The sequence below is a fragment of the Mediterranea sp. An20 genome, assembly GCF_002160055.1.
GTDB lineage: Bacteria > Bacteroidota > Bacteroidia > Bacteroidales > Bacteroidaceae > Bacteroides > Bacteroides avicola.
Genome location: NZ_NFJV01000002.1, coordinates 173,015 through 230,685, shown reverse-complemented (window position 1 = coordinate 230,685; position 57,671 = coordinate 173,015). Strand labels below are relative to the sequence as shown.

Here is a 57,671-nt window from a genome sequence, read left to right as displayed (position 1 = left end):
TGGTATCACCATGTCCGGGAAAATGCTTACTGACAGAAAGAACCTTGCCCGACTCCAATCCGCGGCTATACGCCACTACTTTGCGTGCCACCTCATCGGGGTTCTCACCAAAGGAGCGGGTATTAATCACCGGATTGTCCGGATTGATATTCACATCGGCTACCGGAGCAAAATTGACTTGCACACCTATCTCACGGCACTGACGTGCGACCTCACGCCCATATTCATAGATGAGACTATCATTGCGGATGCACCCCAGCACCATATTACGGGGGAAAGCAGCCGTTCCTTTCAGGCGCATAGCCAATCCCCATTCACCATCGAAAGTAATCAGCAACGGTACTTTGGCCATTTGCTGCGCCTCATTGGTCAGTTGTACCTGATTTTCAATCTGGCCGCCAGAAAAGAGCAGTCCGCCCACCTTATATTCCTGCACCACCTTACGCAGCAATGCTTTGTTCGGCGCATTAGTCTGCGGAGCGATGGTATAGATAAAAAGTTGCCCGATGCGCTCCTTCAAGCTCATCCGCCCCATCACAGAATCCACCCATTGCCGACAAGGCTGATTATCCTGCAACGAATACACCAATGCCGGCTGTTCTAAAGGCAAGGGCAGGGAATCGATGGGCATGAAACGGCATTGGGCAACAGCCGATCCACAGAGCCCTCCACCTATCAATATCCATGCCCATACCTTTCTAAGAAGTCTTATACCCCACAGCATCACAAGTTCTCCTTCTTCTGGTTCAAACTCTGGAAAATAAGTTCCTGGATGTCTGTCATAATATCCATATCACCTAATTTCGTATTCCATACGTCCGGACACAGGCGGTTACTCAGGAAAACATACACCGTGCGGCTTCCGGGGTCTGTCCATACACAGCACCCAGTAAAACTACTGTGCCCATACACTGCTTCTGGAGCAGAAGGTGCACACGGACTACGCTTCACTATGGACACATCCGGCTTATCAAATCCCAGACCGCGACGACTGACCAGCGACTTTTCTGTCGTGAACAAACGACAAGTCTCCTCGCTGAGGAAACGCTTACCGTTCCATGTTCCCCCGTCAAGTAACATTTGATATACAGCTGCTATTTCTGAAGCCGTCGAAAACAATCCGGCATGCCCGGCCACTCCGCCCAAGAAAGCGGCCGCTTCATCGTGTACATATCCGCAAAGGTCCTGTCTACGCAAAAAGTCATTAGAGGCAGTAGGCATGATTTCTGACTTCTGGAATTTCTCCAGCGGCCGGAACAATGTGCGCTGCAAACCCATCGGAGCATAAAATTCTTTTGCCACATAAAGGTCGAGAGGCAATTGCGTGATGTGCTCCACTATCTGCTGCAAAAGAATAAAATCCAAGTCACTGTCTACAGAGCGGTTAGTCTCCAGACTGCTACGGGCTATAGTTCTCAATATAGTATTCTTAAAGCTATTATTCAACCACATACCCTCTGCCACATGCAAGGTATGGGTTTTGTCCTGCTGGGCAGTCATCAGTCCCCGCTTGAACTTGAAATTCGAACAATAATAACTGTGTTCGCTCACCTGCGTCTGATGCCACTCATCTTTCCAGCTCTGGGCATAAGGTCCGTGCACCGAATTAGGATCAATGGCTTCCATATAGAAACGGATATAAGGAGGCAAACCAGACTCGTGCATCAACAGCTGTCGGATGGTGATGTTCCGTTTATTTGTTCCACGTAATATCGACAAATAAGACGAAGCCTTATCGTCAAGCTTCAGCTTGCCTTCATCATACAACTTCATTACAGCCAACAGCGTAGCGGTAGTTTTGGTCAGTGCTCCCACATCGAAGAGATCGGTGGTTCGTACGGCAGTGGAGTCTTTGACAGAATGAGAGCCATAGCTTTTGTCGTAAACAGCATTTCCGTCTTTCCATATCAAGACACGGCATCCAGGATAAGCGCCAGCTTCCAATCCCTTATGCACGATGCCGTCAATGCTTTGCAACACATACGACTTCATTCCGTAATCATCAGGCATAGCCGTCACCGGCTTCGTCCCCGGCACCATGTCGCACCCGGTTCCTTTCGGGAAAAGATTTCCGATGCTCATAGACAACCGCCCATTGGCGGCTTCTTCTCCAAACAATACCCCGGCCACATGCTGCTGCAAATCATTTTCTGCCGAGTGGGCCAGCACCACAGCATTAGCCTTAGCCAATGCAGGCGTCAGGATAGGCAACAGGCGATAGGGGGTGAAGAACACATAAGCCAAAGGAGCTTGCAGTTCCAGATTCTTCAGGAAATCCACATCAGCATCACTGACATAGTTGACACCCGCAATGCTTACCACCACACGACCATACGCATTCAGTTTCTGCTGCATTTCTTTTTTAGCGGCTTCCGAAGCATCCCACGGCAAACGGAAACAGTCAATAGCGCCATGTCCCTGCATCGCAGCCACAAAAGTCGAATCAACCGTCTTCTCACCCATACTCAGCACAGCGATGCCTCTGCCCTTTGCATCAGTAGACAAAGGCAACATATTGAAATAATTGTTCAGCACGGTCACCGACTTATTACGCAAAGAAGCTGCCAGATTCCGGGCTTCCTCCGAGCGAATGCGGAACCCTACACCGCTCACCTGCAATTTCTCCGGCTTGGAGCGGAGCCCCAACTGATACTTACACTCCAGGACCTTGCGGCAACGCTCATTTATTTCTTCCTCTGTCAGTTCTCCGCTCTTAATCGCCTCCATCACTTCAAGCCAGGCTTTGGGGGCATCGTACTGCACCAGAAGCACATCATTGCCAGCTTTCAGGGCTTTCACCACATAACCGGGCACACGCGTCACACCACGCATGTCCAAGGCATCGCTGAACACCAGTCCGCCGAATCCCATCTGGCCTTTCAGCAAGTCCGTTATTACCGCAGCCGACAAAGAAGAAGGGAGATGGGCATTTTTCTCATAAGCGGGCGCTTGCAGATGCCCTACCATTACCCCACCCAGACCGGCACGTATCGCTTCACGGAAAGGATACAGTTCGACACTGTCCATACGCTCCTTGTCATGACGCAGCACAGGCAAAGTACGGTGTGAATCCAAATCGGTATCACCATGTCCGGGAAAGTGTTTGACCACAGCCAATACGCCTCCGCTCTCCAGGCCGCGGCCATAAGCCACAACCTTCTCGGCCACCCACACAGGATCCTCGCCAAACGAGCGGACATTTATCACCGGATTCAACGGATTGGTATTGACATCGGCCACCGGAGCGAAATTGACATGCACGCCCAATTCTTTCAGCTCGCGGGCCACTTCACGGCCATAATTCTCTATCATCTGATTGTCGGTGATGCACCCCAGCGCTGCATTGCGCGGAAAATCCGGCACATTCTTCAAGCGCATAGACAGCCCCCATTCGCCATCGAAACCAATCAACAAAGGCACTTTCGAAGTCTTCTGGGCCAAATTAGTGAGCATGACCTGCTCTTCTGCCGTCCCCTGTGCAAACAGCAGGCCGCCAATCTTGTATTTCTTGGCCAGATCCCGTACCTGCTTCTTGGTAACTTTATCCATCTGAGCCGGGACGGCAGCCATCAGCAGCTGACCGGCTCTCTCCGGCAGGCTCAACTCAGCCATCACCGAGTCGACCCATTGCGTACAACGCGCATCCGGTGTCGTCAGAAGCGGCTGTACTTTGTTCTGTGCATGCAAATGTCCCGCCATCATCAGCAAGACTGCCACACAACTCCAAAACAAGGTGTTCTTTTTCATAATTCTATCTTTTCAATTACTCTTTCTGCAAAATTAATTTCAACTCTCCTACATATACTCCATTTTTACCGGTGTGCATGACCGGCACCTCTCTCCCTTCGGCATTCAGCAACACGGCCGGATGTTCCATAAACGTATGCGAATGTCCACCCAAAATCACGTCGATGCCGCTCGTTCCGGTAGCCAACGCCTCATCGCCGGGCACTTCCGAGGCTACCCCCAGCATCCCCAAATGCGACAGACAGATTACCACATCGCAGTGTTCGCGGCCGCGTAAAATCTCCACCGTCTCGCGCGCCGCAGCGATAGGGTCCCGGTAGACTACGCCCTGGCAATTGGATGCCTGCACCAGTCCTTCCAACCGGGGAGAAAGGCCAAAGACACCAATGCGCAGACCTTCGCGCTGCAACACGACATAAGGCTTCACCAATCCTTCGAGTACGGTGCCTGACACATCATAGTTGGCACACACAACCGGGAAAGAGGCCAGGCGGAACAGCCGTGCCATATTCTCCAGCCCGAAATCAAATTCATGGTTGCCTATCGTCATCGCATCATACTTCATCAGGTTCATCATCTTCACCTCCAGCTCACCCTTAAACATATTATAATAAGGTGTACCCTGCGAAATATCACCACAATCAAACAGCAACACACCGGGATGCTCTGCCCGATAGTGCTCCACAAACGCAACTCTACGCAGCACTCCTCCCTTGCCGGCAGACTGGTCGGCAGCATGGGGGCTGATAGGCTCAATACGGCTATGTGTATCACTGGTCTGCAGGATATTCAGTCCGACAGACTGCTGTGCGGCAACCGGGCACATCAAAGCCAATACCAATCCGAATGATAACAATTTCTTCTTCATCACCTTCTATCTCATTCTGTTAGTTCTGTACGTTTCCTTGTAGTCCATTATTCTTTCACCGTCACGCGCCCTTCCAAGCGGGAAGTTACCTTGCGGCCGGCCTTGGCCTGCTGTTCTACATAACGGATAAACAGCAAACGCAATGTCTGCCCCGGTGGACAAGTCCTGCTCACGGCTTTAGGCAAAGCATGCATACCGTCATTGCCCTCTGCCAGATAGTCCAAAGTAGCCACGGTGTATTCTCTGTCGTCCTCCAAAGGCAAGCCGCCCACTCTGGCATCCAGCAGTTTGCCCTCGCGCGATATGTCAAGATGAACTCCACTCACTCCTTCCCCCATACGGGCTGCAATATTTTCGAGCAACTCCCTCATCACATTTCCCTTCAGTTTCAACACACACAGCGCATTCTCGAAAGGCAAAATCTCATAAGCATCTTCCATCGTGATAGGACCTTGCGTCAATGAACTACGGATACCCCCTATGTTCACAAGCCCCATATCGGCCGGCTTGCCCAACACATCGGTTGCCGCCTCACGCAACACATCGGCAACCAGATTGGAGAGCAAGCTCTCCGGGCGCTCCCGATCCATGGATATAGCAGCCATTCCCAACACACTCGACATGGCACTGTCTACTTTCATCTTATAAGGGGCCAACAGAGATATAGCCTGCTGGTTGGTGTAATTATCCCACGTACTATCCATAGCCACCCGGTCACCTTCCACTTTCACGACAGCGAAGTCCGTCCGGCACGAGGCCAACAGCAGAACCACCCCCCAAACCATACCCGACAACCATTTCGGGCTCATCCGTTTGTTTATCATACTCTTCAGATATTTCAAAAATCGGACAAAGATAACTATAAAATAGCACAAAACGACTTCACTGCGCGAATTAAATTTTGACGCACGCATATAAACAGCCCGCTTGACAATATCTCCGGACAGTACAGCTAAACCCAGGCGCCGGAATGCCAAGCCCTCACCCGCATAGTGCGTATATATATGAAGCCGGAAGCAAAGAGCTTGGAAGCACGCTTCTTATATAGAGGAAGCAAAGAGCAAACAGAGGGCAAGCAAAGGGCTAAGCACGCCTTGCCTGCAGCTCTCTCCACACCGAATGCCCCACAACCGTTTCTGCGCAACTGGACCATAGGAAAAAAGAAGACTCATTGAGGCTGCCCTCCGCATGCCTAAGCTCCCAAGTAAACACAACAGACGATGACGCACAAAATATAATAGAAAATGAGCACAAATTATTTGTGTATCTGGCAAATAATTCGTTCCTTTGCAACCGCTTTCGCGCAATCGCTGTCAGGAACAACAGAGAAAGCCTGGTATGTTGCGTAGTAACGATAACAATTTAATAAAGAAAAAACAATGGATTTAATTAAAATTGCAGAAGAAGCATTTGCTACCGGCAAGCAACACCCCAGCTTCAAGGCAGGTGACACTGTAACCGTAGCATATCGTATCGTAGAAGGTAACAAGGAACGCGTTCAGCTCTATCGCGGCGTTGTTATCAAGATTTCCGGTCATGGCGAAAAGAAGCGTTTCACTGTCCGCAAGATGTCGGGCACTATCGGTGTAGAACGTATCTTCCCCATCGAATCTCCGGCTATCGACAGCATCGAGGTGAACAAGATTGGTAAAGTGCGTCGCGCCAAGCTGTACTACCTGCGCGCCCTCACCGGCAAGAAAGCCAGAATCAAAGAAAAAAGAGCCAACGGATAAAGACATCTTCCGTAACAACATAAAAAAGGGAAACTTGCTACAGCAGGTTTCCCTTTTTTATGTTATTCATCTCTCAATGCTTCGCTTATTTCCTCGCGGGTCAGGGTTGGAGGTCTGCCCTTGTCCAACTTCCGGCAAACCAGTTGTCCTACCTTCAACGCTTCGCGCTCTGTAACGAAAACCTGCTTGCCGCTGACTGCAGGAACATAGGGCTGGCATATCAGCGTATCTTCCCGGCATAATATCACATAACCATAGCCTCCGGAAACCTTCATGGCACAGCAGGTAAACTGGCTGCCGGAAGAAGTACAGGACAAGCAAAGCACCAGCCATCCGGCAACGGCACCCCGCTGCATCATCCGCATGCTTCTTATCAACCCCTCCATTCAATCGTCCTCCAATTCATAGGGCAGTAACTCATACACATCGTCAAAATAGCTGGTACCCGACGAACCGGTCAGGACAAAACCACGGCTACCCGTAGAAAAGCCCACCGCCAGGCTGCGCGACGAACCGCCTGTGCCATAATGCACCGAGGTCAGCGGCGTGTAATCATCATCCGAATCCCCATGCCACAAATCCTCCTCGGGGTCATATACCCAGTAATCACTCGTGACGCCGTTACGGTCGCCGGTAGCCACATATCCCAAGCCATCTATAACGAATGCCACGGCACTGCTGCGCGCAATGGCATAATCGTCATCGTAATCCTCGTCATCGTTGGTATTGGCAATATCGCGAAGACGGGTCCATGTCGTACCGTCGAAACTATAAAAGTCTTCTACGTATGTATCATTGTTCTCACCGAAACCGATATAAGCCACATCGTCAATGACAAAAGCCAGGCCATAAACCCGCTTCCCGCCCTCGAAACCATTTACTATCTGCCACTGACTACCGGAAGCTGCGTTGGGGTCGAAACGATAAAAATCCTTCAGGTAATTATCATTGTAACCTGTACCGACGTAGGCATAACCGCCTACGGTAAAACCCAAGGCCCCGTAACGCATCCCCCCGGCAAAATCGTCCTTCTGCAGCCAGGTGTCGGTAGCCGGATCATACTCCCACGTATCGGCCAGGTAATACGGCTCATCCTTGATGGAACCGGTCGTCACATAGCCCTTTCCGTTCAAGGCAAAAGCCGCAGCTTTATGTCGCCCGGAAGCCTCATCGGGCAAATCGGCACACTGCGTCCAATAATTGCCGCTGATATCATAAGCCCAACAGTCTTTCAACAAATCGCGATTTGAACCACGGTAACCGCAACACAAGTATCCCTTATCGTCGATAGTAAAGCTGCTGGCACCGCAACGCGCCACTCCATCAAAGTCCGAGCGCCGTATCCATTGCCCCTGAGTGTACTCATCATCAGCCGTGCAACCGGTCAGAAAGCAGACGGACATTATGCCCACAAAAATCGTCTTCATTTTCATTGTAATATGCTATAAAATCCTTTTGTCCTGCGAAAGTAACCGCCCATGGCTGCCAACACAAAAAAAATCGATGAACAGACAGATATTTCCGTCAAACGGCTTCAACGAATGATACGGATAAACAGTCGATTTCTATTGGATAAGATACGCTAATCACGTTCCTTTGCCCGCTGACTCTTTATGTGAATTAAAACAACGGTTTATTTATATACGAATGAAACGATTTATTCTTCTATGGTTACTCACCGCAAGCCTTTGCGCCTGTGTGGATGAAAACTCCGAACTGGGGCACACGCTGGTAAGCAGTTCTTTCTATAATATATATGTAGATACGTGTACGGTAGATATAAGCACGATTCTCGAAGACTCCATCGTGACACGGGGCGACAGCATCTGTCAGATAGGACACTACCAGGACGAGACGTGGGGAGAGGTATCGGCTGCCTACTACGCAGAATACTCCACAGCCAGCTTTACTCCCAACGAAAACAACAGCTACACGCTCGACTCTCTCGTATTGACTATGAGACACAGCGGCCACTACTGGGGAGACACACTGACTACCCCTACCATCCAGGTATACCGTCTGGCAGATCCCATTGAACTGACCGATGACTAAGATCTGTATAACCATACCTCCCTGCCCACGGAAGCGACACCTCTCTTTAGCTTCAACTATCGGCCACGGCCCGGCGAGGCGAGGATACAATCCATCCGTCTGCCAGACGAATGGGGGCAGCAAATACTGGACGACCTTATCAATCAGGAAAGTTATTTTGAAGAGCAGGAATATTTCAAAAGCGAATTTCCCGGATTAGCTTTCATACCAGCCGAAACCGGACAATGTATCAGCGGGTTCCTGGTCAACGACTCGTCTATGTGTCTCACGCTTCACTATACGGAAGTCTCCACCCAGCGGACAGAACAGCAGCTAAGATTCTCCGTCAATACGGATTACGCCTATACCGGTATCCAACACGACCGCACAGGCAGTCCGCTGGCCGAGATAAGCAGCGGCATCGAAAATTACGTGCATTCCACCAGTCTGGGACATCGCGCCTACTTGCAAGGACTGACAGGTTATTACAACCAACTGGAGTTCCCCTACCTGAACGAATTGCAAGACATGGGACAAATTGTCTCCATAGAGAGTGCCACCCTCTACCTGTATCCTTTGGCAGGCAGCTACAACCAGACCAACCAGCTGCCGGAAGACATCCGCCTGTATATCACCAATGAAAATAATGTATTGGAGGATTACGTGTATGGCAGCGACGGCGTAACGGTGCAAACCGGCAACCTGACCGTAGACGAAGTCTCCGGCCGTGATACTTATTACAGTTTCGACCTCACCGAGTTTATCCGCAACAACTTAGGGACTTGGGGCATTAACCGCCAGAAGCTACTCCTGAACATGAACAGTAGCGATGCAGCCACTACTTTCAACCAAGTAATCTTTACCAACGACCCTGATAACGAACGGCAATGCCGCCTCGACATCCGCTTTAAAACCTACAACGAACAACAATGAGAATAATGAACCTGAACCTCATCCTGCTGGGCCTTATGAGCACAGCCATTCTGCCCCTCCGGGCACAAAATACAACCAACCTGCCTACTTCGATGTATGGCATAGGAGAACTGAGCGCAAGCGACGGAGGACGCCTGTCCGGCATGGGCAATGTGGGAATCGCACTCAACCGCACCGGCTTCCCAAATACACTGAACCCTGCTGCCATCACAAAGATGGACACGACCTGCTTCACCTTCGATGTAGGAACAGCGGCCGCATACGCCCGCTATTCTTACCTGAGTGACCATAGCAGTTCGCTGACTGCCAACCCCAACCGCATCAGCTTAGGATTCCGCGCCATGCCCCGATGGTACATCATGCTGGGTGCCGCACCTTACAGCAGCGTGGGCTATTTCATCCGTACCGAAGAGGTTATCGAAGGAATGCCAACCAGCAGCCTCACATCGACCTTCCAAGGTGAAGGAGGACTCTACCGCTGCTATTGGACCAATGCCGTCCGGCTGACCCGGCAACTGTCTGTAGGAATAAACATGGGAATAGTGATGGGGACCACCACACAAAGCGAAACACAAGAAAACGCCACAGTGGAATACCGGTCGAAGAAAAGGGCTTTTTATACGGACTTCGGATTGCATTACGAAGTACAGTCCGACCCGGAAGGTATGCTGTGGTCGGCTGGATCCGTATTTGCACCGTCGCTTCCGTTGGCGCACGACAACACGCTGACTTACGAAACTCTTCCATCGACGAAGAACTGGAGAAGACCTACCACGAGCAACAGCAATACCTGCCCATGCACATCGGACTGGGCATAGCCGTACAATCTCCCAAATGGCTGCTGACTGCCGACTATAATTATACGGACTGGAGCCGCAACTCCCCGTCTGATACGGGCTTCGACTACGAAAACCAACACAAGATAAACATAGGCAGCAGCTATACCCTACATCCACGCCGCCCGCGCTCGACAGAACTGATGCTGGGCGTGGGATTCGGCAATTCGTATATCAGTATGAAAAACCAGAAAATGAATTATCTGGAGGTCAGTGCCGGTGTCAGTCTTCCCATCCGCTACTCCTACCTCTCACTGGGAGCCACGTGGCGCCGGCAGATGAATCCGGACAGCCACGTGATGCAGGAATGCCGCTGGAGCATCAACCTGAACCTGACTTTCGGAGAAAGAATCTCCAAGAGCAAACTTCAATAAGCGCTCACCACACGGTCAGCCCCGACAAGCAAGCTTTCAGGCGGTCGCGGTAAGCATCGCCGATAGGTATCTCCAAGGCACCGACGTACACAACGTTTACACCTATGGCATCCAAAGCCCGCAACCGGACAATAAACGAGCGATGCACGCGCACAAAGTCGGCTTTCGGCAGCTTCTCCTCCATGTTCTTCATGGTACACAGGCACATCAGAGGACGGAGTCCGTCACGGCAATGAATCCTCACATAATCACCGCAGCTCTCTATGTAACAGATTTCCTCCAATGACAAACGCAGAATGCGGTTGTCCGAACGTACATAAATCACCTTGTCGGGCACCACCGGCTGTGCCTTGCCGGCAGGTACAGACGTGCTGCTTTCTTTCAGCGTGAACCAGCGCATCGCTTTGTTTGCTGCCTGGAAAAAGACAGAAAAGCCAAAGTCGCCGACCAGATAGTCCAGAGCATCCAAACGGAAACAGTCGGCTGCATAACGTTCGTCGTCGGCCACAAAAATAACACGCGTGTACGACGATAACAGACGGCAGAAATCCATCCCGCTGATTTCTCCTTCGGCAGCAGAAACAATACCTACGACATAGACTTCTACTTTCGTCACATAATACTCCTTCAACGCGGTCAACGGTTCCGTATAACTTCCACACAAAGTCAGGAAAGGTATCTTCCCTACAAAAATCTGCAATTTAGCTATCATATCCGGATCGGTATGCAGCAGAGCACAATTTAAATTCATATACAAACACTTTTGTAAGAAAGACGCGCCCAAAGTAGAAAAAACTGCAAGAGAATATCCGTATTAAGTAACATTAACCTATCAATTCCATGAATATTCACGACATCCAGCCAGAGCCTTTCCTGCGGACAGAAAGAACGGCATCCCCTCATACATCAGAAGCAAATGGCTAAAGGCTACGGAGCAGCCTGCCAACATATAAGAAGCAGGCTCGCTATATATAAGAAGCAAACACCTGTAAGCAAGCACATTACAAGGTATCCCGAAGAGAGGCTGGTTGCAGTGCAGGCATTTCAAAGACAACCGGGAGTAGGTATATACACATAAGAATCCCCTTCTTGACTTTTGAAAGGTCAAGAAGGGGATTCCCTCACGTTTTCAACAATGTGACAGGCTTCGAGTCCTGTTTACTTCATGTCTTTCAGTTCCCAACCCAAGGCACTGGCACCCAAAACGGCAGCGTCAGAGTCTTTCAGTTCAGACATCAGCAATTTGGTCTTTCCTCTATAAATGGTGAGGATGTTCTCATCAATAGCCTTCTGAATAGGCTTGAAGATGTAGTCGCCCGACTTGGCCAGACCTCCGAACAAAATGATAGCCTCAGGGCTTGAGAAGGCGATAAAGTCGGCCAAAGCCTCGCCCAGAATCTGTCCCGTGAAGTCAAAGATGTCCTTAGCCAGTTTATCTCCTTTGACAGCCGCATCATACACATCTTTCGATGTAATGCTTTCGGCAGGGATAGAACGCAGCAGGCTCGGTTCCGTGCGTGCCGCCAAAAACTCACGTGCCGTACGGGCCACACCCGTTGCCGAGCAATAAGTCTCCAGACAGCCTTTGCGTCCGCATCCGCACATACGGCCGTTTTCGCGGCGGATAATGGTATGGCCCAATTCGCCGGCAAAGCCGTCGTGTCCGTACACCATCTGTCCGTTGATGACGATGCCGCTACCCACACCCGTACCGAGCGTAATCATAATGAAGTCTTTCATGCCACGGGCTGCGCCGTATGTCATCTCGCCGATAGCGGCCGCATTGGCATCGTTGGTCAGCGCTGTCGGAATGCCCAAGCGTTCCTCGAACATGGCAGCCAGCGAGATGATGCCTTTCCACGGCAAGTTGGGAGCAAACTCAATGGTTCCGCTGTAATAATTACCGTTAGGAGCACCGATACCAATGCCCTTTATCTTATCTACACCTCCGTTGGCCGAGATAAGCGGAAGCAGATTCTTGCACACAGCATCCACGTAGTCTTCCACTTCGGGATAAGCTCCCGTCTTGATAGAACCGCTGGCGATGATGGTTCCACGTGCATCCACTATACCAAATACGGTGTTCGTACCGCCAATGTCAATGCCCACTACATAGGGCTTCTCCATGTTTGAGTTCATGATATAATCTGTTTTTAAAGGGTTATTGTTGATTTTATTGGTTACAAAAATCACAAAACAAAATGAGACCACAAAATCTTTCCATAAAAAATTTCACATCTACTGCAACTTTTCGTAACATCGTTGCGTCTAATTGGGAAAATAACTAAGTTCAGAGACAAAAAACAAAGAAAACCGTGATACGCTTAAAAGACATCAACAAGACCTACTACAACGGTGCGCCCCTGCACGTACTGAAAGGCATCAACCTGAATATCGGGAAGGGAGAATTCGTTTCAATCATGGGAGCTTCGGGCTCCGGAAAATCTACCTTACTTAATATATTAGGTATATTGGACAATTATGACACGGGCGAATATTACCTGAACGGGACGCTCATCAAAAACCTCAGCGAGAACAAAGCAGCCGAATACCGCAACCGGATGATTGGCTTCATATTCCAGTCGTTCAACCTGATTTCGTTCAAAAACGCCGTGGAGAACGTGGCCCTGCCTCTCTTCTACCAGGGAGTAAGCCGCCGCAAACGGAACGCCCTGGCCTTGGAATACCTGGACCGGCTCGGCCTGAAAGACTGGGCGCACCACATGCCCAACGAAATGTCCGGCGGACAGAAACAGCGGGTGGCCATCGCCCGTGCCCTCATCACAAAGCCGCAAATCATATTGGCCGATGAACCCACGGGGGCTTTGGACAGCAAAACTTCTGTAGAAGTGATGCAGATATTGAAAGACTTGCACCAGACGGGCATGACCATCGTGGTGGTGACGCACGAAAGTGGTGTGGCCAACCAGACGGACAAAATTATCCATATCAAAGACGGCGTCATCGGAAGCATCGAGGAGAACTTGCAGCACGATGCATCGCCTTTCGGACAGGGAGGGCTGATGAAGTGACACCATACCAAGAACAAAAGAAAAAACAACAGCTTATGCGAACCCGTGCTCTCTTATTCATAGGCTTGTGCCTTGTCTGTTCCACAAACGGCATCGCACAAACCGATTTCTCTGATATAGATGCCCGCCTGCGGGAAATCTACCGGCAAGACCAGGAAGTGCGTCAACAATGGGCTGCCATCGTGCAAACATCCGATGTGGACAGTATCATGTCTTATCAATCGCGCATGTCAAGAACCGACAGCATAAATCAAGCCTATGTATTCCAGCTACTCGACACACACGGATGGCCCCAACAAGTGTCCGACTCGGCCTATAACGCCATATTTTTAGTTGTAGACCATGCCTCCATCGAAGCACAAAAACGATATTGGCCGTACATAAAGGAGGGAAGTCAAAAGGGAGACTTGTCAAAAGCAGATGCTGCCACTCTCCAAGACCGTATGTTGATGCGGGAAGGGAAAAAGCAGATTTACGGCACACAAACCCAAACCGGGCAAAAAGACGGCAAGCGTATCTGTTATGTTTGGCCTATCGAACAGCCCGCAAAGGTAGACAGTCTACGCCGGTCCGTAGCCCTGCCTCCCATGCAGGAATACCTTAACCTGTTTGCAACAGCTGGAATAGAAGCTATTTGGGACAAGGAACTGACGATTGAACAGATCCGGCAGTTATCTACACGTATCATCATCCAAAAATAAAAACGTTTATGATTGACCTTTGGCAAGAAATATACGGCACCATCAAGCGAAACAAACTGCGCACCTTTCTCACAGGCTTTGCCGTAGCATGGGGCATCTTTATGCTCATCGTGTTACTGGGCGCAGGAAACGGCATCATACATGCCTTTGAAGAGAGCTCGTCACAACGGGCATTGAACAGCATCCGCGTGTTTCCCGGCTGGACCACCAAGCCCTATGACGGATTGTCGGAAGGACGCAGCATCGACTTAGACAACCGGGACCTGGAAGATACCGAGACTTTCTTCACCGACCGGGTAGAGGAAGCCGGAGCCACCTTATCGCAATCGGCTACGGACATCAGCTACGGAGCGGAATATGTCAACCTGTCACTCTACGGCGTATATCCCAATTATACGGAGGTAGAACCGGTGAAAACGGCAAAGGGGCGCTTTATCAACCAGACGGACATCAAAGAGAGGAGGAAAGTCATCATCCTGCACCAGAAATCGGCCGACGTGCTCTTCGGGAAAACCCATACCGACCCCTTGGGCAAGTTTGTCAATGCCGGAGGAGTGGCTTACCAAGTCGTTGGTCTGTATGACGATGAGGGCAACAGCGAGCCCAATACTGCCTTCATACCCTTCAGCACCCTACAAACTATTTACAACAAGGGCAATAAGCTGAACAGCATCATCTTCACCACAAAGGGTCTGGACACAGAAGAAGCTAACGAAACGTTTGAGGCAGACTACCGCCGCGTCATCGGCGCCAACCACTGCTTCGACCCTACAGACGACGGTGCCATCTGGCTGTGGAACCGCTTTACCAACTACCTGCAAGCCATGGCGGCCATGGGCATCCTACGCACGGCTATCTGGGTCATCGGTATCTTCACGCTGCTGAGCGGCATTGTGGGCGTAAGCAACATCATGCTCATCACAGTGAGAGAGCGCACCCATGAATTCGGCATACGCAAAGCTCTCGGAGCCAAGCCACGCAGCATTCTGTGGCTCATCATTGTGGAGAGCGTGGTCATTACAACGGTCTTCGGCTACGTAGGCATGGTGGCAGGCATCGGAGCAACAGAATGGATGGATGCCGCCTTTGGCAGTCAGACAGTAGACGCGGGCATGTTCGAGGCTAAGATGTTCAGTAATCCTACAGTAGACATAGGCATTGCCATACAAGCCACGGTGACTCTCATTGTGGCAGGCACCCTGGCTGGGCTGTTCCCCGCACGCAAGGCAACCAAGATACGACCTATTGAGGCATTGCGGGCAGACTGAGGCTCATGGTCATTTATGTAACGTCTCATAATTGTCCTTCAATAATCAAGCATTAACCATTAAAAATTGCCACTATCACATGAAAATAGACAAAGATACATTAGAAGAAATCCTCATTACCATCACCCGCAACAAGACGCGCAGTCTACTCACTGCTTTCGGCGTATTTTGGGGCATCTTCATGCTGGTAGCCTTGAGCGGAGGCGGACAAGGCATGCAGGAGGAATTGCAACAGCAGTTCGAAGGATTCGCTACCAATTCGGGATTCGTCGTCTCCAGCAAGACCAACGAAGCCTACAAAGGTTTCCGTAAAGGGCGCTGGTGGGATCTGGAAATAAGCGACGTGGATCTGGTGGCCGACGTGGAGGGCGTACAAATGGCAACGCCCAGCACCGCCATGTGGGGTAAGTCTGCCGTGTATGAAGGTAACAAATACAGTTGCAACATCCGCGGGCTATATCCCGAATACGAGCAACTGGAGCACCAGGAAATGGCATACGGACGCTTTATCAACGACGTGGATATTCGCGAGGGACGAAAAGTATGCGTCATCGGGAAACGCGTCTACGAAAGCATCTTCAAGGAAGGGGGAGACCCGTGCGGTAAATACGTACAGGTAGACAGCGTGTACTACCAAGTGGTAGGCGTATGTTCCAGCGAAGGCAATGTCAACATACAGGGCCAAGCATCGCAGGCCGTCACCTTGCCCTATACCACGATGCAGAAAATGTACAATCTGGGCAACGAAGTACAGGTCGTGTGCTTCACCATGGAACCCGGCATGAAAGTGAAAGATGTAAAACCTGAGATAGAACGGCGAATCAAGCAAGCGCACTACATCAGCCCTACCGACAAACAGGCTGTGATGTTGCTGGACCTGGAAGCCATGTTCAGCATGATGGACAACCTGATGACAGGCGTACGCTTCCTCACCTGGATGGTCGGTCTGGGCACCCTGCTGGCAGGAGCTATCGGCGTAAGCAATATCATGATGGTGACTGTAAAGGAACGCACCACCGAAATAGGCATACGGCGCGCCATCGGTGCCCGTCCGCGCGACATCCTGCAACAGATATTGAGCGAGAGCATCGTACTGACCACCGTGGCGGGCATGGCTGGCATCTCATTCGGAGTATTCGTGCTCAACGTATTGGAGAAAGCTGCCAATCCACCCGGAGTGGTCGAAACACACTACCAGGTAGGGTTCGGCATGGCCATAGGCACTTGTCTGCTCGTGGTGGCATTGGGAATGCTCGCCGGACTGGCACCCGCTTACCGAGCCATGGCTATCAAACCTATCGAAGCCATACGCGATGAATAAGCCACCACGCCATCTGTTGGAAACAACCGACACTGCCACTCGATACAGGATAGCGAATGCTATTCGCTCCGAAAGAACAAGAATAATTATTTAACAACAAACAATAATAAGAACGTATGAAAACCAAGAAGTTCCTCAAAATTGGATTGCTGGTGGCCGTAGCCGCCATCTTCGTATGGACATTTGTCTTCCTCTGGCAAAAGTCCCGTCCCGAAATTACTGTCTACAACGTGACCTCGCCGGAAGTGACCGACCTGGAGAAAACCACGGTGGCCACTGGTAAGGTAGAACCGCGTGATGAAGTGCTCATCAAACCGCAAATATCAGGCATCATCGACGTACTTTATAAAGAAGCCGGACAGACAGTAAAGAAAGGCGAAGTGATAGCCAAAGTAAAGGTCATCCCCGAACTGGGCACGCTGGCTGCTGCCGAGAGCCGCGTCCGCTTGGCAGAGATTAACGGCCAGCAGGCAGAAACCGACTTTGCGCGGCTGGAAACTTTGTACAAAGACGGCCTCATCAGCAGCGAAGAATACGAAAAAGGACGCGTCACCGTGGAGCAGGCACGCGAAGAGCTACAGGCTGCGCAAGACAACCGCGACATCGTGCGTGACGGCATCACGCAAAGCAGCGCCGACATATCGAGCACGCTTATCCGCAGCACCATCGACGGGCTTATACTCGATGTACCTGTCAAGGTGGGCAACTCGGTCATCATGGCCAACACTATGAACGACGGTACCACCATAGCTACCGTGGCCGACATGAACGACCTTATCTTCCGTGGCAACATTGACGAAACCGAAGTGGGCCGCGTACACGAGGGAATGCCCGTCAAGATAACCATCGGCGCCCTGCAAGACCTCTCGTTCGAAGCCAAACTGGAATACATCTCCCCCAAAGCTACGGAAGAAAACGGTGCCAATCAGTTCGAAATTAAAGCTGCTCTGAGCGTACCAGACAGTGTAACCATACGTTCCGGCTATTCGGCCAACGCTGAAATTGTGCTGGAACATGCCCAGCAGACCTTGGCGATACCTGAAGGAGCCGTGGAATTCAGTGGCGACAGCACCTTCGTCTACGTGCTCACCGACAGCGTGCCCCAGCAACAGTTCGAACGGCGACCCGTGCAAGTAGGCATGAGCGATGGCATCCGGATAGCCGTCAAGAGTGGTATTACCCAGCAGGACAAAGTGAGAAACGGAGAAAAAGAACAATAAACCAACCCCCGTCTCCCTCTTCCCCGGCTATCCGGCCAGCCCTGTACAGGCCTTGCCTTCACATACCGGGGAGAGGTGACAAACCAAAACATACAGTTATGATACGTTTGAAGAAAACATACGCCGCGATCCTCGCCTTCCTGCTTCTCGCCACAGCGCACGGCACGGCACAGGAATCTCAACGCTGGTCGCTGAAGCAATGCATAGACTACGCCATCGAACACAACATCAGCATACGCCAGACCGCCAACACTGCCGAACAAAGCAAGGTGGAGGTAAATACAGCCAAATGGGCCCGCCTGCCGTCACTCAGCGGAAATGCAGGCCAAAGCTGGAACTGGGGACGCACGCAAACCGCCGTGGCTGACGAGGCAACCGGCGAATACAACACCGTCTACGTCAACACCAAAAACAACAGCACCAACTTCTCGCTGAGCGCAGGCATACCCATCTTTACCGGACTGGAACTGCCCAACCAATACGCACTGGCCAAACTCAATCTCAAAGCCGCACTGGCCGACCTGGACAAGGCCAAGGAAGACATCGCCATCAACATCGCCTCGGCCTACCTGCAAGTGCTCTTCAACCAAGAGCTGCACGATGTGGCCCTGGGACAAGCCGAACTGAGCAAGGAGCAATACGAGCGCATCAGCCGCCTTTCGCAGACCGGCAAGGCATCGGCCTCGGAAGTTGCCGAAGCCAAGTCGCGCGTGGCACAAGACGAAATGAACGTGGTGCAGACCGACAACGACTACCGCCTGGCTCTGCTGGACCTCAGCCAACTCATTGAACTGGAGTCGCCCGAAGGATTCCAGGTGGAAGCACCTACCCAACTGGCTCCCCCCTCGCCACTCACCCCGCCCGACGAAATCTACCAGATAGCTCTGGCAGGGAAGCCCTCCATACAGGCTGCCAAATACCGGCTGGAGGGAAGCAAGCACAGCATACGCATCGCGCAAAGCGGATACTACCCGCAACTGAACCTGAACGGGAGCATCGGAACCAACTTCTACTCTACGCTGGACCGGACTTTCAACCAGCAGATGCGCGACAACTTCAGCAAATACGTCGGATTCAGCCTCAGCGTTCCCCTGTTCAACCGGCTGGCCACACGCAACCGGGTGCGCACCGCCCGCCTGCAACGAGACAATTACGCCTTACAGTTGGACGATGCCAAGAAAACCCTATATAAGGAGATACAACAGGCCTGGTACAACGCTGCGGCTGCCGTCAGCAAATACCACAGCAGCCAGGCTGCCTCGGAGGCCAGCGAGGAAACATTCAAGCTTACACAAAAAAAGTATGAGAACGGACAAGCCAACGCCGTGGAATACAACGAAGCCAAGCAGAACTTGATGAAGGCCCAAAGCGACGAACTGCAAGCCAAGTACGAATACTTGTTCCGCACTAAGATTCTGGACTTCTACCAAGGAATCCCCATCGAATAAGCCACTGCCCGACGAGAGCACACCTCCAAAGGCAACCAAACAATAAGGAGTTAAGCCGGCCACCTGACGGATGCGACAGGAAGACACAAGCTTAACTCCTTATTATTTTACCACTATATATACGATGCTCAATCCGAAGCCATAAGAAGCCGGCTCCCAAGCCTTCAGAAAAAAGCTTCGGCAGTATAAGAAGCAATCTTCTGTCTGCCAGAGAGATAAGACAGACATACCTCTCCGGCATCACAGGCTGGCGCTCAGGCTAAAAAGATGCCATTTTCTTCCAAGCGCACCAGCCGTTTCTTATACAAATCACCCACCGCCTTCTTGAATGTCTTCTTGCTCACTCCGAACACGGCATAGATTTCGTCGGCCGGACTTTTGTCATTCAACGGTGTACGTCCACCATTAGTGCGTATGTGCTCCAGCAAGACGGAAGCGAAATCCTCTACACCGCCCCGCCCCGGCTTCTGAAGTGTCAGGTCTATTTTGCCGTCTTCGCGCACCAGTTTGACGTAAGCGCGCACCTGCTCCCCGATATGTAAGGGGCGAAACACTTCATTCTCGTAGAGCAAGCCTCCGAAACGATTATCCACAATAACCTTATAGCCCAGCTCCGTTTTCTGCCACACCAGCACGTCTACCGGCGTTCCCGACTCATACTCCGGCCTGTCAGCCGACAGATAACGCTCCACCTTGGCCGACGCCATAATGCGGAAGCTCTCTTCGTCCAGATGTACGTGGACAACGTATCGCCGGCCGACTTCCATCCTGGCCTTCTGCTCACGGAACGGGACAAAGAGGTCTTTCATCAGCCCCCAGTTCAGGAAAGCCCCATACTGATTGGTCCACGCCACCTGCAGGCAGGCAAAGTCACCGACCTGCGCCAGCGGTGTCTGCGTAGTGGCTACCAGCCTCTCTTCGTTATCCAGGTAGATGAATACATTGATTTCATCGCCCGGCTTACAGCCCTGAGGCACATAACGCGATGGCAACAGTATCTCACCCTCGTCGCCTCCGTCAAGATAAAGTCCGAAACCAACCTCCTTGACGACTCTCAGCTTATTAAATTTTCCTAATTCGACACCCATAACTCATTAAATTTCTGGCAAAGATAGCGTAAATCATATATGTAAGATAACTTTCGGCAATAAAATATAACCATTCCGACATCACAAATCTCACAAGAAAGGATTATCTTTGCAGCATCGTAGTAAACGAGATACTATATTATATCCAACTTTTAAATTATAACAGTTATGGAATTTCTTACAAATGAAAAGCTGACAATCGTTGGTGCTGCCGGTATGATCGGCTCTAACATGGCCCAGACTGCCATCATGATGCACCTGACTCCGAACATCTGCCTGTACGACCCGTATGCTCCGGGCCTGGAAGGTGTGGCAGAAGAAATGTTCCACTGCGGCTTTGAAGGTGTGAACCTGACTTTCACTTCCGACATCAAAGAAGCATTGACCGATGCCAAGTATGTTATCTCTTCCGGTGGTGCAGCCCGCAAGGCCGGCATGACGCGTGAAGACCTGCTGAAAGGCAACGCAGCCATCGCTGAAGAGCTCGGCAAGAACCTGAAAGCATACTGCCCGGACGTTAAGCACGTGGTAGTTATCTTCAACCCCGCCGACATCACCGGTCTGATCACCTTGTTATATTCCGGCTTGAAACCCTCTCAGGTTACTACGCTGGCTGCTTTGGACAGCACCCGTCTGCGCAGCGAACTGGCCAAGCATTTCCACATCTCTCCGGACAAGGTGGAAAACTGCCGCACTTACGGTGGCCACGGCGAACAGATGGCTGTATTTGCTTCTACTGCCAAAATCGACGGCAAACCCTTGCTGGACATCATCGGCACTCCCGAGCTGACTAAAGAGCAGTGGGCCGAAATTCAGCAGAAGGTTACCAAAGGCGGTTCCAACATCATCGCTCTGCGCGGCCGTTCTTCTTTCCAGAGCCCGGCTTACGTATCTGTCGAAATGATTGCAGCTGCCATGGGCGGCAAGCCGTTCAACTGGCCCGCTGGCCGTTACTGCTCTTTCCAGGGCTTCGACCACATCATGATGGCTATGGAAGTAACCATCACAAAGAATGGCTGCGCTTACGAAGAGGTTATCGGTACTCCGGAAGAAATGGAAGACCTGAAGAAGAGCTATGCTCACCTCTGCACGCTGCGTGACGAAGTCATTGCCATGGGTGTTCTGCCCGCCATCAAAGACTGGCACAGCATCAACCCGAACATTGACTAAAGAAACACATACTCACTTCGACGGAGTTCGGACAAAGGTCCCAAACCGCGTTACAAACCCCGTTTGAAGAGCAGAAAAACCATTAAAAATGCCGTTTCACACAGAAAACGGCATTTTTTTTGCACTTTTTTCTCAAAACACTTGCACAGTTCAAAAACATCCTCTATCTTTGCACCCGCAAACGAGAAACAAAGGTGTCATAGCTCAGTTGGTAGAGCAAAGGACTGAAAATCCTTGTGTCCCCGGTTCGATTCCTGGTGACACCACTTTCGGAGAGGCATCGGAATGTAGCGCAGTTGGTAGCGCACTACGTTCGGGACGTAGGGGTCGGGCGTTCGAGTCGCCTCATTCCGACACTCAAAAGCACAAGCCGCTGGATTCCAGTGGCTTTTTTATTTTAATGCCCTTGAAGCGGCCACGAAATGCACGAACGGGCTTCCTACCTTCGCATCACCGACAACCCACCCCGCTTTTACTTTCTGCCTCTCTGAGCATTCCGGCAAAGAATACAACTGAAAAAGCTTCCTACACCGGGCCCGGAAAGGACAAGCAAAGAAAAACAGAACTTTTTATGCAGGAAATAGAGCATATTTGCAGAAAAATACAAAAAAAGCACGATGGTATTGCATATTATTCACAACAAATGCGTAATTTTGCACCCCGAACAGAATAAATATACAAGCATGAAAAAGAAAGCCAACCGATTGAATGCTATCAAAATAATGATATCAAGCAGAGAGATAGGCTCGCAGGAGGAATTATCGCAGGCTTTGCACAAAGAAGGGTTTGAAGTGACCCAAGCCACCCTGTCGCGCGACTTGAAGCAGTTGAAAGTAGCCAAGGCGGCCAATGCCAATGGGAAATATGTATACGTACTGCCCAATGATATTATGTACAAACGCTCCAACGAGCAAAGCCCCAGCGAAATGCTGATGAACAACGGATTCATCTCGCTGAACTTCTCCAAAAACATCGCTGTCATACGCACCCGACCGGGATATGCCAGCAGCATGGCTTATGACATCGACAATCGGGAATTTCCGGCCATATTGGGTACCATTGCGGGAGATGACACCATCATGCTGGTGCTGCAAGAAACAGTGACGCACGAAGAAGTACGGACATTCTTGTCGCAAATCATACCGAACATCAAATAAATCGTAGAAAAGTAAAATACTAATAAGAGAAATGGATGTAATGCAAATTGATGTGATGGTGGCCGACGCCTCACACGAAGTTTACGTGGATACCATTCTGGACACCATCAGAGAGGCAGCCAAAAAACGCGGCACCGGCATCGCCGAACGCACACACGAGTATTTAGCAACCAAGATGAAGGAAGGCAAGGCTATCATTGCCCTGAACGGCGATGACTTTGCTGGATTCACCTATATAGAGAGTTGGGGAAACAAGCAGTATGTGGCCACGTCGGGCCTTATCGTTCACCCCAAATACCAGGGTATCGGATTGGCCAAGCGCATCAAGCAGGCTTCGTTCCGCCTGGCTCGCCTGCGCTGGCCTTGGGCCAAGATATTCAGCCTGACCAGCGGCGCGGCCGTAATGAAGATGAACACGGAGCTGGGCTACGTGCCCGTTACCTTCAACGAACTGACCGACGACGAGGCGTTCTGGAAAGGTTGCGAAGGCTGCATCAACCACGATATACTGGTGGCCAAGAAACGCAAGTTCTGTATCTGCACGGCCATGCTCTATGACCCGGCACTACACGAAGAGGACAAGATTTAATTATAAATTGAGAATTAGAAATTGAAAAATACGCAAGGAGACCGGGACAAATCCCCAGAAAAGACTACTGATATTATTTCTCAATTCTTAATTCTCAATTCTCAATTCAATAAGTATGGAACAGAAGAAAAAGAAAGTAGTAGTCGCATTCAGCGGCGGGCTGGACACCTCGTTCACCGTGATGTATCTGGCCAAGGAAAAAGGGTATGAAGTACACGCGGCCTGCGCCAACACGGGCGGATTCAGCGCCGAACAACTGAAAACGAACGAAGAGAATGCCTACAAGCTGGGCGCAACGAAATATGTCACTTTAGACGTGACGCACGAGTATTATGAGAAAAGCTTGAAGTACATGGTCTACGGTAACGTGCTGCGCAACGGCACCTACCCCATCTCGGTCAGCTCGGAACGTATCTTCCAGGCACTGGCCATCGCACGCTATGCCAACGAGATCGGTGCTGATGCCATCGCACACGGCTCTACGGGAGCAGGCAACGACCAGGTGCGCTTCGACATGACGTTCCTTGTGATGGCACCGGGCGTGGAGATTATCACCCTGACCCGCGACATGGCCCTGAGCCGCCAGGAAGAAATTGATTACTTGAACAAACACGGCTTTGCCGCCGACTTCGCCAAGCTGAAGTATTCCTACAACGTCGGCATCTGGGGGACCAGCATCTGCGGCGGTGAAATTCTCGACTCGGCACAGGGACTGCCCGAGAGTGCCTACCTGAAACACTGCACCAAGGAAGGAACAGAACAGTTGAAGCTTACCTTCGAGCAGGGTGAACTGAAAGCCGTGAACGGCGAACGCATCGACGACCCCATCAAAGCTATACAGAAAGTAGAGGAAATTGGTGCAGCCTACGCCATCGGCCGCGACATGCATGTGGGCGACACCATCATCGGTATTAAAGGACGCGTGGGATTCGAGGCTGCTGCACCAATGCTCATCATCGGTGCGCACCGCTTCCTCGAGAAGTACACGCTGAGCAAATGGCAGCAATACTGGAAGGACCAGGTGGCCAACTGGTACGGCATGTTCCTGCACGAGAGCGAATACCTGGAGCCGGTGATGCGTGACATCGAAGCCATGCTCGTCTCCAGTCAGCGCAACGTCAACGGCACCGCCATCCTCGAACTGCGCCCCTACGGCTTCCATACCGTGGGTGTGGAAAGCACGGACGACCTGGTGAAGAACAAGTTCGGCGAATACGGCGAGATGCAGAAAGGCTGGACAGCAGAAGATGCCAAAGGTTTCATCAAGGTGCTGTCGACTCCGCTGCGCGCCTACTATGCCGGGCATAAGGATGAGTTAAACAACATCTGATAAGCCCAGGAAACCATGAACGAACCAAGGAAACTCCGCCGTTCCATGCGCGACCGCAAGCTGGGAGGTGTATGCGCCGGCCTGGCCAAGTACTTTGATATCGACCCGACCGCCGTACGTGCGGGCTTTGCCGTGTTTGCCGTATTCACTCTCTTCACGGGCCTCATCCTCTACCTCGTGTTATGGATGGTTATCCCCTCGGAGAGTTACCAGGACACGCTGTAAAATCTTCATTCATCATTCTTAATTCTTCATTCCCATGATAAAGATAGGAATCATCGGCGGCGCCGGCTATACGGCCGGCGAACTTATCCGCCTGCTCATCAATCATCCGGAGGCTGAAATCGTCTTCATCAACAGCGCCAGCAATGCAGGCAACCGCGTGACCGACGTGCACGAGGGGCTCTACGGCGAAACAGACCTGCGCTTTACCGACCGTCTGCCGCTGGACGAGATAGACTGCCTCTTCTTCTGCACTGCCCACGGCGACACGCGCAAGTTCATGGACAGCCACAACCTGCCGGAAGGACTGAAAGTAGTGGATCTCTCCATGGACTACCGCCTGAAGGCCGAAGGCAACGACTTCATCTACGGCCTGCCCGAACTGAACCGCCGTGCTATCTGCAAGGCCAGTCACGTGGCTAATCCCGGTTGCTTCGCCACCTGCATCCAATTGGGACTGCTTCCTCTGGCCAAGCACCTGATGTTGAACGACGACATCATGGTGAACGCCATCACGGGCAGCACCGGAGCAGGTGTCAAGCCGGGCGCTACAAGCCACTTCAGCTGGCGCAACAACAACCTGAGTGTCTACAAAGCTTTCGAACACCAGCACGTGCCTGAAATCCACCAGAGCCTGAAGCAACTGCAGAACAGCTTCGACGCAGCCGTTGACTTCATTCCCTACCGCGGCGACTTTCCACGCGGCATCTTTGCCACCATCGTGGTGAAGAACAAATGCAGCATCGAGGAACTGACGCGCATCTATGAGGAGTATTATGCCGAGGATTCCTTCACCTTCCTGGTTGACAAGAACATCGACCTGAAACAGGTGGTGAACACCAACAAGTGCCTCCTCCACCTGGAGAAGCACGGCGACAAGTTGCTTATCATCTCCTGCATCGACAACCTGCTGAAGGGTGCCAGCGGACAGGCAGTCCACAATATGAACCTGATGTTCAACCTGGAGGAAACGGTGGGCTTACGCCTCAAGCCCTCCGCATTCTAAAGTAACTGAAGAAACAGCTTGCACTGTCATCCTGAACGAAGTGAAGGATCTCACTAACGTAAAAGCATCAGTATGTCATATTGGGTTTACATCATGACCAACGCTTACAAATATGTTCTCTACATCGGAGTGACCAACGACCTGGCCCGCCGTTATCAAGAGCATAAGAATGGGTCGTTGGAGGGCTTCACCAAGAAGTACAACTGCCATTATTTGGTATATTATGAGGAATACCAAATGATCAACGATGCCTTAGCCAGAGAGAAGCAACTGAAAAAGTGGTCAAGGGAAAAGAAATATGCCTTGATACGGCGACTGAACCCAAACATGGAAGACTTAGGAGTTTATCTCTAATGCTACAAAGCCGATAGTGAGATCCCTCGACCACGGGATAACAGAGCAAAAGGAATGAATCCCGCTGTCCCTGTCATGTCGAGCGAAGTCGAGACATCTTACTAAACCTACAGGAACTGATAGTAAGATCCCTCGACTGCGCTCGGGATGACAGAACGAATGAATATTAATCATGAATTAAAAACTAAGACAATGAAACTCTTTGACGTATACCCCCTATTCGACATCAATATAGTAAAAGGTCGGGGCTGCCACGTCTGGGACGAGCAAGGCACCGAGTACCTCGACCTCTACGGCGGACATGCCGTCATCTCTATCGGTCACAGTCATCCGCATTATGTAGAGATGATAAGCAAGCAAGTGGCGCAGCTGGGTTTCTACTCCAACTCCGTCATTAACAAACTCCAGCAGCAACTGGCCGAGCGTCTGGGGCATGCCTGCGGATACGAAGACTATGCCCTGTTTTTGATTAACAGCGGCGCTGAAGCCAACGAGAACGCTCTGAAGCTGGCCTCGTTCCAGAACGGGCGCACCCGCGTGGTGTCGTTCGGCAAAGCTTTCCACGGACGCACGTCGCTGGCTGTAGAAGTGACGGACAACCCGAAAATCATCGCCCCCATCAATGACAACAAGCATACCACCTACCTGCCCCTGAACGACACGGAAGCCATGCAGGCCGAGCTGCGCAAGGGCGATGTATGTGCCGTCATCATCGAAGGCATACAGGGCATAGGCGGCATCCGCGTACCCGACCCGTCATTCATGCAGGCTCTACGCGAGGAATGTACCCGCACGGGCACCATCCTCATCCTTGACGAAATACAAAGCGGATACGGTCGCAGCGGCCGCTTCTTCGCCCACCAATGGACAGACATCCGCCCCGACCTCATTACCGTGGCCAAGGGTATCGGCAACGGTTTCCCCATGGGAGCCCTGCTTGTCAGCCCGATGTTCACACCTGTCTACGGGCAGCTGGGCACAACGTTCGGCGGCAACCACTTGGCGTGCGCGGCAGCTTTGGCCGTGCTGGATGTCATTGAAGGCGAAGGACTGATAGAAAATGCCGCCCGCGTCGGCGCTCATCTGCTGGAAGAGTTGAAAAAGCTGCCGCAGATAAAAGAAGTGCGTGGCCGCGGCCTCATGATAGGCGTGGAGTTCGAACAACCCATCAAAGAACTGCGCTCGCGCCTGCTGCACGAACAGAAAGTATTCACGGGCGTCAGCGGGACAAACGTCATCCGCCTGCTTCCGCCCCTCTGCCTCACGATGGACGAGGCAGACACGTTCCTGGAGCGGTTCGCAAAGGTATTGTAAGCCAATTAATAATCAGCATAGCAATGATAAATCCCTGCCGGTCGAGTTGGTCTCGTCCGGCGGGGATTTTCGTTCATTTGCCGGACTTGCGGCGGTTGCAGTCGCGGCAGAGCATCTGGGGATTCTTCCCACTGTAACATTGCGTAACACCATTCATGATAGCTATCTTTTCAAAACAACTTCCTCACATCCATCGAAAGGAAATCTTCCGCGCTGATGCCACCATCACCTACAATAAATGCCGCTTGCGGATTAAAAAGTTTGCGGAATTTATCCAATCCTTCTGTCCGTTTCTCCGCATTGCTTTTCACCTCAATGGCGACCACCGAACCTTTCTTGCGCAGGACGAAATCGACTTCATCATCCCGTTCACGCCAATAAAATACTTCAAAACGATGTACGAAAGCTTGACTTACCAAATAAGCTCCAATACCCGATACAAAGATTCGTCCCCATGCCTTACGGTTGAGAATGGCTTGTTCAAATGTCAACGGGCTATACACCATCTTCAAGGCATTGTTATATACCTGCAACTTAGGGATACTAGCACGCCGCCTTGCCATATCCACGCTAAATTTCTGAAGCCCGCAAAGCAATCCGCTTTCGTCCAACAGATTGATATAGCCTGCCAATGTTACTGTGTTCCCTGCATCTTGAAGCGAGCCTAACATCTTGTTCAATGAAAGCAATTCGCCCGAATAGGCTGCTCCTAGCTCAAAGGTCTGCCGAAGTAAAGCTGGTTTACTTATCGGCGTGTCCATCAGAATGTCTTTGTTAATGGTCGCCTCAATGATAGCCGACTGAATGTATTGGCTAAAGCGGTCTTCATCGCCAATTAAAGTGGCAGCACCGGGATAGCCTCCGTAAAACATATATTGGTCGAGCGAGAAACCGAAGCACTCCTTCATTTCCTGATAGCTCCAATGACTCATGCGTATTTCTTCGAATCGCCCAGCCAATGATTCGGACAAGCCTTTCTCCAACAGTACGCGACTGCTCCCCAAAAGCAAGATCTTAATATCGCGGTCATGGAACGTATCATCGTCCCACTCCTTTTTCACCACCTCGCTCCAATTGGCAATCTTCTGTATCTCGTCAATTACAAGGATAACGCTTCCCCATCCTTTGCTCTCCTTCAAGCTTCGCACAGCCGCCCAACAATCGGAAATCCATGCACTGTTCGTAGCCGGCACATTGTCGGCAGAAAAGAACTGGTAAGGCATATCCAAATCTTTCAGCACTTGTTTGACCACCGTTGATTTTCCTATCTGCCGGGCACCCATCACAACTTGGATGAATCTGCGAGTCTCTTTCATGCGTTCTGTAATCAACTGATATTCTGCTCGTTTATACATACTATTACATTTTACTCAATGCGATGAAGATTTTTACTCACAGCAAAAGTAACAAATTTATTTGAGTAATAATCATGGATTTACAAGAAAAACACTATCTCTGCGAAAGTAATCAAGCGTTCTGAAACATATACGATGAAGTCCGTGTCTATCAATGCCTTGTGCATGGCAGAGGGAATTCCACAAAAAGGCTGTGAAAAGGCGGTACAAGACCATGAGCGAAAGCCATTGAACGTAAACACCCTACATTTTCTTTTCGACTTCGTTTAACTGTCAGAATACGACTTGTACCTTTAAAATGAATAGCCGCTGATATTCAATGATGGGATTCTTCCCACTGTAACATTGCATAACACTATTTATGTTACACCGTAACAAGGGCATTTTTACAGCGTAAAACAGCCTATGTTACAGCGTAACAACGCGTTTGTTACACTCTACTTCCCAGACTTTGCATTCCAGTCGTAGGTATAGGTGCAGTAATCAAACACATCCTCGTCCATCACGCCAAAACGGCGGAAGGCCTCCAAGACGAGTTTCTGGTCGGCAGGCAGAAGGGGTTTGAGGTGGCGCACAATGCGCGAATGGCCCATACGCGAATAAGTACGGTTCAACCAGGAGTTCATGCCTTCCGCTTCCTTATGGGGCATGCGGTCGATGCGGTTGCGCACGCCCCATGCCACCCGGATGGGACGGATGGGCACAAAGAGGGAGCAATCGGCCCACACGGCAGGATTGACCGCCAGGAGCGTGGGACGCACAGCCGTGACGTGCCGCGCCGCCAACTGCCTCAGGCATTCGCCAGCCCGCGGACAGGAGGTATGGAAACAATGAATAAAATGACTGGGCACCAAGCTATAATCGAAGTTTTCTTCCATAAAATTCTGTTTTTGCTGACAAATATACGCAATCCGGTGCACATCCCTTGCATTTCTTGACAGAAAGACGTACTTTTGTCGCACAACCATAAGCAAAAGTAACGTATGAAAATAGCCATCATTGGAGCGGGACACATGGGAAGCGCCATAGCCCGCAGACTGGCCTGGGGTGACATGGCTCAGCCAGAAGACATCATCGTATCCAACCCTTCGGAAGAAAAGCTAAACGCCTTGAAGACCGAATTTCCGGGTATGAGCATCACTACCTCGAACATCCAGGCCGTGAAAGAAGCCGATTTGGTCATCCTGGCCGTCAAGCCCAATATAGCCCCCGACGTGCTCATGGAGATGCCCCTGCACGATGGACAGATGCTTGCCTCCGTGGTGGCCGGACTGACCATCAACAACATCACCTCCATTCTTTCGTGCAAAGATCGTTACAACCGCGCTCCGGCCATGGCCTACTTCCGCGTCATGCCCAACATTGCTGCCACCATCGGCCGCAGCATGACCCTCGTTTCGTCCTTGGCCGCCAACCCGGTACAATTGAAGTTCCTCACTGACCTTTTGTCGCCCCTGGGGCCGGTCATGACCTTGCCCGAAGAGAAGCTCAACGCCGCTGCTGCCCTGGCATCTTGCGGCATGGCCTACGTATTGACCTATATCCGCGCTGCTGTGCAGGCAGGTGTCGAACTGGGGCTCGGTTCGGACGAGGCTCTGAAGATGACCGCCCAATGTGTCATTGGCGCCGGCTCCCTCATTCAGGAGAAACCCTCCGTGCAGCCTTCGATGAAGATTAAGGAAATCTGCACACCAGGAGGCTACACCATCCGCGGCCTCAACGAACTGGAACACGCCGGCTTCGCCTCGGCCGTCATCAAAGCCATCAAAGCCAGCGTTTGATAATCGCTCAAAAAGAAACCAACGAAACCCTGTATTGGCTAAAACTTCTATATGCGACCAACTTCATAGAAAAAGATGCCTATGAAAGTGTCAACCAAGATGCCTTAGCCTTGCTTAAAATCATAACAGCCAGTATCAAAACGGCCAAACAAAGAATTAACCATTAATCATTAACCATTAACCATTAATTACGTGGACGAACAAATCAAGCAAATTGCCGAGCGCCTGCGCGGACTGCGCGACGCTATGGAGCTATCCCCAGCCGAGGTAGCCGCCGACTGCGGCATCGACCCGGCCGAGTACGAACGTGCCGAATCGGGCGAACACGACATCTCCGTCAGCATGCTCCAGCAAATAGCCCGCCACTACGGCATCGCACTCGATGCACTGATGTTTGGCGAAGAACCCAAGATGAGTACCTACTTCGTGACCCGCGCCGGCAAAGGTGTCAGCGTGGAACGCACCAAAGTCTACAAGTACCAGGCCCTGGCCGCCGGATTCCGCAACCGCAAGGCCGACCCCTTCATCGTCACCGTAGAGCCGGGCGACCGCCCCATGCACTACAATACACACGACGGACAGGAGTTCAACCTCGTCATCGAAGGCCGACTGCTGCTCAGTGTCGGCGGCAAAGAACTGACCCTTAACCCAGGAGACAGCATCTACTTCAACTCCAAACTGCCCCACGGCATGAAAGCACTGGACGGAAAGACGGTGCGCTTCCTGGCAATCATCTTATAAATTAAAAATGAAGAATTGAGAATTAAGAAATAGAAGCGCACAGGCAATATCTTATATACTTCTATTTTTCAAATCTCAACTCTCAAATTTTTAATTCTCAACTCTCAATTCTCAATTTAAGAAATGATAGAAAGATTTCTGACTCAAACCACATTTACATCTCAAGAAGATTTCATCCGCAACCTGCACATCAATGTGCCGGATAACTTCAACTTCGGCTATGACGTCGTAGATGCCTGGGCAGCCGAAGCTCCCGACAAACCGGCCCTGCTCTGGACCAATGACAAAGGCGAGTGCCGCCACTTCACCTTTGCCGACATGAAACGCGAGACCGACCGCACCGCCTCCTACTTCCAAAGCCTCGGTATCGGGCACGGCGACATGGTGATGCTCATCCTGAAACGCCGCTACGAGTTCTGGTTCAGCATCATCGCCCTGCATAAGATTGGTGCTGTGGTCATCCCTGCCACCCACCTGCTGACGAAGAAGGACATCGTATACCGCTGCAATGCCGCAGACATTAAAATGATAGTCTGCGCCGGCGAAACAGTCATCACCGACCATATCACCGCCGCTCTGCCTGAGTCGCCCAGCGTGAAGTGTCTGGTCAGCGTAGGTCCCGAAGTGCCCGAAGGCTATTTAGACTTCCACCAGGGCATAGACCACGCCGCTCCTTTCGTGAAACCCGAACATCCCAACAGCAACGACGACATCTCGCTGATGTATTTCACCAGCGGCACCACCGGCGAACCTAAGATGGTGGCACACGACTTCACCTATCCATTGGGACACATCGTTACGGGCAGCTTCTGGCACAACCTCCACCCCGACAGTCTGCACCTGACCATAGCCGACACAGGCTGGGGAAAGGCCGTATGGGGCAAGCTGTACGGACAGTGGATTGCCGGCGCTACGGTCTTTGTCTACGACCACGAGAAGTTCACGCCCCACGACATCCTGCAGAAGATACAGGATTATCACGTCACCTCGCTCTGTGCACCGCCCACCATCTTCCGCTTCCTCATCCATGAAGACCTGACGAAGTTCGACCTCAGCCACCTGCAATACTGTACCATCGCGGGTGAGGCACTGAATCCCGCCGTATTTGAAACCTTTAAGAAACTGACCGGCATCAAACTGATGGAAGGCTTCGGGCAGACAGAGACCACTCTTACCGTGGCCACCATGCCTTGGATGGAACCCAAGCCGGGCAGCATGGGCCTGCCCAACCCACAGTATGACGTAGACCTCATAGACCACGACGGCCGCTCCGTCGAAGCTGGCGAACAAGGGCAAATTGTCATCCGCACAGACAAAGGAAAGCCACTCGGGCTCTTCAAGGAATACTACCGCGACCCGGAACGCACCCGCGAGGCCTGGCATGACGGCATCTATTATACGGGCGACGTGGCCTGGAAGGATGAAGACGGCTACTTGTGGTTCGTGGGACGTGCCGATGACGTCATCAAAAGTTCGGGCTACCGCATCGGTCCCTTCGAAGTGGAAAGCGCCCTGATGACCCATCCCGCCGTAGTGGAATGTGCCATCACCGGTGTACCCGATGAAATACGCGGACAGGTGGTGAAGGCCACCATCGTCCTCTCTAAAGACTACAGAGACAAAGCCGACGATGCGCTGGTCAAGGAACTGCAGAACCACGTGAAGCGCGTGACCGCCCCCTACAAGTATCCGCGCGTCATCGAGTTCGTGGACGAACTGCCCAAGACTATCAGCGGCAAGATACGTCGCGTGGAGATACGGCAGAATGACCGGAAGTGACAAACGCACTTTTAACTGACTCTCAAAAGCCAAGAAAAAGAGGAGACATTCATTCGTGTTTGCCTCCTCTTTCTCAATCTACAAAATCAAAACCATGTATGTATTTATTCTTCAGCATCTATCTCATAACCGGGATTCTGCTCAATTTCAGGATCTGACCCCATCACAGTAGCATCAATAGGCCAAAGCAACAAGTGCTCATCTTGAGTCGTACCGTCCAATACGGGGGTATTCGTTTCAACCAGTTCCCCGTTAATATCCACCATCCAAGGGTTCTCGGTCGTATTCAGCCCGTAACCTACGCAGCCTTGTGGCTGGAATACGAAGTGGTCTTTCTGCGTGCCACCTTTCACCGTTGTCAAACGGCGCAAGTCCCACCAGCGCTGACCTTCCATAATAAACTCCTTATCCTTCTCACGCATGATAGCATTTTCATTCTCTACAAAGCTTCCTGCCACATAACCATATCTGGATTCATCCCATTTGTCGCCGTATGCTCGCTGACGGATGGCATTGATATAGTATTCCACGGCTGCATTGTCTCCGGCATAGTTGGCACATTCTGCAGCATACAGGTAAGCCAAAGCCAGACGATAAATGGGCATATCATTGGCAAAAGTATAATAAGTGCTGGAAGACACCATCTTCGGCCGGAACTTGCAGACAAAAGTACCGGCCAGTCTATACTTTGTCGGATCGAAGTCGGGAATGTATTGCATATCTTCCTCCCCTTCATTGACATACCACTGCGGATAAAACATATTAATACGGGAATCATCTTCATCAAACTGGTAATAGAGTGCATTCTTATAGGTATAACGCATTGGTCCAAAGCTGCAGGAACTCCAGATTTCAATATCCTCCGAAGTTCCGGTCTCCGGATCGTACCACTTCCCAAAACGGTTGGCTATCCCTTTCACATGTCCCCAGCCTTCCTGATCCTGCGTACTCCAATAGTTATTGTATGCTGTACCAGTAGTTCTGGCCCACAGCAAATAATAAGGCGGATAGGTATAATAGGCTCCGTCATTCTCGTCGCTGTAACAGATACTGTAAATGGATTCGGAATTGTGCGGAGTAGTCCATACGCTGAAATAATCCGATTGCAATTCATATCCGTAGTCATTAATTACGTTGTCAAAATAAGTGGCTGCCGTAGCTACATCTTCCGCAGCAGCGACATGGTCGCCAGTAGAAACCTTTCCCGACCACAAATAAACCTCACCGGCCAGCATTTCCGTAGCTGCTTTCGACCAATAATAATCTGCCGCACCACTATTATAGACGTAAGTAGAACTATTAAAGTAGTCTAAAGACTGCTGGATGTCACTCTTGATTTGTGTCAAAGTTTCTTCCGCCGTAGCACGTCCCTTATATAACTGCGTAGGATCATATTCCCCCAACACTACGTCAGGCGTCAGACGCAAGACCACTCCGCCGTACATACGGTACATCTGGAAATAAGCATACGCACGCCAGCCATAAGCGATACCGAGCAATCCGTTCTTCACATCATTGGAAAGGACTGTCGTATTGTCACACCGGTAAATCAGTTCATTCAGATTTGCGATGAAGCCATAATACCCGCCAAAATTACTAAACTGATAATTGGTGGTCTCATCATAGATGTTCTGTATGACACTGGAGTTCAAAATGCCCGACCCGTCAATAGTTGTCAGTTCAAAACCTCCTGCACGAAGTTCGCCTGCATAGAATAAGATATTGGCCGGATAATTAGCCCGGAACTGATTGGAAACCGCCGAAACGAACCCTTCGAATTCCGATTGAGTCTGCCAGAAAGAATAAGCACTGAACCAATCTTCCGGAGTCACATCCAGAATGTCACTACAAGAAGAAGTTGACATAAGCCCGGTTCCCAGAAATGTTCCCAGCATCAAAGTTCTGATATATTTTTTCATATTCAAATTCATATTAGATAAACATTATACATTTTAAAACGAAACATTCAAGCCAAACAGCAAGGTACGAGGCACATTATATGTACCGCCATTACCGGCTGTATTTCCGGAAGTATAGGTAACATTATCAGGCAAAGGAATCGTGCAAGACTTAATATAGCCCAAGTTCTGTCCTGTCACAGAAACTGTCAATCCCTGGCAATGGAACTTTCTGCAAATATCCGTAGGCAAAGTATAAGACAACTGAAGCTCACGGCAAGCCAGATAATTACCGCTTTGCGTAAAGAATGAGTTAGTCCGGATGTAACTATCTGTACCATACTGAGAGGCCCAAACCACACGCGGATATTTGGCATCAGGATTGTCCGGTGTCCACGTATCACGCACTTCTTCGCTGAAGGCCATAGCTCCTTGTCCCTCGCCCAGCCAGAAAGCAATATTAGAGTCGTATACCTGGAATCCAAAGCCCATATCAAATCTGGCATAGAGCTGAAGTCCCTTCCATTTCAAGGTCGTATCAAAACCTCCTGTCCATTTCGGTGTCAGATTTCCCAGAATCTTACGGTCACGGGCCTCCACCATATTGTCGCCGTTTCTGTCTTCATAGACAAAATCACCGGGCATCAACTGCACATTATTTGTATAGCCCATGGCAAGCAACCTCTGCCGTCCAGCTTCCGTGGCATAAACGCCCACGCCATACGAACCACCCACATCAATGTAGTCGCCCAACGCATCGACTTCTGCCTGCGAACGCACCATCTTGACCACTCCATAGCCTACGAAACTACCGGGGGTCTGCCCTTCCTGGTAGCCTCCCACATAATGAGTGTCCGTACCGTTACCCGTATATACTTCCGTACCACCTTGGCGATTATTGGTCAAACCATTATCCGGCAGTTTCACTATCGTATTCTTGTTGTAGGTTATATTGGCATTCAATGTCCACAGGAAATCACGCGTACGCAACAGAGTGGCGCCAAAGTCAATTTCAAGACCCTGGTTCCGATAAGAACCATTGTTAGCCACAACAGAAGAAAATCCTGAAGTCTGCGGCAACGAAAGAGACGAATATTTGTCCATTGTCAGGCGGTTGTAATATGTCAGCCCCAAATTAAAACGGTTCTGAAGGAAGCCCAAATCCAGTCCGACCTCTCCAGTACGGGTTCTCTCCCATTTCAGATTCGGATTGGGAAGGGTACTGATTCGATAACCATACACACTGTTGTACATATAAGCGCTATAGGCTCCCTGCAAGGTGTAATATCCCAAATAATTGGAATTAATCGTAGCGTTCAGACCGAATGACCCGCGCAGCTTTCCATAGTTAAGCCATTCCAGACCCAGATTCTTCCAGAAATCTTCTTCCGAGAAAACCCAACCCGCAGATACACCGGGGAAGTTACCCCACTTATTGTTTACCAACCGGGAATAACCATCCCGTCTGAAAGTCGCAGCAACCAGGTACTTATCCATATAATCATATTCCACACGGGCAAAATAGGACAAGAGTGCTTCTTTGGCATGCGAGGAGTCAATGGAGCGAGACTGTACGTCTGCATCATTCTGAGTCAAGCCCAGGTCTGCGAAATCACCCGTTGGAGCGCCATAACCACTGGCACTGAAATCACGGTAACGGCGCTTATACAGTTCACTTCCCAACATGGCGTTGACCGTATGCTTTTCTGCAAAAACGCGATTGAAATTAGCGACTACGTTATAGGTTTCATCAAAATAGCGCAAGAAAGAGGCACTTGTAGAATAAGTCCTGTCCACACCTGCCGACCCGTTAGGATTCAGCACGCCCACATTGGAATTATAGTAAGCATGATTGAAAGCTTCATCATATTCTTCGTTATAGAACCAGCTCATCGTACCTTTCAGGGTCAAGCCCGGCAAAATGGTAGCCGTCAACGATTGACTCATCGAGAACTTATCCGACTGGTAGTCGCGGTCGAAATTTCCCGAATTCGCATTGACATTGATAGTAGGATTGCTCGTGCCGAACAAAGGTGTACCATCTTCCGTCTCATAACGCACAAATTTATAACCTAAACCACGGTTCAGGAAATAAGTAGTGTTCAGCATTGGATCGTCATTCAGCCAATTGGCACGTGTAAAGTTAAAGACAGAATTCGACTCCAACCATTTGGTTATCTTGTAGCTGCCAGTCAGGGCAAAGCTGTAGCGCTTATAAAATGTGCCTTTAATAAGGCCGTCTGCATCGTAATAACCCAATCCAGCATAATAACTGCCCCGGTCGTTGCCGCCCGAAATGCTGATATTGTAATCCTGGGTTATATACGGATTCCGTCCGTTCATCTTCAGAGGGTCGGTATTTTTGTACAGAATATAATTATCACTGACAGGGTCCAGCATCTCCTTCCATCCCTGCTGCAACAGGTAGGCATTGGCATCTGTTTTTCTCAAGATATTATAAGACTGGCTATTGTCCAGCTCCGTACGCCCGATACCACCAGGCTGATTGGTAGCATACAGCATATTGTTGTATTGCGAAGCATAAGCTCCTCCCGGCAAAGTATGTTCGGCATTCTGAAGAGCCAGTCGGTAGTAATAAAGATAATCCTCATCCGAGCACATCGTATAGCCGTTATCGTAATAATTCATACCGACTTTCAGATTGAAGTCAATATGGGCAGAGCCTTGCTTTCCTTTCTTGGTAGTAATAAGAATAACTCCATTGCCGGCACGTGCTCCATAAAGGGCTGTTGCTCCCGCATCCTTCAATACGTTCATCGACTCAATGTCATTGGGATTTATATCCGACAGCGAATTGCGGATTACACCGTCTACAATCACCAACGGTTCATTGGAACCTCCGTCATAGTTCGAGCCACCGCGAATGGTGATAGAAGGCGTTGCAGCCGGTGAACCGGAAGTCACATGCACCTTCACACCTGCCACAGCACCCGCCAGTGCCTGCGCCGGATTGGCATGCGCACCGACCGTCAGGGCTTCATCGCTTACCTTGGATATGGAGTTGGTTACCTTGGTCCTTTTCTGAGAAACGCCGTAACCGATAACCACTACTTCCTCCAACATATTGTTCTCATGCAGCACTACACGCAGGCTTTTTCCTTCAAATTTCACCTCGGCTGTCTCATAGCCTACATAACTGATGTTGAGCACAGTACCTATGGGCACATCTGCTATGGAGAACTTTCCGTCTATGTCGGCTATGGCTCCCCGCTGGGTACCTGCCACACGAACCGAAGCTCCAATAAGAGGCACACCAGCCTCATCAACTACAATTCCCGTACATTCCTTGTCGTCTGCCTGAAAAGATTCAGTCGCAAACAAATTCTCTTTCACCGAGGCACTTGTCCCTATGGAATAGGAAGAAGTGACAACCAGTAATGTCAAAACGCCAAACCTAAGATTCATGCATTTCATGTCATCAAGATTTAATAAGTTAAAATATCAAGATTCAATTCTCCGCAGCAAGGGTCGTGAACTCTTTCCAATACAACTGCGCATCGCTGAAACCGCTCGATGCACTGGGTATGGCCTGCGTACATATCACATAGTCCGTATCAGGAGTCAAACCTGTAAAAGTGTATTGACAGGTACGATGGTCAAAAGTCAACTGCTCTACCATTTCACCTAAATTCTCACGCGTACCCAAATAAAGCGTAATAATATACCCGTCACAATTGTCATTGGGCACCAAAGTCCAGATGGGCGTAACCGTAGTGGCTGTACACTGACAACTATTAATGGCAACAGGCCCCATTATGCCGCCATCATCATCACTGCAGGAAACCAATCCCCAAAATGGCACTGCAAGCAACAACAGCGCCAACATCACATCTTTAATTTTTAATTTCATGATTCGATTTATTTAGTTAAACTTGTTATCGATGCAAACTTATAGATAATATTTAATATCTACGACATAAAAGCGTTAAATATTATAAACAGCCATACGTTTAACAAATTCTTTTCTAAACATACCGAACAATTCATCAATATACATATTTAATAAAAAAGATAATCCTTTATAAACGAATCTTACCCCTGCCACACATCGGGACAACTCCGGCAGACCACCAGACAAAGAGCCAAACAGAAAAGCAGCGCAAACAGTCAAGCACTACACTGTTTCACGCCACCTAAAAGCCCGAACCTCTTCCTGCCACATATCCGGCAGGAATCGTTCTGTACAACACTGACAAACAATCTGTTACTTCTTATATATTACAAGTCCGCTCCTTATACTTTGAAAAGAGGGCCGTTATACCTTAGAAATCCGCTCTCTATAGCGCTGATGGTTTTCTCGGGAAAATCATTCTGATACATCAGACAGGCTTCCTCCCTGTCAATCAGCCAGAGAACTCACTCCCTAAGCCCTCTCCACGTGCAAATATATCCCTCGATAAGATTCAAGCACACAATACCATAGCTGGGCTTTTACTTTTTGCAAATATTCGCCCAAGGAAGTCTAAAAACATACTTCTTCAAGAGAACAGAAGAAAATATTAATAATACTAAAACAAACGACATATAATAAATATTTTAATTATATTTGCCCCAGAATAATCTATTATTTTATAAAATAAACTTCACAATTTTAGCCAAAACGATACAATGAAGCAACTTAAATTACACTCCATGAGAAGCCTGCGTCCTGCACGACTTATCCAATGCCTGATAGTGGCAACGCTTTTGGGCCATGATTTAAACTGCCAAGGGCAGAACAACTCCATCCTGTTGCCACGCCCCCAGCAAATCAACTACACGGATGATTCCCTAAAACTGACAGACTCGCCAGACATTTACCCGGGGAATTATTATGAGCGATGGATAAACAAGACAGCCGACACGCTCCGGTCGCCTTACCGAATCCGCCTCAGCCAACACTTGCCGCAGATTCCCCTCAATCAGGAAGAAGCATACCGGATTGAAATAACCCGCCAACATATTTTTGTGGAAGCAGTGACCACGACCGGAGTATACAGAGCCATGCAAACCTTGGAGCAACTAAGCCGAAAGAAGGAAGGAAGCCTGGTGTTTCCTACCTGCCAAATCACAGACTGGCCGGCATTCCGCATCCGGGGATTCATGCAGGATGTAGGCCGGACCTACATGTCCATAGAAGAATTAGAGCAAGAAATAGAGTTGCTGAGCCGGTTCAAAATAAATGTTTTCCACTGGCACCTCACCGAGAACCAGGCTTGGAGATTAGAAAGCAAACTATACCCGGATTTAAACGCCGACAAAAACATGACAAGAATGCCGGGGAAATACTATACTTTGCAAGAAGCCAAAAAACTGGTTGAATTCTGCCGACAGCACCATGTGATGCTGATTCCTGAAATAGACATGCCGGGACACAGCGCTGCATTCGAACGTACATTCGGCACAGACATGCAAAGCGCAGAAGGAATGAAAATACTCAAAAATATTCTGGACGAAGTCTGTGAAACATTCGACGTTCCGTATATCCATATCGGAACCGACGAGGTGCAGTTCACCAACCCGTCTTTCGTACCGGAAATGGTGGCATATCTGCGCAGTAAGGGGAAAAAAGTTATCTCATGGAATCCCGGCTGGAAATACCGTCCCGGCGAGATAGACATGACGCAATTGTGGAGCTTCCGTGGCAAAGCACAGCAGGGCATACCCGCCATCGACTGCCGGTTTCACTATATCAACCATTTTGATTTGTTCGCCGATATCATAACTTTATACAACAGTCGCATTTATGACTGTACAGAAGGCAACGAAAGCATAGCCGGCAGCATTCTGGCTGTATGGAACGACCGCTACATCGACAACGAAAAACAGATTGTCAGAGAAAATAATTTCTACGCCAACATGCTGGCTATAGCAGAACGCTCTTGGCTGGGAGGCGGTTATGGCTACTTCAACGGGAAATATACCATGCTCAGAGACAGTACCCCAAAAGCCAATCTGGAATTTGCCGACTTTGAACGCCGCCTTCTGTGGCATAAACGACATACGCTAAGCCAAGTGCCCATTCCCTACGTGAAACAGACACAGGTGAGATGGAGAATAACAGACCCGTTCCCCAACGGAGGAGACCTGCAAAAGGCATTCCCGCCCGAAACAAATTCCGACACCGTCTATATCTATAACGGACAAACCTACAAGACTCATACCGCCCAAGGCGCCGGCATCTACCTGAGGCACGTCTGGGGAGACCTCGTACCGGGATTTTATGAACATCCGCAAGAGATGCACACAGCCTATGCCACGACCTGGGTGTTCTCGCCTCAGGAACAAGAAGCCGGACTGCTGCTCGAATTCCAGAACTACAGTCGGTCTGAGAGCGATTTGCCTCCACTACCCGGCACATGGGACTACAAAGGCAGCCGGGCATGGCTGAACGACAAGGAAATACTGCCGCCTGTATGGGAAAACACTCACCGGCAACGTTCAAGCGAAATCCCATTGGGTAACGAAAATTGTGTTTCCCGCCCCCCTCTCCCGGTTAAGCTCTACAAAGGATGGAACAAACTGCTGCTGAAACTGCCCGTTGGCAAATTCCAAATTCCCGAAACGCGGCTGGTCAAATGGATGTTTACCGCCGTATTCGTAACGCCAGACGGTAAAGAGGCACTGGAAAACATCATCTATGCGCCCGACAAATATGACACTACATCCAACAAAATTCCTATCAAATAAATACATAATATTATGAAAAGATGGTTCTTGACATCCGCCTTCATATTGGCGGGTTTTCACCTGCTTGCACAATCCTCACCGAGCAAGTATTCAACGTATTACTACCAACGAGCCTCACTCTTTGAAGTCTTACCTGCCACAACCCAGGATATTGTATTCGTGGGTAACAGCATCACTGACGGCGGAGAATGGAGCGAACTGTTTCAAAACCCGCACATCAAGAACAGAGGCATCAGTGGCGACACAACCAGCGGAGTATTGGACCGCCTCAACAGCATCACCCAAGGGCAGCCAGCCGCTCTATTCCTAATGATAGGCATCAACAACATACCCCAAGGGGAAACGGCAGACACCATAGCAAGGGGTGTACAGCGCATCTTGCAGGGTATCAGGAAGCAATCTCCTCGCACCCGCGTATTTGTGCAAAGCCTGCTCCCTGTCACACCGCGCTATAACAAATTCCAAGAACATACCCGCCGATGGCAGATGATTCCGCAAATAAACGAAGCGCTCCGGCAGGTGGCCGAGAATGAAAAAGTAACTTACATTGACTTGTTTTCGCATTTTGCCGATGAACAAGGGCAAATGAAAGCAGCATATACCAACGACGGACTACACCTGTTGGGCAGCGGCTATTTGCTCTGGAAAGAGATTCTAACACCTTACATAACCTCTATTATGCAGAATTATGAGAACTAACAGCCTATCGTTCTGGATTATCATGTTCCTGTTGTGCGCCACGCAATATCTTGCCGCACAAGTACCCGACAAAATAAAAGTGGCCTGCATCGGCAACAGCATCACCTACGGTTACGGATTAGACAACCCAGACAAAGAATCGTACCCGGCACGTCTGCAAGAAATGCTGGGGAATAATTATGATGTAAAGAACTTTGGAAAATCAGGCGCCACCCTACTCAACAAGGGACACCGCCCCTACAAAGACCAGGAAGAGTTTCAAAAAGCTATGAAGTTTGCTGGAGACATCGCCGTGATACACCTGGGTGTAAACGATACAGACCCACGAGATTGGCCCGACTACCGGGATTACTTCGTAGCCGATTATCTGGCACTGATAGACTCCTGCCGCAAAGCAAACCCCAAAGTTCGAGTTATCGTCTGCCGCCTGACGCCCATTTGGGACAGACATCCCCGGTTTGAGTCCAGCACACGGGATTGGGAAGACGAAATACAGCAAGCCATCGAGACCGTAGCCCAAACTGCGCAAGTACAACTTACGGATCTCCATGAAGTTCTGTACACCTACCCGCATTACTTCCCCGATGCCATACACCCCAACACACAGGGCGCCCAAATATTGGCACAGACCGTCTACTCGGCCATCACAGGTGATTTTGGTGGACTGAAGCTATCACCACTATACAGCGACAACATGGTTTTGCAACACAATTGTCCCATACAAATTCAAGGCACTGATAATGCCGGAGAAAAAATTACGGTACGCATCGGCAACCAAACACATACAACCATAACAGGCACTGATGGCCACTGGAGCGTCACACTTCGACCGCTGACAGCCAACGAGAATTATACACTGGCCATCTCCGACAGCAAGCAAAAAGTAACCTACCACCATGTTGCGGCTGGAGAAGTCTGGCTATGCTCCGGACAATCGAATATGGAATTCCAATTACAGCAAGCCACCACTGGCCCCAAGGACATTCCGCTGTCAGACAACGAGAACATCCGCCTCTTCGACATGAAAGCAAACTGGCAAACCGACAATAAAGCCTGGACAGCCACCGCGCTCGACTCTATCAACCAACTGCAATATTACCAGAAAACGAAGTGGTCCCAATGTACCCCCAAAACCTCGGCTACTTTCTCGGCAATCGCCTATTACTTCGGCAAAACGCTATATGACAGTCTCCAGGTACCCATCGGACTGATATGCAATGCTATAGGAGGGTCGCCTACCGAAGCCTGGATAGACCGAAGCACCATAGAACACCAGATTCCGGGATTGCTGCACAACTGGCCGCACAACGACTATATACAAAAGTGGGTAGGCGAAAGGGCACTCACCAACATGAAAAACAGTCACAACAAACTACAAAGGCATCCATACGCCCCCTGTTACCTGTTTGAAACCGGCATACACCCCCTTCAACAGTTCCACATACGGGGAGTCATCTGGTATCAGGGCGAGTCCAACGCACACAACGTAAATGTACACCGGAAATTGTTCAAATGGTTGGTTGCAAGCTGGCGCTCCTATTGGGAGAAACCCGACATGCCATTCTATTATGTCCAACTCTCAAGTCTGAACCGCCCGTCCTGGACTTGGTTCCGCGACAGCCAGCGCCTGCTCATGCAAGAGATCCCCTACACCGGGATGGCTGTATCATCTGATAAAGGCGACTCTCTGGATGTACATCCGCGCGACAAGAAAGCTATAGGCGAAAGATTAGCCCGATGGGCCTTACACTGCGACTACGGATACAACCTGACACCGTCAGGTCCTTTGATCCGGTCGGCCCGACTGGCCCGCTCTAACCAGGTAATCCTGGACTTCGATTACTCCCAAGGACTGCGCACATCCGACGGGAAGGCTCCCTCCTGCTTCGAAATCGCCGAAGTAGACGGCCTTTATCAGCCCGCCACGGCTACCATCCAAGGCAATCAGATTATTCTATGGTCTGAACAGATAAGGCACCCACGCTTCGTCCGCTATGGATGGCAACCCTTCACACGTGCCAATCTAATCAATGAAGAGGGACTACCGGCTTCTACTTTCCGGACAGAAATAAGCCGGTGACAAAGAAACATCCAACAAGCAGGCAGGAGGTTAATGCCCGTTCTGAAATGCATTACCTCCTGCCTGTTTTCTCATTTAATCGGTTCAATTTTCCCGATTAAAGATTTGATTTACCGCTCAATACTTGCTCCACACCCGCGTTCCGGCATCCGACTTCTGCACATACACGCTGCAATAAGTGTTCTGGCTACTGGCTTCCTCATCGGAATACACGTGCTGGCCGTTTATCTTCAAAGACAGCACATGGGTCACCCAGCCATCACCTCCGACTCCGTCGTTGGTATACCCATACGACAAGTCAAACCGATCGAAAGAACCGTTGGAGTAAACATAGAACGTATAAGTGTCCGTGCTTTGGTCTATCGGGAAATAACACTTGAAAAAAGGCATTCCGGCCTCATCCACGGCAATCTGGCAAGATGTCCACGTGCCCGAAGAATAATAGCCGTACTCATCCGGTTCCGGGATAGGAAGTTGCCCCTCCCGGTCTGCACAAGGCAATGGGAAAGTGGCCGGCAGCGTTTTATCTATCAGGCTGTTGCCTTCTGGATTGACATAATAGAAATGCACATCATTGGCCCGATAAGCATATCCGCCACCCGGCACCGAATGGTAATAAGGGTCATACTCGTCGCTGCATCCTCCAAGAGCCACCGCCCCGGCCAACAGCAAAAGCGTCGCTAAAAACTGACGTATTTTCATAGATGATATATTTTAATGAATATTCCCGTGATTTAAAGTCACAAAGCTAATAAATTTTCTCCGTTCTTCCAAGCAGATAGCCCAAAAAGAAAAGGGAAGCAATCCTTTCGGACAACTTCCCTTACTTGCGTTGGGCTACCTGGATTCGAACCAGGAATGACAGGACCAGAATCTGTAGTGTTACCATTACACCATAGCCCAAACTTATGTCGCTTTGATTTTGCGGTTGCAAAGGTACGGAGTTTTTTGGAACCTGCAAATATTTTCGATATTTTTTTGACGCAATCACACTAAAAAATTCTTCCAAAGGATAAAACCGTGGCAAAAACTTCTCTTACACCATGCTGAAAACGACAAAAAAAGGAGAGTTGGCAGAAGAACGCAACCTTTGCAGCGACTCCAACCTCCAGGCATTTTCCCGCCTATATAGGTTGAGCCGATTGCCTGTACTTTCGGAGCGGACTGCACATACCTTGGCAATTCGCTCCTTATACCTTGGAAGCGGGCCTCTCATGCAAGGGCTTCCTCACTAATGATAAGTACATGTATTCCAGCAAGATGGCACAACCCTCTCCCGGAAAAACCGGAATGCACAGCCAGCCCTGCCAGCGACACGCCACCTGCCTGACAAACGCAGGAACACCCGCCAGGACTTACGCCCAAGTCTCCTATTTTCAGATGCCAAACGGCAGGGCATATAACTAAAAAAAGCAAAAAATCAAAGTCTTTTGCCTTTTTTCGTGTTTCATACAGGAAATCGCCGTATCTTTGCCGATAGTTTTAATCAGATTTTAATATAGAATGAACGAAGCGCAAAAACTTATTCAGCAAATAACAGAAGGTATTCAAGATAAAAAAGGGAAAAACATTGTCATCGCCGATCTGACGAAAATAGAAGACACCATCTGTAATTATTTCGTCATCTGCCAAGGGAATTCCCCCAGCCAAGTCACCGCAATCGTTGAGTCAGTGAAAGACTTTGCCCGCAAAGGAGCCAACGTGAAGCCCTTTGCCATCGATGGCCTGCGCAATGCAGAATGGGTGGCCATGGATTATGCAGACGTGCTGGTGCACGTGTTCCTGCCCGAAGCCCGGAATTTCTACAACCTGGAGACCTTGTGGGCAGATGCCAAGTTAACCCAAATTCCAGACCTTGATTAAGTGTAATGTAAACGTATGGACAACAAAAACCCCAACAACCCTACCCCCAAGCCCAATAAGCCGAACATGCCCAAGTTCAACCTGAACTGGATGTTCTCCATCATAGCCATCATGCTGCTGTTTCTCTTCTTTACCGGAGACAAAGGACTGAACACCAAGGAAATCTCCTACGACGAGTTCCAGCAGTACGTAGAGAGCGGCTACATCAGCAAGGTCATCGGCTACGATGACAATTCGGTGGAAGCCTACATCAAGCCCCAGCACGTAAAGGATATTTTCCAGCAAGACTCCAACCGTGTGGGCAAGACTCCCATGGTAATCACCGAGGCTCCCTCACGCGAAAGTCTGGGCGACTTCCTGCAGAAGGAAAAAGATGAAGCCAGATTCGACGGCTCCATCAGCTACGAGAAGAAGCAGAACTACATCGGACTTATCCTCTGGCAGGTGCTGCCCCTCGCCTTCATCATAGGTTTCTTCTTCTTCATGTCACGACGCTGGGCAAGCGGAAGCGGCATGGGAGGTGGAGGCATCTTCAATGTGGGCAAGTCGAAAGCCCAACTGTTTGAAAAAGGCTCGTCGGTCAAAGTAACCTTTAAGGATGTGGCAGGCCTGGCAGGCGCCAAACAGGAAGTGGAAGAAATCGTGGAGTTCCTGAAAGAGCCGCAGAAATATACCGACTTGGGCGGAAAGATTCCTAAAGGCGCTTTGCTGGTAGGCCCTCCGGGAACGGGTAAGACGCTGCTGGCAAAAGCTGTAGCAGGCGAAGCTAACGTGCCGTTCTTCTCGCTGGCCGGATCGGACTTCGTGGAAATGTTCGTAGGCGTGGGAGCCTCGCGTGTGCGCGACCTTTTCCGCCAGGCCAAAGAAAAAGCACCCTGCATCGTCTTTATTGATGAAATCGACGCCGTGGGACGTGCCCGCTCCAAAGCTGCCGCCATGGGTGGAAATGACGAGCGCGAGAACACGCTGAACCAACTGCTGACGGAGATGGACGGATTCGGTTCGAACAGCGGAGTCATCATTCTGGCTGCTACCAACCGTGTGGACGTGCTGGACAAGGCACTGCTGCGTGCCGGACGCTTCGACCGCCAGATACATGTAGACTTGCCCGACCTGAACGAGCGTAAGGAAATATTCGGCGTACATCTGCGCCCCATCAAGATAGACAATACAGTAGACATCGACCTGCTGGCACGACAGACGCCCGGCTTCTCGGGAGCCGACATCGCCAATGTCTGCAACGAAGCAGCCTTGATAGCAGCCCGCCACAGTAAGAAGTTCGTGGGCAAACAGGACTTCCTGGAAGCTATCGACCGCATCGTAGGCGGACTGGAGAAGAAAACCAAGATTACTACCGAAGAAGAGCGCCGGGGCATTGCCACACACGAAGCCGGACATGCCACCATCTCTTGGCTGCTGGAATATGCCAACCCGCTCATCAAGGTCACTATCGTACCGCGCGGACGTGCCCTCGGCGCCGCCTGGTATCTGCCCGAAGAACGCCAGCTGACTACCAAAGAGCAAATGCTCGACGAGATGTGTGCAACCTTGGGCGGACGTGCGGCCGAGGAACTCTTCTTGGGCAGAATCTCGACGGGTGCCATGAACGACCTGGAGCGCGTGACCCAGCAAGCCTATAGCATGATTGCCTATTTCGGCATGAGCGACAAATTGCCCAACCTCTGCTACTACAGCAACAACGAATATTCTTTCAACCGTCCGTACAGCGAAAAGACCGCCGAACTGATTGACGAGGAAGTAAAGAGAATGGTGAACGAACAGTATGAACGCGCCAAACAAATATTGTCTGAGCACAAAGAGGGACACCAGCAGCTGGCCCAACTGCTGATTGACAAGGAGGTCATTTTTGCAGAAGACGTGGAACACATCTTCGGTCCACGCCCCTGGACTTCGCGTTCGGAAGAAATCATGGCTGCCGTACAAACCTCGAAGGAGATGAAAGAACTGGCAGAGAAAGAAGCACAGAAAGCCTCGCAAACCGAGCAGGACGTGGAAAAGCAAAAGGTCAAAGCTCTGCCCGGCACAGACAACAAGCAGGAGGCTGATGCTTCTCACGCTGGCGACGACAACAGCCGGACTGCCGGAAACACGGTAGAAGAGAAAGAGAAATAACAACCATAACAGAGAAAGAAATGGCCATGAAGAGTAATTTCATACAACGCACCGTCACGGGTATTCTGTTTGTCGTTGTACTGGTGGGATGCATTCTGTTCTCCCCCATCGCGTTCGCCACGCTGTTCACTCTGATTTGCGTACTGGCCGTCCGCGAGTTCGGTCATCTGATAAACCAAAGCGGACAAGTGACTGTCAACAAAAACATCACAGCCCTGGCGGGCGCTTATCTGTTTCTGGCCATGGCAGCATTCTGCACGCAGGCAACCGATGCGAAAGTTTTCTTGCCTTACGTGCTCCTGTTGCTCTATGTGATGATAACGGAATTGTATCTGAAGAAGCCGAACCCGCTGGGCAACTGGGCTTTCTCCATGCTAAGCCAGTTGTATATTGCTCTCCCCTTTGCCTTGCTCAATGTATTGGCCTTCCACAACGATGCGGCAGTAAGCAGCGTAGCCTACAATCCTATACTCCCGCTCTCTGTCTTTGTTTTTATTTGGCTGAGCGATACGGGAGCCTATTGTGTAGGTTCGCTTATTGGCAAGCATCGTCTGTTTGAGCGCATCTCGCCTAAGAAATCGTGGGAAGGCAGCATCGGTGGCGGCATTTTCTCTATCGCTTCATCGCTGGTATTCGCCCATTTCTTTCCGTTTCTCTCAGTGGCTGCCTGGATGGGACTTGCCTTGACTGTGGTCGTGTTTGGCACGTGGGGTGACCTTACGGAATCACTGATGAAACGTCAGTTGGGTATCAAAGATTCTGGTAACATCCTGCCGGGACATGGAGGCATGCTGGACCGCTTCGACAGTGCGCTGATGGCTATACCCGCCGCTGTAGTTTATCTGTACGCACTGACCGCCCTCTGAACAAAGCGTGCTGTACGGCACTAAGAAACTCTCTCTATCAAGATATAAATAAAGCAGATGACACCACTCAACGTAAAGATGGTGTCATCTGCATCTCTGAAAGGTTATCTATCTTACTCTTGCAAGGAAGTTCCTTCTTCCTGCACCACATGGAAAGTCAGTTCCTGTTCACCGCTTCCCTCCAAGTTGACTTTTAACTTGATGCCTTCGGCAGACGGGTCGTAGTTCAACTCATTCAAGCTATAAGACACCATGCTATAAGTACCAGGAGTTTCCACATCAGCCTGCGTATTGCAGCGGAGTTCCAAATGATAAAATCCGTCTTCGCCTACGGCAGGGGTAACGGTCTGCTTCAGGTCGTCTTTCACATAAATCAGACGTACATCGGTAGTGAAAGGCAGACGTTGGAGGAAAAACACGTTCAGATAGCCATTGGTGATAGTAATGCCATCTTCTGCGACAGGCACAACATCATTGGCAATAGTATCGACCTCTACCGTAGTCACGGTTTCCACATACTTGGTCAGCACGTTCTGGATTTCCAGGATTTTCACTGCATGGTCAAAGCCTCCATAGTTATCCCACAGCGGATTGAACACGGTAACCACCCGTTGCCCGTCTATGGGTATGTACCAGCCCATATCGGTATTGACAGGCCAGCAGGTACCCCACACGTCACAATCCAGATAGAACCCGGTGCCGGACACAGCCCGTACGGTAGCCAACTGAGGTTCGGTGAAATCACCCATCGAATAACCATCGCCATCGTCACACGATTGGAAAGCGAGCGCTACAGCCAAGCACGCCATCATACATAAATAAGTTATCTTCTTCATAATCGTTGCATTTTTAAGACTGTTTACCAAGAAAACACACGAGCCGGTGATTTACTGCACCGGCTCGCAAAGGTTTAACATATTATTGCACAATCTGTATCAGAATGCAAGCTACGAGGAATGACCAGCCAGAAACTCCACCATAAGATGGGCGGCATGTGCCGATGCTCCCGGTTCTCCCAAGCGGAGGGCTACTTCATCGTATTCGTTTTGCTGTCTGTCGACATATTCCTGGTCGTACAACAAGCGTCGCAATTCACTTTCTATCCGTTTTACAGTCATCTTGTCGGCCACCAGTTCCGTTACCACTTCCCGGTTGGCTATCAGATTGACGAGCGACACAAACTTCACTTTCAGCAGCCATCGCTTCAGCAGACCGGTCAGTTTGGGTAGCGCGACATAATAACACACCACCTGCGGCACACGAAACAAAGCCGTCTCCAACGTTGCCGTGCCCGAGGTAACAAGAGCAGCCCGGGCATGAGAGAGCAAAGGATAAGTCTGCCCGAAAATCACCTTCACCGGTGCATTCCCTATATAATCCCGATAGAACTCTGGAGCTATCCCCGGAGCACCCGCCACCACCAGTTGCACGCCAGAGAAAGCAGAAGCAGCCTGAATCATATCCGGCAAGTTATCTTTGATTTCTTGCCGCCGGCTCCCTGCCAGCAGAGCCACAATAGGCAAGCTTCCCAATCCGTTGGCCGCAGTAAACTCCTCAAATGTTTCGGTATAAGAAGAGCGGAAAGCATACACCTCGTCTACCGTAGGATTACCGACATAGCAGATAGGATAACGGTGCTTGTTTTCGAAGAAATCTACCTCAAAAGGCAAGATAGAAAACAACTTGTCCACATCGCGGCGTATATTCTTGATGCGGTATTCTTTCCACGCCCAGATCTTAGGGGAAATGTAATAATAGACAGGAATACCGGTATGGGCATGCACATATTTGGCTATCTTCAGGTTGAAGCCCGGATAATCTACCAGTATCACCACGTCGGGATGCCACGCCGTGATGTCTTTTTTGCAGAACTCCAAGGCGGACAAAATAGTACGCAGATGTAGCAATACCGGGATAAAGCCCATATAAGCCAGTTCCCTATAATGCTTCACCTGAGTTCCTCCGACAGCCGCCATGAGATCGCCGCCAAAAAAGCGGAACTCCGCCTGCGGGTCTTCGCGTTTCAAGGCAGTCATGAGACGCGAGGCATGCAGGTCGGCAGAAGCTTCACCGACAATGAGGTAATACTTCATGACTTCAGAACCACGTTTTCAGTTCTTCCACCAAGCTGTAGGCTGTCATGTCTACCGTAGTGGGCGTAATGGCGATGTATCCATTGTCCAAAGCCCAGTGGTCGTTCTTCTCGTTTTCGGGGTCAGTATTCTCAAACTCACCCGTCAGCCAATAATACTGCGAGTCACCCCGGTGGGCAAAATGCTCCCACTCGTTGGTCCACTGTCCCAATGTCTGTTCGCACACTCTGACACCTTTCAGTTCCTTGGTATCAGGGATATTGATATTGAGGCAGGTCAAAGGAGGAAGCCCCTTGTCGAGCACCTTGCGCACGATGTCGCGGACATACTCGCCGGAAGGTTCGAAATCGGCATTGGGGTCGTGGCTGCAGATGGAAAAAGCGATAGAGGGAACCCCCTTCAGACAGCCTTCCAACACGACGCCCATCGTGCCCGAATAATGCACATTGACGGCCGAGTTGTCACCATGATTGATACCGCCCACCACTAAGTCGGGCTTACGGTCGAGCACGGCATGGAAAGCCAGCTTGACACAATCGGTCGGCGTACCGGAGCATTTATAGACAGTCAGCCCCACTTCTTTGCGGATGAGCTGATAATGAATAGGCTCTTTCACCGTGAGCGAGCACGAGGTGCCGGAACGGGAAGTGTCGGGAGCCATTACCACTATTTCGCCCAAGGGGCGGAGAAACTTAATCAGTTCGCTGATTCCCTTGGCTGTGATGCCGTCATCATTGGAAACCAGTATCAAAGGTCTTTGATTTTCCATCGTATTTTGTTTTATCAGTATTGGTGACGCAAAGATAAAGGTTTGAATCGGAAATAGGAAATATGAAAGCACGTTCTTTTACAAAAGGGGGAAGAGGAAAGATAGGAAAGGCCGTTAAACATGTAAAATATACATTACTTATTATACTTCTTACTTGTATTCGTGTAAAGTGTTGGCACTGAAGATAGCCCGGTTGTTCGGCAAACCGGTAGAAGAGACTTTCCAGTTGGAAGAAGGGGAATGAGCCACGCTCTCTCCCCTAAAACCATGCCTCCGCAAGACCAGGTTTCTGCCTGATGCCCGCGGAGGCATGATTATGTTTCAGCGTGCAATGGCCTCGTACACCTCACGCGCCACAGAGAGTGCATCGCCCTCAGCGTCGGAGGCATAGGCATTGTGTTGCAATGTCCACGGTTCTTCCAGGGCATAGAAGTCGATGGTACGGGGTTCGCCACCATCCAACTGGCGGGTCAGTTCGTCGAAATAAGTTTTCCAGCGCATATAGTAGAAATCGCGCAAAAGTCCGTTCCACTCCTTATGGGCATAGTCGCGCAACCCGCCGTCATCGGCTGTGACACGGTTGCCCCACGTAGTAATCTGCACACGGGCATTCCATTCGTACCGGTCTTTCTCGTCCGGCGTGTGCCCCAGTTTACGGGCGCTCTCTATCCATCTGCCCACTCTAAACTCTGTCCGTGTGGCCAACAGCTTGTCTTGCAGAAGAATCAAGTCGAGGAAACGGCGAGAAGCAGCAGCAAACAGTTCGCGGTCGCCTGCCTTGAAAGCGCTGACCACCACGGGATAGACCAAACGCCCCTTTTCAGCCACTGCCTGACGCACCACGTCCACCAGGTCATATTCAAAATGGTTGTTACCGCGGAAATCCTCAGCATGCTCCAGCAAGATACCTGCCGCATGGATGACGTCTGCCGGGTTGTAATAATCCGACATCTCCGACCACGACGATACCTGGTAGGCATGAAGCGAAGGACGGGCACAGAAGACCGACTCGTGCGTACCCTGCTGGGTAGACTGGTCCGGGCAAGCGTAGATGGTGTTGCTCAACAGCGTCCAAGCCTCGAGCACACGGGCATCGGCTTTGCCGTAGCGTGCCTTGAGATAACCCGCCAACCACTCGTCTTTGCCAAAAGGTTCGGCACGCCAAGGCAGTTCGCTCACCAGTTCATACATTACTGGATTGTTCTCGATACCCTCCATTGTCAGGCCTACCCCCCGAAGGGTGGAACCGAACGGACTGGCCTTGGCTTTGTAGAACTCGTCAATAACGTGTTTCATCTTGCCGTGCAGGCCCACGTTTCCACCATAATTCAGCAGCATGCAGTAGAGCCAGTCATGCCCGTCGAAGCCGTTCTTCCGATACCACGAAGACTCCGGGTCGCCCCATTGCGGACGGCTTTCCGAATACAGGTCGAGCACCATCATATCGCCTTTGAGCACACTCTGTATCATCTGTGGACGCGGATTGGCTCCCCACGCCTGCACCACCCACGCCGCACGCGGATTGGCTTTCTTCATGGCCTGCCAGATGGCCTGTCCGGCGGCATCCAAATCGACACCGTCCACCCGTCCACCTTCGTGGAAAGGGTCCATGCTGTAAAAATCGGCCTTGCCGAAAAGCCGGGTCAGCTCTTTGTAGTATAAAGCAGCTATTTCCTGAAAATGAGGGTCAGTGGGCTGCAAAAACGCCGGACGGTTAAAGCCGTTCCACTTACCGGGGTCGGTGATGGCCCACCCCAGTTTCTGCCCGGCATCGTGCGGCAACATGCCCGAATAGCCGGGCAACACGGGACGCATCCCGTAGTCGCGCATCCGTTTCAGGATTTTCTTCTGCAACGCCACCCGGTCCTCATACCACCGGTCGCTATTGGGTCCGCCCCAGCCTTCGAGGTTGTTCATCAGCCACCAGGCCTGAAAAGCCGGACCGGCCACAAAGGCATTCGCCTCGTCGCGGCTATATCCTAATCGGAGCAATACGTTTCGCCACACGGCATCCGTTCCCACCAGGGCCAACGGGACGTTGATACCGTGCAGGGCCATCCAGTCGATTTCCTGTTCCCAACGCTCCCAGTCCCAGAAGGCCATGCTGTAGGAGAAGGTGCAATAGTTGAGGTAGTAACGGTCTTTCAGGTTCGTCTCATGCCGTTCCCTATGTGCAACGGGCGGAAGCACATCGGGCAAAGCAGCCTTCATGCCATTCCACGACAGATGGATGCCTGCATAATACTTCAGGTACCAGTGGATGCCCGTAGCCAGACTGACGTAGCTGTTGCCGCGCACCACAACCTTATCGCCCGCCTGGTCCAACTCGAAGAAGTCGGTATCCGAGCGTTGCATCTCAATCTTAAACTTGTCCGACGCTCCCGGAGCAATGCGTTCCAGCAATCCGGTTATCGGCGATGCCTTTGCCAATCCCACAGTCAGACAGAAGGCACAAAACAGAAGAAATTTTCTCATACACTTGATATATTTACAGGTAAATAAGTAGTTTCATTTCAACAGGAAGCATAGCTGCGAAGCTCCGGCAAGTCCTTCCCTATCTCACAGATAATCAACCATCTGCTTCTTATCTATAACAAGCCGGATTCCAAGCGCCCGGCAGTCTGCTTCTCAGCGCCCGGCAATCTTGCCCAAATAGCTATCCATGCCAAACGCCCGACCCAGATAACCGGCCGGTAACTGACGGCTGTCGCCCGAAGTCCTTGCAGATTCCACTTTTTCCACTATCTTTGCGACAGCTAACCATTTTCAGAATTATGGATATTTTTCTTATCATCGCAGGTGCCCTCTGCCTGCTGACAGGTCTGGCCGGCTGCATCCTTCCCATGCTGCCCGGTCCGCCGCTGGCATACGCCGGACTGTTGCTGCTCCACTTTACAGAAAAAGTACAGTTCAGCCTTACCCAACTGCTGGTATGGTTGGGCATTGTCATCGTCATCCAGGTGCTCGATTATTTCGTCCCCCTCTTGGGAGCCAAATACAGCGGCAGCAGCAAATGGGGCACACGGGGTTGCCTGATCGGCACCCTCATCGGACTGTTCTTTCTGCCCTGGGGCATCATCCTAGGTCCCTTTCTCGGCGCTTTCATAGGCGAGCTGTTGGGGGGACGGGAAACGCGCGAAGCCCTGAAGTCCGGCTTGGGTTCTGTATTGGGATTCTTGCTGGGCACGGTGGTGAAGTGCATCGTATGCGGCTACTTCATCTGGCAGTTTGCAGCAGCCCTGCTGCAATAACCTACTCACGCTCTATCAGCACCGTGGCATAGGCCGAAATGCCTTCTTCGCGCCCGGTAAATCCCAGTTTCTCCGTGGTGGTGGCCTTGATGGACACGTCGTCTTCATCAATGCCCATCACGGCAGCCAGGGTCTGCTTCATCAGAGGGATATGCGGATTCAGCTTCGGACGCTCGGCGCAGACGGTGGCATCGACATTGCCCACCGCATAGCCCTTGGCAGCAATCAGCTGCACGGTTTTCTTCAGCAGAATCTTACTGTCAATGTGTTCAAACTCACCGGCGGTATCAGGAAAGTGATAGCCAATGTCGCGCATATTGGCGGCTCCTAACAGAGCATCACAAATGGCATGGATAAGGACATCGGCGTCCGAATGTCCCAACAGTCCCAGGGGATGCTCCAAACGTATGCCTCCCAGCCACAATTCACGACCTTCCACCAGCCGGTGGACGTCGTAACCGAAACCTACACGTATCTTCATGGTTCTTATCGTATATAAAAATCCAACACTTCTTCTTCGCCCAAATATCCCTGCAAATGCTGTCCCACCGCCACCGGGCCTACTCCGGCGGGAGTTCCGGTAAAGAGCAGGTCGCCCATCTTCAGCGTCATGAAACGGCTGACATAGGACAGAATATCGTCCACCCGGAACAACATGTCGGCCGTACATCCCCGCTGAACCTCACGTCCATCAATATCCAGACGAAAATCCAACTGCTGCACATTGCCGCCCAACTGTTCCAAAGGAATGAATCGGCCGATAGCTGCGGAGTTGTCGAAACCTTTGGATAACTCCCACGGCAGACCGCCGGCACGGAAACGGTTCTGAAGGTCCCGTGCGGTAAAGTCAATGCCTACCGTCACAGCATCGTAATAACGGCTAGCAAAACGCGGGGCAATATGTTTGCCCAACCGGCAAATGCGTACCACTACCTCCGTTTCATACTGCACGTCGTCTGAAAAGTCCGGCAAGAAAAAAGGTTTCCCGTCTCTTAACAAAGCCGAATCGGGTTTCATAAAAATGACCGGTTCCGTACTGTGCGTCACATGCCCTAACTCCTGATTATGCAGGGCGTAATTCATTCCTACGGCTATGATTTTCATATCTCATTCATCGGTTTTACTGAATTTATCTATAAGGATGGGGACAAAGATACGTTTTTTCTATGGAGAACAGACCGCAGGCCGGAAGCTTAACATAAATTTCCTGTACAAATTTCTGCCAACTGCCGCGGACAGATAAAAGAAAAGACGTACTTTTGCAACCAATAACGTCCGGCGGGAAAAGTCCGGAACATGAAATGAGAAAACAAACTCAAGCACCATCTGTCATGGCAAAAAGCAATAAGAACAACGACTGGAAAGACCGCCTGAACGTGGTCTACTCCACCAACCCCGATTTCTGCTACGAAACAGAGAACGAAGAAGAAACAGTCACCCTGCCTCCCGCCCAACAGCGCCTGCGCGTACGCCTGGACCGGAAGAACCGGGGCGGCAAAACTGTAACACTCGTCACCGGATTCACCGGTACGGATGAAGACCTGAAGGAACTGGGCAAAATGCTGAAAAACAAATGTGGCACAGGCGGTTCTGCCAAGGATGGCGAAATCATCATTCAGGGAGAGCTTAAAGAGAAAGTAGCCGAACTGCTGCTGAAAGCTGGATATACACAAACCAAGACCGCCGGATGATATGATAAAAAAGCTCTTCTGCCACAGCCTGCTGTGCCTGCTAACAGCCTTACTGCCAGCCATCGCACAAGCACAGATACAAGACGAAGTATTCCAACGCCCCTACTTGTTGTCGGCCGGAGACAGGCAATGCCTCAGACTGAACATAGATAACCTGAATTTCTTTCAGAACAACGAATTCAAAGGCAATGTAGACAAGGGATATACCTTGCCGGGACTTTGGCTGCAACCACGGGTGTC

The 57,671-nt window shown here is 50.5% G+C and carries 52 protein-coding genes and 3 tRNA genes (2 of these 55 running past the window's edge); 33 read left to right on the top strand and 22 right to left on the bottom strand.

Annotation, left to right across the window (positions count from 1 at the left end; translation table 11 throughout):
* The 4 genes from B5F34_RS02380 to B5F34_RS02365 all read right to left on the bottom strand — a co-directional run.
* Positions 1-631, bottom strand: partial view of a glycoside hydrolase family 3 N-terminal domain-containing protein gene (locus B5F34_RS02380; protein WP_087334699.1) — the start only. The gene continues 2,333 nt to the left of window position 1, outside the view; the window shows 631 of its 2,964 coding nt (coding positions 1-631); its start codon is at positions 629-631; its stop codon lies off the left edge, out of view.
* 92 nt (positions 632-723) lie between these two features.
* Positions 724-3,702 (bottom strand): glycoside hydrolase family 3 N-terminal domain-containing protein, encoded by a 2,979-nt coding sequence (locus B5F34_RS02375; RefSeq protein WP_239448759.1) that lies wholly within the window; start codon positions 3,700-3,702, stop codon positions 724-726.
* Positions 3,703-3,763: 61 nt separating this feature from the next.
* A complete protein-coding gene (locus tag B5F34_RS02370; RefSeq protein ID WP_087334659.1) occupies positions 3,764-4,615 on the bottom strand; it encodes a bifunctional UDP-sugar hydrolase/5'-nucleotidase in 852 nt (283 codons plus the stop codon).
* Between the two features lie 47 nt (positions 4,616-4,662).
* A complete protein-coding gene (locus tag B5F34_RS02365; protein WP_087334658.1) occupies positions 4,663-5,439 on the bottom strand; it encodes a 5'-nucleotidase in 777 nt (258 codons plus the stop codon).
* Positions 5,440-5,994: 555 nt separating this feature from the next.
* On the opposite strand from B5F34_RS02365, the gene rplS reads away from it, so the two are divergent.
* Positions 5,995-6,348, top strand: coding sequence for a 50S ribosomal protein L19 (rplS, locus tag B5F34_RS02360; RefSeq protein ID WP_087334656.1), 354 nt, complete (start codon positions 5,995-5,997; stop codon positions 6,346-6,348).
* Between the two features lie 62 nt (positions 6,349-6,410).
* Here the strand turns inward: rplS and B5F34_RS02355 are convergent, their stop codons facing one another.
* Together B5F34_RS02355 and B5F34_RS02350 are read right to left on the bottom strand one after the other, a co-directional pair.
* Positions 6,411-6,713 (bottom strand): DUF4907 domain-containing protein, encoded by a 303-nt coding sequence (locus tag B5F34_RS02355; RefSeq protein ID WP_239448756.1) that lies wholly within the window; start codon positions 6,711-6,713, stop codon positions 6,411-6,413.
* Between the two features lie 21 nt (positions 6,714-6,734).
* Positions 6,735-7,775, bottom strand: a complete 1,041-nt coding sequence (locus B5F34_RS02350; protein ID WP_087334693.1) for a kelch repeat-containing protein — start codon at positions 7,773-7,775, stop codon at positions 6,735-6,737.
* Positions 7,776-7,995: 220 nt separating this feature from the next.
* Here B5F34_RS02350 and B5F34_RS17825 point away from each other — a divergent pair, with 220 nt between their 5' ends.
* From B5F34_RS17825 to B5F34_RS17810, 4 genes are all read left to right on the top strand, one after another.
* Positions 7,996-8,400, top strand: a complete 405-nt coding sequence (locus tag B5F34_RS17825; protein ID WP_239448755.1) for a DUF4270 family protein — start codon at positions 7,996-7,998, stop codon at positions 8,398-8,400.
* Positions 8,401-8,658: 258 nt separating this feature from the next.
* The gene (locus B5F34_RS17820; RefSeq protein WP_343224291.1) at positions 8,659-9,312 is read left to right on the top strand and encodes a hypothetical protein; all 654 of its coding nucleotides are present in this window, start codon (positions 8,659-8,661) and stop codon (positions 9,310-9,312) included.
* Positions 9,309-10,130 (top strand): hypothetical protein, encoded by an 822-nt coding sequence (locus tag B5F34_RS17815; RefSeq protein WP_239448754.1) that lies wholly within the window; start codon positions 9,309-9,311, stop codon positions 10,128-10,130. Before B5F34_RS17820 ends, B5F34_RS17815 begins: the two co-directional genes overlap by 4 nt.
* A complete protein-coding gene (locus B5F34_RS17810; protein WP_239448753.1) occupies positions 10,109-10,522 on the top strand; it encodes a hypothetical protein in 414 nt (137 codons plus the stop codon). Before B5F34_RS17815 ends, B5F34_RS17810 begins: the two co-directional genes overlap by 22 nt.
* A 4-nt stretch (positions 10,523-10,526) precedes the next feature.
* On the opposite strand, the gene B5F34_RS02335 is transcribed toward B5F34_RS17810, so the two are convergent.
* Positions 10,527-11,273, bottom strand: a complete 747-nt coding sequence (locus B5F34_RS02335) for a LytTR family DNA-binding domain-containing protein (RefSeq protein WP_087334654.1) — start codon at positions 11,271-11,273, stop codon at positions 10,527-10,529.
* Positions 11,274-11,680: 407 nt separating this feature from the next.
* Entirely contained in the window at positions 11,681-12,661 is a 981-nt protein-coding gene (locus B5F34_RS02330) for an ROK family protein (RefSeq protein WP_087334652.1), read from the bottom strand.
* Between the two features lie 176 nt (positions 12,662-12,837).
* Between B5F34_RS02330 and B5F34_RS02325 the strand changes: the two genes are divergently transcribed.
* From B5F34_RS02325 to B5F34_RS02300, 6 genes are all read left to right on the top strand, one after another.
* Positions 12,838-13,554, top strand: coding sequence for an ABC transporter ATP-binding protein (locus tag B5F34_RS02325; RefSeq protein ID WP_087334650.1), 717 nt, complete (start codon positions 12,838-12,840; stop codon positions 13,552-13,554).
* Between the two features lie 35 nt (positions 13,555-13,589).
* Entirely contained in the window at positions 13,590-14,255 is a 666-nt protein-coding gene (locus B5F34_RS02320; protein WP_087334648.1) for a DUF6624 domain-containing protein, read from the top strand.
* A gap of 8 nt (positions 14,256-14,263) precedes the next feature.
* Positions 14,264-15,523 carry an ABC transporter permease gene (locus B5F34_RS02315; protein WP_087334645.1) on the top strand — a complete coding sequence of 420 codons (1,260 nt, stop codon included), beginning with the start codon at positions 14,264-14,266 and terminating at the stop codon, positions 15,521-15,523.
* Between the two features lie 79 nt (positions 15,524-15,602).
* Positions 15,603-16,844 (top strand): ABC transporter permease, encoded by a 1,242-nt coding sequence (locus B5F34_RS02310; RefSeq protein WP_087334643.1) that lies wholly within the window; start codon positions 15,603-15,605, stop codon positions 16,842-16,844.
* A 116-nt stretch (positions 16,845-16,960) separates the two neighbouring features.
* The gene (locus B5F34_RS02305; protein WP_087334641.1) at positions 16,961-18,064 is read left to right on the top strand and encodes an efflux RND transporter periplasmic adaptor subunit; all 1,104 of its coding nucleotides are present in this window, start codon (positions 16,961-16,963) and stop codon (positions 18,062-18,064) included.
* 98 nt (positions 18,065-18,162) lie between these two features.
* Positions 18,163-19,512 (top strand): TolC family protein, encoded by a 1,350-nt coding sequence (locus tag B5F34_RS02300; RefSeq protein WP_087334639.1) that lies wholly within the window; start codon positions 18,163-18,165, stop codon positions 19,510-19,512.
* Between the two features lie 254 nt (positions 19,513-19,766).
* Here B5F34_RS02300 and B5F34_RS02295 read toward each other — a convergent pair whose 3' ends face one another.
* Positions 19,767-20,600, bottom strand: a complete 834-nt coding sequence (locus B5F34_RS02295; protein WP_087334636.1) for a S1-like domain-containing RNA-binding protein — start codon at positions 20,598-20,600, stop codon at positions 19,767-19,769.
* 168 nt (positions 20,601-20,768) lie between these two features.
* Between B5F34_RS02295 and B5F34_RS02290 the strand changes: the two genes are divergently transcribed.
* The 10 genes from B5F34_RS02290 to B5F34_RS02245 all read left to right on the top strand — a co-directional run bounded on the left by B5F34_RS02290 (position 20,769) and on the right by B5F34_RS02245 (position 27,742).
* Positions 20,769-21,770, top strand: a complete 1,002-nt coding sequence (locus tag B5F34_RS02290; protein ID WP_087334634.1) for a malate dehydrogenase — start codon at positions 20,769-20,771, stop codon at positions 21,768-21,770.
* Positions 21,771-21,963: 193 nt separating this feature from the next.
* Positions 21,964-22,036, top strand: a tRNA-Phe gene (locus B5F34_RS02285).
* Between the two features lie 15 nt (positions 22,037-22,051).
* A tRNA-Pro gene (locus B5F34_RS02280) sits at positions 22,052-22,124 on the top strand.
* A gap of 329 nt (positions 22,125-22,453) precedes the next feature.
* Positions 22,454-22,927, top strand: a complete 474-nt coding sequence (gene argR, locus B5F34_RS02275; RefSeq protein WP_087334691.1) for an arginine repressor — start codon at positions 22,454-22,456, stop codon at positions 22,925-22,927.
* Between the two features lie 31 nt (positions 22,928-22,958).
* On the top strand, positions 22,959-23,516 hold the full coding sequence (locus B5F34_RS02270) for a GNAT family N-acetyltransferase (protein WP_087334632.1): 558 nt from the start codon (positions 22,959-22,961) through the stop codon (positions 23,514-23,516).
* A gap of 115 nt (positions 23,517-23,631) precedes the next feature.
* Positions 23,632-24,846: an argininosuccinate synthase domain-containing protein gene (locus tag B5F34_RS02265; RefSeq protein WP_087334630.1), complete on the top strand. Its 1,215-nt coding sequence runs from the start codon at positions 23,632-23,634 to the stop codon at positions 24,844-24,846.
* A gap of 15 nt (positions 24,847-24,861) precedes the next feature.
* Positions 24,862-25,071 carry a PspC domain-containing protein gene (locus B5F34_RS02260; protein ID WP_087334628.1) on the top strand — a complete coding sequence of 70 codons (210 nt, stop codon included), beginning with the start codon at positions 24,862-24,864 and terminating at the stop codon, positions 25,069-25,071.
* Between the two features lie 34 nt (positions 25,072-25,105).
* A complete protein-coding gene (argC, locus tag B5F34_RS02255) occupies positions 25,106-26,074 on the top strand; it encodes an N-acetyl-gamma-glutamyl-phosphate reductase (protein WP_087334626.1) in 969 nt (322 codons plus the stop codon).
* Between the two features lie 72 nt (positions 26,075-26,146).
* On the top strand, positions 26,147-26,428 hold the full coding sequence (locus B5F34_RS02250) for a GIY-YIG nuclease family protein (RefSeq protein ID WP_087334624.1): 282 nt from the start codon (positions 26,147-26,149) through the stop codon (positions 26,426-26,428).
* Positions 26,429-26,620: 192 nt separating this feature from the next.
* A complete protein-coding gene (locus B5F34_RS02245; protein ID WP_087334622.1) occupies positions 26,621-27,742 on the top strand; it encodes an aminotransferase class III-fold pyridoxal phosphate-dependent enzyme in 1,122 nt (373 codons plus the stop codon).
* 170 nt (positions 27,743-27,912) lie between these two features.
* Here the strand turns inward: B5F34_RS02245 and B5F34_RS02240 are convergent, their stop codons facing one another.
* Entirely contained in the window at positions 27,913-29,097 is a 1,185-nt protein-coding gene (locus B5F34_RS02240) for an AAA family ATPase (RefSeq protein ID WP_087334620.1), read from the bottom strand.
* A 437-nt stretch (positions 29,098-29,534) separates the two neighbouring features.
* A complete protein-coding gene (locus B5F34_RS02235; protein ID WP_087334618.1) occupies positions 29,535-29,975 on the bottom strand; it encodes a DUF6078 family protein in 441 nt (146 codons plus the stop codon).
* A 105-nt stretch (positions 29,976-30,080) separates the two neighbouring features.
* On the opposite strand from B5F34_RS02235, the gene proC reads away from it, so the two are divergent.
* From proC to B5F34_RS02215, 3 genes are all read left to right on the top strand, one after another.
* Positions 30,081-30,878 (top strand): pyrroline-5-carboxylate reductase, encoded by a 798-nt coding sequence (proC, locus tag B5F34_RS02230; RefSeq protein ID WP_087334616.1) that lies wholly within the window; start codon positions 30,081-30,083, stop codon positions 30,876-30,878.
* Between the two features lie 192 nt (positions 30,879-31,070).
* Entirely contained in the window at positions 31,071-31,619 is a 549-nt protein-coding gene (locus B5F34_RS02220) for a cupin domain-containing protein (protein WP_087334612.1), read from the top strand.
* A 123-nt stretch (positions 31,620-31,742) separates the two neighbouring features.
* Positions 31,743-33,398: an AMP-binding protein gene (locus tag B5F34_RS02215; RefSeq protein ID WP_087334610.1), complete on the top strand. Its 1,656-nt coding sequence runs from the start codon at positions 31,743-31,745 to the stop codon at positions 33,396-33,398.
* A 104-nt stretch (positions 33,399-33,502) separates the two neighbouring features.
* Here the strand turns inward: B5F34_RS02215 and B5F34_RS02210 are convergent, their stop codons facing one another.
* The 3 genes from B5F34_RS02210 to B5F34_RS02200 all read right to left on the bottom strand — a co-directional run bounded on the left by B5F34_RS02210 (position 33,503) and on the right by B5F34_RS02200 (position 39,167).
* Positions 33,503-35,263: a RagB/SusD family nutrient uptake outer membrane protein gene (locus B5F34_RS02210; protein ID WP_162609272.1), complete on the bottom strand. Its 1,761-nt coding sequence runs from the start codon at positions 35,261-35,263 to the stop codon at positions 33,503-33,505.
* Positions 35,264-35,350: 87 nt separating this feature from the next.
* Positions 35,351-38,731, bottom strand: a complete 3,381-nt coding sequence (locus B5F34_RS02205; protein WP_087334605.1) for a TonB-dependent receptor — start codon at positions 38,729-38,731, stop codon at positions 35,351-35,353.
* Between the two features lie 34 nt (positions 38,732-38,765).
* Positions 38,766-39,167 carry a fibronectin type III domain-containing protein gene (locus B5F34_RS02200; RefSeq protein ID WP_087334603.1) on the bottom strand — a complete coding sequence of 134 codons (402 nt, stop codon included), beginning with the start codon at positions 39,165-39,167 and terminating at the stop codon, positions 38,766-38,768.
* Positions 39,168-39,925: 758 nt separating this feature from the next.
* On the opposite strand from B5F34_RS02200, the gene B5F34_RS02195 reads away from it, so the two are divergent.
* The 3 genes from B5F34_RS02195 to B5F34_RS02185 are packed head-to-tail and all read left to right on the top strand — an operon-like array spanning position 39,926 to position 44,765.
* On the top strand, positions 39,926-41,986 hold the full coding sequence (locus tag B5F34_RS02195) for a family 20 glycosylhydrolase (RefSeq protein WP_239448752.1): 2,061 nt from the start codon (positions 39,926-39,928) through the stop codon (positions 41,984-41,986).
* A gap of 12 nt (positions 41,987-41,998) precedes the next feature.
* Positions 41,999-42,685, top strand: a complete 687-nt coding sequence (locus B5F34_RS02190) for an SGNH/GDSL hydrolase family protein (RefSeq protein WP_087334599.1) — start codon at positions 41,999-42,001, stop codon at positions 42,683-42,685.
* A 22-nt stretch (positions 42,686-42,707) separates the two neighbouring features.
* Positions 42,708-44,765: a GDSL-type esterase/lipase family protein gene (locus tag B5F34_RS02185; RefSeq protein WP_087334597.1), complete on the top strand. Its 2,058-nt coding sequence runs from the start codon at positions 42,708-42,710 to the stop codon at positions 44,763-44,765.
* Positions 44,766-44,882: 117 nt separating this feature from the next.
* Here the strand turns inward: B5F34_RS02185 and B5F34_RS02180 are convergent, their stop codons facing one another.
* Complete coding sequence (locus B5F34_RS02180) at positions 44,883-45,467, bottom strand: hypothetical protein (RefSeq protein ID WP_140392936.1); 585 nt, start codon at positions 45,465-45,467, stop codon at positions 44,883-44,885.
* A gap of 130 nt (positions 45,468-45,597) precedes the next feature.
* A tRNA-Gln gene (locus tag B5F34_RS02175) sits at positions 45,598-45,668 on the bottom strand.
* A gap of 600 nt (positions 45,669-46,268) precedes the next feature.
* On the opposite strand from B5F34_RS02175, the gene rsfS reads away from it, so the two are divergent.
* From rsfS to B5F34_RS02160, 3 genes are read left to right on the top strand one after another with little or no spacing between them, the layout of a single operon-like run.
* A complete protein-coding gene (gene rsfS / locus B5F34_RS02170; protein WP_087334592.1) occupies positions 46,269-46,628 on the top strand; it encodes a ribosome silencing factor in 360 nt (119 codons plus the stop codon).
* Positions 46,629-46,643: 15 nt separating this feature from the next.
* Complete coding sequence (gene ftsH / locus B5F34_RS02165) at positions 46,644-48,761, top strand: ATP-dependent zinc metalloprotease FtsH (protein WP_087334590.1); 2,118 nt, start codon at positions 46,644-46,646, stop codon at positions 48,759-48,761.
* 26 nt (positions 48,762-48,787) lie between these two features.
* Positions 48,788-49,627 (top strand): phosphatidate cytidylyltransferase, encoded by an 840-nt coding sequence (locus tag B5F34_RS02160; protein WP_087334688.1) that lies wholly within the window; start codon positions 48,788-48,790, stop codon positions 49,625-49,627.
* Positions 49,628-49,740: 113 nt separating this feature from the next.
* On the opposite strand, the gene B5F34_RS02155 is transcribed toward B5F34_RS02160, so the two are convergent.
* The 4 genes from B5F34_RS02155 to B5F34_RS02140 form a co-directional block, all read right to left on the bottom strand.
* Positions 49,741-50,463, bottom strand: coding sequence for a NigD-like N-terminal domain-containing protein (locus tag B5F34_RS02155; protein WP_087334587.1), 723 nt, complete (start codon positions 50,461-50,463; stop codon positions 49,741-49,743).
* Between the two features lie 111 nt (positions 50,464-50,574).
* Entirely contained in the window at positions 50,575-51,720 is a 1,146-nt protein-coding gene (gene lpxB, locus B5F34_RS02150) for a lipid-A-disaccharide synthase (RefSeq protein ID WP_087334585.1), read from the bottom strand.
* 4 nt (positions 51,721-51,724) lie between these two features.
* Positions 51,725-52,489, bottom strand: coding sequence for a 5'/3'-nucleotidase SurE (gene surE, locus B5F34_RS02145; protein ID WP_087334582.1), 765 nt, complete (start codon positions 52,487-52,489; stop codon positions 51,725-51,727).
* Positions 52,490-52,810: 321 nt separating this feature from the next.
* Entirely contained in the window at positions 52,811-54,964 is a 2,154-nt protein-coding gene (locus B5F34_RS02140; RefSeq protein ID WP_087334580.1) for an alpha-N-acetylglucosaminidase, read from the bottom strand.
* Between the two features lie 299 nt (positions 54,965-55,263).
* On the opposite strand from B5F34_RS02140, the gene B5F34_RS02135 reads away from it, so the two are divergent.
* Positions 55,264-55,740 carry a DUF456 domain-containing protein gene (locus tag B5F34_RS02135; RefSeq protein WP_087334578.1) on the top strand — a complete coding sequence of 159 codons (477 nt, stop codon included), beginning with the start codon at positions 55,264-55,266 and terminating at the stop codon, positions 55,738-55,740.
* A gap of 1 nt (position 55,741) precedes the next feature.
* Here B5F34_RS02135 and ispF read toward each other — a convergent pair whose 3' ends face one another.
* Both ispF and B5F34_RS02125 read right to left on the bottom strand, forming a co-directional pair.
* A complete protein-coding gene (ispF, locus tag B5F34_RS02130; protein ID WP_087334576.1) occupies positions 55,742-56,221 on the bottom strand; it encodes a 2-C-methyl-D-erythritol 2,4-cyclodiphosphate synthase in 480 nt (159 codons plus the stop codon).
* A 5-nt stretch (positions 56,222-56,226) separates the two neighbouring features.
* On the bottom strand, positions 56,227-56,844 hold the full coding sequence (locus tag B5F34_RS02125) for a fumarylacetoacetate hydrolase family protein (protein WP_087334572.1): 618 nt from the start codon (positions 56,842-56,844) through the stop codon (positions 56,227-56,229).
* Between the two features lie 227 nt (positions 56,845-57,071).
* Between B5F34_RS02125 and B5F34_RS02120 the strand changes: the two genes are divergently transcribed.
* Positions 57,072-57,431 carry a translation initiation factor gene (locus tag B5F34_RS02120; protein ID WP_087334570.1) on the top strand — a complete coding sequence of 120 codons (360 nt, stop codon included), beginning with the start codon at positions 57,072-57,074 and terminating at the stop codon, positions 57,429-57,431.
* Position 57,432: 1 nt separating this feature from the next.
* Positions 57,433-57,671: the beginning of a hypothetical protein gene (locus B5F34_RS02115; RefSeq protein WP_087334568.1), read on the top strand. Its footprint extends 1,003 nt past the window's final position; only the first 239 of its 1,242 coding nucleotides appear in the window; it begins with the start codon at positions 57,433-57,435; the stop codon falls past the right edge of the window.

Excerpts from the sequence above, each read along its gene's own strand:
- B5F34_RS02120 (WP_087334570.1), top strand. The coding sequence starts at position 57,072 with ATGGCAAAAAGCAATAAGAACAACGACTGGAAAGACCGCCTGAACGTG.
- B5F34_RS17815 (WP_239448754.1), top strand. The coding sequence starts at position 9,309 with ATGAGAATAATGAACCTGAACCTCATCCTGCTGGGCCTTATGAGCACA.
- argR (WP_087334691.1), top strand. The coding sequence starts at position 22,454 with ATGAAAAAGAAAGCCAACCGATTGAATGCTATCAAAATAATGATATCA.
- rplS (WP_087334656.1), top strand. The coding sequence starts at position 5,995 with ATGGATTTAATTAAAATTGCAGAAGAAGCATTTGCTACCGGCAAGCAA.
- B5F34_RS17825 (WP_239448755.1), top strand. The coding sequence starts at position 7,996 with ATGAAACGATTTATTCTTCTATGGTTACTCACCGCAAGCCTTTGCGCC.
- B5F34_RS02245 (WP_087334622.1), top strand. The coding sequence starts at position 26,621 with ATGAAACTCTTTGACGTATACCCCCTATTCGACATCAATATAGTAAAA.
- B5F34_RS02320 (WP_087334648.1), top strand. The coding sequence starts at position 13,590 with ATGCGAACCCGTGCTCTCTTATTCATAGGCTTGTGCCTTGTCTGTTCC.
- rsfS (WP_087334592.1), top strand. The coding sequence starts at position 46,269 with ATGAACGAAGCGCAAAAACTTATTCAGCAAATAACAGAAGGTATTCAA.
- B5F34_RS02370 (WP_087334659.1), bottom strand. The coding sequence starts at position 4,615 with ATGAAGAAGAAATTGTTATCATTCGGATTGGTATTGGCTTTGATGTGC.
- B5F34_RS02365 (WP_087334658.1), bottom strand. The coding sequence starts at position 5,439 with ATGATAAACAAACGGATGAGCCCGAAATGGTTGTCGGGTATGGTTTGG.
- B5F34_RS02355 (WP_239448756.1), bottom strand. The coding sequence starts at position 6,713 with ATGCGGATGATGCAGCGGGGTGCCGTTGCCGGATGGCTGGTGCTTTGC.
- B5F34_RS02375 (WP_239448759.1), bottom strand. The coding sequence starts at position 3,702 with ATGATGGCGGGACATTTGCATGCACAGAACAAAGTACAGCCGCTTCTG.
- argC (WP_087334626.1), top strand. The coding sequence starts at position 25,106 with ATGATAAAGATAGGAATCATCGGCGGCGCCGGCTATACGGCCGGCGAA.
- B5F34_RS17810 (WP_239448753.1), top strand. The coding sequence starts at position 10,109 with ATGCACATCGGACTGGGCATAGCCGTACAATCTCCCAAATGGCTGCTG.
- proC (WP_087334616.1), top strand. The coding sequence starts at position 30,081 with ATGAAAATAGCCATCATTGGAGCGGGACACATGGGAAGCGCCATAGCC.
- B5F34_RS02350 (WP_087334693.1), bottom strand. The coding sequence starts at position 7,775 with ATGAAGACGATTTTTGTGGGCATAATGTCCGTCTGCTTTCTGACCGGT.
- B5F34_RS02205 (WP_087334605.1), bottom strand. The coding sequence starts at position 38,731 with ATGAAATGCATGAATCTTAGGTTTGGCGTTTTGACATTACTGGTTGTC.
- B5F34_RS02310 (WP_087334643.1), top strand. The coding sequence starts at position 15,603 with ATGAAAATAGACAAAGATACATTAGAAGAAATCCTCATTACCATCACC.
- B5F34_RS02265 (WP_087334630.1), top strand. The coding sequence starts at position 23,632 with ATGGAACAGAAGAAAAAGAAAGTAGTAGTCGCATTCAGCGGCGGGCTG.
- B5F34_RS17820 (WP_343224291.1), top strand. The coding sequence starts at position 8,659 with ATGTGTCTCACGCTTCACTATACGGAAGTCTCCACCCAGCGGACAGAA.
- B5F34_RS02315 (WP_087334645.1), top strand. The coding sequence starts at position 14,264 with ATGATTGACCTTTGGCAAGAAATATACGGCACCATCAAGCGAAACAAA.
- B5F34_RS02290 (WP_087334634.1), top strand. The coding sequence starts at position 20,769 with ATGGAATTTCTTACAAATGAAAAGCTGACAATCGTTGGTGCTGCCGGT.
- B5F34_RS02195 (WP_239448752.1), top strand. The coding sequence starts at position 39,926 with ATGAAGCAACTTAAATTACACTCCATGAGAAGCCTGCGTCCTGCACGA.
- B5F34_RS02330 (WP_087334652.1), bottom strand. The coding sequence starts at position 12,661 with ATGAACTCAAACATGGAGAAGCCCTATGTAGTGGGCATTGACATTGGC.
- B5F34_RS02160 (WP_087334688.1), top strand. The coding sequence starts at position 48,788 with ATGAAGAGTAATTTCATACAACGCACCGTCACGGGTATTCTGTTTGTC.
- B5F34_RS02140 (WP_087334580.1), bottom strand. The coding sequence starts at position 54,964 with ATGAGAAAATTTCTTCTGTTTTGTGCCTTCTGTCTGACTGTGGGATTG.
- B5F34_RS02235 (WP_087334618.1), bottom strand. The coding sequence starts at position 29,975 with ATGGAAGAAAACTTCGATTATAGCTTGGTGCCCAGTCATTTTATTCAT.
- B5F34_RS02295 (WP_087334636.1), bottom strand. The coding sequence starts at position 20,600 with ATGGGTGTCGAATTAGGAAAATTTAATAAGCTGAGAGTCGTCAAGGAG.
- B5F34_RS02190 (WP_087334599.1), top strand. The coding sequence starts at position 41,999 with ATGAAAAGATGGTTCTTGACATCCGCCTTCATATTGGCGGGTTTTCAC.
- B5F34_RS02300 (WP_087334639.1), top strand. The coding sequence starts at position 18,163 with ATGATACGTTTGAAGAAAACATACGCCGCGATCCTCGCCTTCCTGCTT.
- ftsH (WP_087334590.1), top strand. The coding sequence starts at position 46,644 with ATGGACAACAAAAACCCCAACAACCCTACCCCCAAGCCCAATAAGCCG.
- B5F34_RS02250 (WP_087334624.1), top strand. The coding sequence starts at position 26,147 with ATGTCATATTGGGTTTACATCATGACCAACGCTTACAAATATGTTCTC.
- B5F34_RS02260 (WP_087334628.1), top strand. The coding sequence starts at position 24,862 with ATGAACGAACCAAGGAAACTCCGCCGTTCCATGCGCGACCGCAAGCTG.
- ispF (WP_087334576.1), bottom strand. The coding sequence starts at position 56,221 with ATGAAGATACGTGTAGGTTTCGGTTACGACGTCCACCGGCTGGTGGAA.
- B5F34_RS02270 (WP_087334632.1), top strand. The coding sequence starts at position 22,959 with ATGGATGTAATGCAAATTGATGTGATGGTGGCCGACGCCTCACACGAA.
- B5F34_RS02185 (WP_087334597.1), top strand. The coding sequence starts at position 42,708 with ATGTTCCTGTTGTGCGCCACGCAATATCTTGCCGCACAAGTACCCGAC.
- B5F34_RS02335 (WP_087334654.1), bottom strand. The coding sequence starts at position 11,273 with ATGAATTTAAATTGTGCTCTGCTGCATACCGATCCGGATATGATAGCT.
- B5F34_RS02155 (WP_087334587.1), bottom strand. The coding sequence starts at position 50,463 with ATGAAGAAGATAACTTATTTATGTATGATGGCGTGCTTGGCTGTAGCG.
- B5F34_RS02180 (WP_140392936.1), bottom strand. The coding sequence starts at position 45,467 with ATGAAAATACGTCAGTTTTTAGCGACGCTTTTGCTGTTGGCCGGGGCG.
- B5F34_RS02200 (WP_087334603.1), bottom strand. The coding sequence starts at position 39,167 with ATGAAATTAAAAATTAAAGATGTGATGTTGGCGCTGTTGTTGCTTGCA.
- B5F34_RS02125 (WP_087334572.1), bottom strand. The coding sequence starts at position 56,844 with ATGAAAATCATAGCCGTAGGAATGAATTACGCCCTGCATAATCAGGAG.
- B5F34_RS02215 (WP_087334610.1), top strand. The coding sequence starts at position 31,743 with ATGATAGAAAGATTTCTGACTCAAACCACATTTACATCTCAAGAAGAT.
- surE (WP_087334582.1), bottom strand. The coding sequence starts at position 52,489 with ATGGAAAATCAAAGACCTTTGATACTGGTTTCCAATGATGACGGCATC.
- B5F34_RS02210 (WP_162609272.1), bottom strand. The coding sequence starts at position 35,263 with ATGTCAACTTCTTCTTGTAGTGACATTCTGGATGTGACTCCGGAAGAT.
- B5F34_RS02240 (WP_087334620.1), bottom strand. The coding sequence starts at position 29,097 with ATGTATAAACGAGCAGAATATCAGTTGATTACAGAACGCATGAAAGAG.
- B5F34_RS02305 (WP_087334641.1), top strand. The coding sequence starts at position 16,961 with ATGAAAACCAAGAAGTTCCTCAAAATTGGATTGCTGGTGGCCGTAGCC.
- lpxB (WP_087334585.1), bottom strand. The coding sequence starts at position 51,720 with ATGAAGTATTACCTCATTGTCGGTGAAGCTTCTGCCGACCTGCATGCC.
- B5F34_RS02135 (WP_087334578.1), top strand. The coding sequence starts at position 55,264 with ATGGATATTTTTCTTATCATCGCAGGTGCCCTCTGCCTGCTGACAGGT.